Source organism: Chitinophaga sp. 22308, assembly GCF_052045305.1.
In the GTDB taxonomy this organism is placed as follows: Bacteria; Bacteroidota; Bacteroidia; order Chitinophagales; family Chitinophagaceae; genus Chitinophaga; species Chitinophaga varians_A.
In genome coordinates this window covers 346,029-403,699 of the sequence record NZ_JBQEOP010000002.1, presented here as the reverse complement: position 1 = coordinate 403,699, position 57,671 = coordinate 346,029, and the positions used below count along the sequence as shown (strand labels likewise).

42 protein-coding genes (2 of these 42 cut by a window edge) are annotated in these 57,671 nt (G+C 51.1%); 25 read left to right on the top strand and 17 right to left on the bottom strand.

The window, feature by feature from the left end; translation table 11 throughout:
• The 8 genes from ACTJJS_RS08320 to ACTJJS_RS08285 all read right to left on the bottom strand — a co-directional run.
• Positions 1–2,236: the 5' portion of a SusC/RagA family TonB-linked outer membrane protein gene (locus ACTJJS_RS08320; protein ID WP_440663286.1), read on the bottom strand. Its footprint begins 830 nt before the window's first position; 2,236 of the gene's 3,066 nt are visible here — the first part of the coding sequence; its start codon is at positions 2,234–2,236; its stop codon lies off the left edge, out of view.
• A gap of 461 nt (positions 2,237–2,697) precedes the next feature.
• Positions 2,698–4,977, bottom strand: a complete 2,280-nt coding sequence (locus ACTJJS_RS08315; RefSeq protein WP_440663285.1) for an FAD-dependent oxidoreductase — start codon at positions 4,975–4,977, stop codon at positions 2,698–2,700.
• 143 nt (positions 4,978–5,120) lie between these two features.
• Positions 5,121–6,545, bottom strand: coding sequence for an SGNH/GDSL hydrolase family protein (locus ACTJJS_RS08310; RefSeq protein WP_440663283.1), 1,425 nt, complete (start codon positions 6,543–6,545; stop codon positions 5,121–5,123).
• Positions 6,535–9,135, bottom strand: coding sequence for a glycerophosphoryl diester phosphodiesterase (locus ACTJJS_RS08305; RefSeq protein ID WP_440663282.1), 2,601 nt, complete (start codon positions 9,133–9,135; stop codon positions 6,535–6,537). Before ACTJJS_RS08305 ends, ACTJJS_RS08310 begins: the two co-directional genes overlap by 11 nt.
• A gap of 5 nt (positions 9,136–9,140) precedes the next feature.
• Positions 9,141–10,853 (bottom strand): sodium:solute symporter family protein, encoded by a 1,713-nt coding sequence (locus ACTJJS_RS08300; protein ID WP_440663281.1) that lies wholly within the window; start codon positions 10,851–10,853, stop codon positions 9,141–9,143.
• Positions 10,853–11,740 carry a DUF5017 domain-containing protein gene (locus ACTJJS_RS08295; RefSeq protein ID WP_440663279.1) on the bottom strand — a complete coding sequence of 296 codons (888 nt, stop codon included), beginning with the start codon at positions 11,738–11,740 and terminating at the stop codon, positions 10,853–10,855. The genes ACTJJS_RS08300 and ACTJJS_RS08295 overlap by 1 nt, the downstream gene beginning before the upstream one ends.
• A gap of 3 nt (positions 11,741–11,743) precedes the next feature.
• Entirely contained in the window at positions 11,744–13,330 is a 1,587-nt protein-coding gene (locus ACTJJS_RS08290; protein WP_440663277.1) for a RagB/SusD family nutrient uptake outer membrane protein, read from the bottom strand.
• 20 nt (positions 13,331–13,350) lie between these two features.
• On the bottom strand, positions 13,351–16,503 hold the full coding sequence (locus ACTJJS_RS08285) for a SusC/RagA family TonB-linked outer membrane protein (RefSeq protein WP_440663276.1): 3,153 nt from the start codon (positions 16,501–16,503) through the stop codon (positions 13,351–13,353).
• A gap of 265 nt (positions 16,504–16,768) precedes the next feature.
• Between ACTJJS_RS08285 and ACTJJS_RS08280 the strand changes: the two genes are divergently transcribed.
• Positions 16,769–17,782 (top strand): LacI family DNA-binding transcriptional regulator, encoded by a 1,014-nt coding sequence (locus ACTJJS_RS08280; protein WP_343743983.1) that lies wholly within the window; start codon positions 16,769–16,771, stop codon positions 17,780–17,782.
• 145 nt (positions 17,783–17,927) lie between these two features.
• Positions 17,928–20,030 carry a right-handed parallel beta-helix repeat-containing protein gene (locus ACTJJS_RS08275; RefSeq protein ID WP_440663275.1) on the top strand — a complete coding sequence of 701 codons (2,103 nt, stop codon included), beginning with the start codon at positions 17,928–17,930 and terminating at the stop codon, positions 20,028–20,030.
• Positions 20,031–20,119: 89 nt separating this feature from the next.
• Here ACTJJS_RS08275 and ACTJJS_RS08270 read toward each other — a convergent pair whose 3' ends face one another.
• Both ACTJJS_RS08270 and ACTJJS_RS08265 read right to left on the bottom strand, forming a co-directional pair.
• Positions 20,120–20,584 (bottom strand): SRPBCC family protein, encoded by a 465-nt coding sequence (locus tag ACTJJS_RS08270; RefSeq protein ID WP_440663274.1) that lies wholly within the window; start codon positions 20,582–20,584, stop codon positions 20,120–20,122.
• 10 nt (positions 20,585–20,594) lie between these two features.
• Positions 20,595–20,921, bottom strand: coding sequence for an ArsR/SmtB family transcription factor (locus tag ACTJJS_RS08265; RefSeq protein ID WP_168872461.1), 327 nt, complete (start codon positions 20,919–20,921; stop codon positions 20,595–20,597).
• 549 nt (positions 20,922–21,470) lie between these two features.
• Between ACTJJS_RS08265 and ACTJJS_RS08260 the strand changes: the two genes are divergently transcribed.
• From ACTJJS_RS08260 to ACTJJS_RS08245, 4 genes are read left to right on the top strand one after another with little or no spacing between them, the layout of a single operon-like run.
• Positions 21,471–21,857: a response regulator transcription factor gene (locus ACTJJS_RS08260; protein WP_168872460.1), complete on the top strand. Its 387-nt coding sequence runs from the start codon at positions 21,471–21,473 to the stop codon at positions 21,855–21,857.
• Between the two features lie 17 nt (positions 21,858–21,874).
• Positions 21,875–23,023, top strand: coding sequence for a HEAT repeat domain-containing protein (locus ACTJJS_RS08255; protein ID WP_440663273.1), 1,149 nt, complete (start codon positions 21,875–21,877; stop codon positions 23,021–23,023).
• 2 nt (positions 23,024–23,025) lie between these two features.
• Positions 23,026–24,474, top strand: coding sequence for a glycosyltransferase family 2 protein (locus tag ACTJJS_RS08250; RefSeq protein ID WP_343743977.1), 1,449 nt, complete (start codon positions 23,026–23,028; stop codon positions 24,472–24,474).
• 5 nt (positions 24,475–24,479) lie between these two features.
• Positions 24,480–27,356 (top strand): tetratricopeptide repeat protein, encoded by a 2,877-nt coding sequence (locus tag ACTJJS_RS08245; RefSeq protein ID WP_440663272.1) that lies wholly within the window; start codon positions 24,480–24,482, stop codon positions 27,354–27,356.
• A 144-nt stretch (positions 27,357–27,500) separates the two neighbouring features.
• Here the strand turns inward: ACTJJS_RS08245 and ACTJJS_RS08240 are convergent, their stop codons facing one another.
• On the bottom strand, positions 27,501–28,256 hold the full coding sequence (locus ACTJJS_RS08240; RefSeq protein WP_440663270.1) for an SDR family oxidoreductase: 756 nt from the start codon (positions 28,254–28,256) through the stop codon (positions 27,501–27,503).
• A gap of 170 nt (positions 28,257–28,426) precedes the next feature.
• Here ACTJJS_RS08240 and ACTJJS_RS08235 point away from each other — a divergent pair, with 170 nt between their 5' ends.
• The 5 genes from ACTJJS_RS08235 (at position 28,427) to ACTJJS_RS08215 (ending at position 34,430) form a co-directional block, all read left to right on the top strand.
• Positions 28,427–29,893 (top strand): hypothetical protein, encoded by a 1,467-nt coding sequence (locus ACTJJS_RS08235; RefSeq protein ID WP_440663268.1) that lies wholly within the window; start codon positions 28,427–28,429, stop codon positions 29,891–29,893.
• 64 nt (positions 29,894–29,957) lie between these two features.
• A complete protein-coding gene (locus ACTJJS_RS08230; RefSeq protein WP_440663266.1) occupies positions 29,958–31,007 on the top strand; it encodes a 1,4-beta-xylanase in 1,050 nt (349 codons plus the stop codon).
• 425 nt (positions 31,008–31,432) lie between these two features.
• Positions 31,433–31,630, top strand: coding sequence for a class I lanthipeptide (locus ACTJJS_RS08225; protein ID WP_168872453.1), 198 nt, complete (start codon positions 31,433–31,435; stop codon positions 31,628–31,630).
• A 60-nt stretch (positions 31,631–31,690) separates the two neighbouring features.
• Positions 31,691–32,893: a lanthionine synthetase LanC family protein gene (locus ACTJJS_RS08220; RefSeq protein ID WP_440663265.1), complete on the top strand. Its 1,203-nt coding sequence runs from the start codon at positions 31,691–31,693 to the stop codon at positions 32,891–32,893.
• A gap of 88 nt (positions 32,894–32,981) precedes the next feature.
• Positions 32,982–34,430: an amino acid permease gene (locus ACTJJS_RS08215; RefSeq protein ID WP_343743972.1), complete on the top strand. Its 1,449-nt coding sequence runs from the start codon at positions 32,982–32,984 to the stop codon at positions 34,428–34,430.
• Positions 34,431–34,507: 77 nt separating this feature from the next.
• On the opposite strand, the gene ACTJJS_RS08210 is transcribed toward ACTJJS_RS08215, so the two are convergent.
• The 3 genes from ACTJJS_RS08210 to ACTJJS_RS08200 all read right to left on the bottom strand — a co-directional run bounded on the left by ACTJJS_RS08210 (position 34,508) and on the right by ACTJJS_RS08200 (position 38,296).
• A complete protein-coding gene (locus tag ACTJJS_RS08210; RefSeq protein ID WP_440663264.1) occupies positions 34,508–34,984 on the bottom strand; it encodes a YbaK/EbsC family protein in 477 nt (158 codons plus the stop codon).
• A gap of 63 nt (positions 34,985–35,047) precedes the next feature.
• Entirely contained in the window at positions 35,048–37,441 is a 2,394-nt protein-coding gene (gene ppsA, locus ACTJJS_RS08205) for a phosphoenolpyruvate synthase (protein WP_440663263.1), read from the bottom strand.
• Between the two features lie 12 nt (positions 37,442–37,453).
• The gene (locus tag ACTJJS_RS08200) at positions 37,454–38,296 is read right to left on the bottom strand and encodes a universal stress protein (RefSeq protein ID WP_440663262.1); all 843 of its coding nucleotides are present in this window, start codon (positions 38,294–38,296) and stop codon (positions 37,454–37,456) included.
• A 197-nt stretch (positions 38,297–38,493) separates the two neighbouring features.
• On the opposite strand from ACTJJS_RS08200, the gene ACTJJS_RS08195 reads away from it, so the two are divergent.
• From ACTJJS_RS08195 to ACTJJS_RS08165, 7 genes are all read left to right on the top strand, one after another.
• On the top strand, positions 38,494–38,985 hold the full coding sequence (locus ACTJJS_RS08195) for a hypothetical protein (protein ID WP_343743969.1): 492 nt from the start codon (positions 38,494–38,496) through the stop codon (positions 38,983–38,985).
• Positions 38,986–39,083: 98 nt separating this feature from the next.
• Positions 39,084–40,166 (top strand): linear amide C-N hydrolase, encoded by a 1,083-nt coding sequence (locus ACTJJS_RS08190; protein WP_440663261.1) that lies wholly within the window; start codon positions 39,084–39,086, stop codon positions 40,164–40,166.
• A 206-nt stretch (positions 40,167–40,372) separates the two neighbouring features.
• Positions 40,373–41,251: an AraC family transcriptional regulator gene (locus ACTJJS_RS08185; protein ID WP_440663260.1), complete on the top strand. Its 879-nt coding sequence runs from the start codon at positions 40,373–40,375 to the stop codon at positions 41,249–41,251.
• A gap of 241 nt (positions 41,252–41,492) precedes the next feature.
• Positions 41,493–42,515, top strand: coding sequence for an efflux RND transporter periplasmic adaptor subunit (locus ACTJJS_RS08180; protein ID WP_440663259.1), 1,023 nt, complete (start codon positions 41,493–41,495; stop codon positions 42,513–42,515).
• Positions 42,516–42,549: 34 nt separating this feature from the next.
• Entirely contained in the window at positions 42,550–45,669 is a 3,120-nt protein-coding gene (locus ACTJJS_RS08175; protein ID WP_440663258.1) for an efflux RND transporter permease subunit, read from the top strand.
• Positions 45,670–45,717: 48 nt separating this feature from the next.
• A complete protein-coding gene (locus ACTJJS_RS08170) occupies positions 45,718–47,001 on the top strand; it encodes a TolC family protein (RefSeq protein ID WP_440663257.1) in 1,284 nt (427 codons plus the stop codon).
• 19 nt (positions 47,002–47,020) lie between these two features.
• Complete coding sequence (locus ACTJJS_RS08165) at positions 47,021–47,620, top strand: TetR/AcrR family transcriptional regulator (RefSeq protein WP_440663256.1); 600 nt, start codon at positions 47,021–47,023, stop codon at positions 47,618–47,620.
• 80 nt (positions 47,621–47,700) lie between these two features.
• Here the strand turns inward: ACTJJS_RS08165 and ACTJJS_RS08160 are convergent, their stop codons facing one another.
• From ACTJJS_RS08160 to ACTJJS_RS08150, 3 genes are all read right to left on the bottom strand, one after another.
• Entirely contained in the window at positions 47,701–48,321 is a 621-nt protein-coding gene (locus tag ACTJJS_RS08160; protein WP_440663255.1) for a hypothetical protein, read from the bottom strand.
• A gap of 31 nt (positions 48,322–48,352) precedes the next feature.
• Positions 48,353–48,604 carry a hypothetical protein gene (locus ACTJJS_RS08155; RefSeq protein ID WP_440663254.1) on the bottom strand — a complete coding sequence of 84 codons (252 nt, stop codon included), beginning with the start codon at positions 48,602–48,604 and terminating at the stop codon, positions 48,353–48,355.
• A 94-nt stretch (positions 48,605–48,698) separates the two neighbouring features.
• Positions 48,699–48,950, bottom strand: a complete 252-nt coding sequence (locus ACTJJS_RS08150; protein ID WP_440663253.1) for a hypothetical protein — start codon at positions 48,948–48,950, stop codon at positions 48,699–48,701.
• Positions 48,951–49,596: 646 nt separating this feature from the next.
• On the opposite strand from ACTJJS_RS08150, the gene ACTJJS_RS08145 reads away from it, so the two are divergent.
• From ACTJJS_RS08145 to ACTJJS_RS08115, 7 genes are all read left to right on the top strand, one after another.
• Positions 49,597–50,847: a TolC family protein gene (locus tag ACTJJS_RS08145; protein ID WP_168872440.1), complete on the top strand. Its 1,251-nt coding sequence runs from the start codon at positions 49,597–49,599 to the stop codon at positions 50,845–50,847.
• Between the two features lie 8 nt (positions 50,848–50,855).
• Positions 50,856–51,911 (top strand): efflux RND transporter periplasmic adaptor subunit, encoded by a 1,056-nt coding sequence (locus tag ACTJJS_RS08140; RefSeq protein ID WP_343743964.1) that lies wholly within the window; start codon positions 50,856–50,858, stop codon positions 51,909–51,911.
• Between the two features lie 10 nt (positions 51,912–51,921).
• Positions 51,922–52,227, top strand: coding sequence for a DUF190 domain-containing protein (locus tag ACTJJS_RS08135; RefSeq protein ID WP_168872438.1), 306 nt, complete (start codon positions 51,922–51,924; stop codon positions 52,225–52,227).
• On the top strand, positions 52,224–55,367 hold the full coding sequence (locus ACTJJS_RS08130; protein WP_440663252.1) for an efflux RND transporter permease subunit: 3,144 nt from the start codon (positions 52,224–52,226) through the stop codon (positions 55,365–55,367). Before ACTJJS_RS08135 ends, ACTJJS_RS08130 begins: the two co-directional genes overlap by 4 nt.
• A gap of 324 nt (positions 55,368–55,691) precedes the next feature.
• The gene (locus tag ACTJJS_RS08125; RefSeq protein ID WP_440663251.1) at positions 55,692–56,276 is read left to right on the top strand and encodes a TetR/AcrR family transcriptional regulator; all 585 of its coding nucleotides are present in this window, start codon (positions 55,692–55,694) and stop codon (positions 56,274–56,276) included.
• Positions 56,277–56,345: 69 nt separating this feature from the next.
• Complete coding sequence (locus ACTJJS_RS08120; protein WP_440663250.1) at positions 56,346–57,083, top strand: SDR family oxidoreductase; 738 nt, start codon at positions 56,346–56,348, stop codon at positions 57,081–57,083.
• Between the two features lie 29 nt (positions 57,084–57,112).
• A protein-coding gene (locus tag ACTJJS_RS08115; protein ID WP_440663249.1) for a DHA2 family efflux MFS transporter permease subunit crosses the window boundary here: on the top strand, positions 57,113–57,671 show its start. It continues 980 nt past the right edge of the window; only the first 559 of its 1,539 coding nucleotides appear in the window; the start codon lies at positions 57,113–57,115; the stop codon falls past the right edge of the window.

Here is a 57,671-nt window from a genome sequence, read left to right as displayed (position 1 = left end):
TCAGGGAGGCGCCGGTGAAGCCGGTGGCGGGCGAAACAGGAGAACCCGGCGTTAACAGGTCAGTGCTCTTTTTATCGAAGTAAGACACTTCCAGCGACGCCCTGTTACGGAAAAATTTGGTCTCCAGTCCCACTTCAAATTCTTTCAGCTTTTCGTTGCGCAGCGGGAAACCGTAGGTGCTGGTAAGCGTATAGCCGTTCTGTCCGAAGAACGGGAAGTTAGCACCCGGAGAAGCCCTGTAATAGGGATTGCTGAGGGCGTAAGGACCTACGTTATCGTTACCTACGGCGGAATAGGACACTCTTACTTTACCGAAATTAAAAACGGGATTATCTGCCATTTTCAGCGGTTCTGTAAATACGAAGCCTACGCTGGCCGATCCGTAAGGGTAAAACTGATTGTCTTTAGACAGCACGGAACTGCCGTCATAACGACCGGTGAGCGCGAGGGTCAGCATCCGTTTATATTCCAGGTTGGCCTGTGCATAAAAGCCTACCTTCCGTGTGCGGTAGTAGTTATAGGCGGAAGTCACCTCTGCAAAGTTGGTGATGTTATACAGCTTCTCCACGGAGATGCCCACGCCCTGCACATAATTATTATCGTTGTAGTTGACCAGGATGTTGTTACCCAGCAACAGGCTGGCGAACAGGCCATTGTTAAACTCCTTCTTAGCCTCCACCATCAGGTCATGGTTCAGCTGCTGGCTTTTGATATCGCGTTTGTACATCTGGCCGTTAACGGGCGTGCTGCCGTTGTTGCCCCATCCGATGGCGCCGGGCGCCTCGTGGTAATCGGTAGTGGTCACATACATATCGGCGCCTATCCGTTCTGTCACGGTAAGCCATGACAGCGGCGTGTAGCTGAGGGTAACCACGGGGATGATGCGATTGTTACGATCGCGCAGGCCGGTATTGTCCAGTATCCAGTAAGGGTTGTTGCGCGAGCCGCGGTATAAACGCTGCGAACCGTCTTCGTTCACAGTCGGGAACGGGTCCCAGGAAATGGGCGCGCCGTATACGGTCCACAACGGATTCACGAAGTTGTTGCCTTCCAGATAACGATGGTTGTCTGACTGGATATAGTTGAACTGGGTGGAAAGTTGCAGGTTGTCCAGCAGTTTCACGCCATATTTCACAAACAGCGAATGACGGCTGTAATCCGTATTGGGTATGGTGCCGTTGGTCTTCAGGTAAGAATAGGACACCATATAGTTGGAACGGTCCGTATAGCCGGACACGTTAATATTGTTATCAGAGGTATGACCGGTCCTGAAAAACTCTTTTGCAGGGTCATGTTTTTTCACCGGCGCGCCGTTTACTTTCAGGGTGTCAATAGCCGGTCCCCAGGAGGAGGAGTTCAGCACGCCGGCGTTACCATCGCTGTATTTGCCGTTATTGCCTTGTGCGTATTTGTCCTGGAACTTCGGCAGGATAGGATTCTGGAAGGAATAGCTGCTGCTGAAAGTCAGGTTGGGTTTTCCCTGCTGGCCTTTTCCGCTGCCATTTTTGGTAGTGATCAATACCGCGCCCCTGGCGGCGGCAGAACCGTACAACGCGGTAGCAGCGGCTCCTTTCAGCACGGTCATGCTTTCGATGATATTAGGATCGATATCACCGCCACGGTTTACTGTACCGCCAGAATACATGGACCCGTTAGGGTTGCCCGCTTCGCTGTTGTCCATCGGTACCCCGTCAATCACAAACAACGCCTGGTTGTTGCCCACCAGCGAAGTAGCCCCGCGTATCACGATCCTGGCAGAGCTGCCCGGCACACCGCTGGAGCTCGTGACCTGCACGCCGGAAACCTTACCGGCGAGGGCGCTCACTACGTTGTCCTGTTTGGCGTCTACCAGCGCGGCGCCTTTTACTTCTTCAACGCTGTAGGTGAGCATCCGCTTATCACGTTTAATGCCCAACGCTGTCACCAGTACTTCGTTGATCTGACGGGAGTTTTCATCCAGTGTGATATTGATCACCGCGTTTTTTTCCACTTTGATCTCGGCAGTGCTGTAACCAATGGCTGTCACCAGCAGCACATCGCCTTCTTTGGCGGTGATGTGGAAGGAACCATCTGCTGTAGCTGCTGCACCGGTATTGACGCCTTTAACGCGGACAGAAGCGCCCGGCACCGGCGCCCCGTCCTTACTGGTAATTTTGCCCGATATGACCGGGGCTTGCGCATAGGCAACGGATAGCGCCAATAGCAGCAGGACTGCTATCAAAAATTGTCTTTTCATAAGTGTTATATTGATAGAATGATCAGCCGGCCATATATCCGCCGGTGCTTGTAAGCGATTTCATTGAGACAGCTACTATAGATCTGTTTTTTGTATACGTGAATTACCGCGTGCCGTCATTAACAGCACACCTTGTTGTGTTCTTTTAAAGCGATCAAAAAATTACCGGCACAGTTTTATACTGCCACCTGTTTTGTGGTTGATATCCTCTCGGCGCAATAACTATATTTTTCAGTTTCCTGATGATGGGTTGAAATTAGGTCACATCGGGGTAGGTGATTACATTATATTTAACCAGTTCTTTACTAAAATTAACTTGGCTGAAAAAATCCCGCAAACAGCAGATATCTCTCAAAAGCAATACAGGAAAGGGTTACAGGAATAAAAAGACAGGACTAACTATTCTAGCTACAGCAAAATAAGACAACATCTTAGCCCCGGGGCTAAGATGTTGTTAACGTTCAGGCATAGCAGCGTACTGCAAATACAGCAGCCGGGACGTCGGCGGAAGGATGGTCTATTTCCAGTATCAGCTGATCAGTAGTGAGCGGCTGTTGTAACTGTAGCTGGTTATGCGTTTGATAATTGCCGGTCACCTCGGCCAGCAAAAGACCTGCGGCATTTTTTATCCGGTAGCTGCGCACGCAGAAAGGCATCACCGTTTCAGGATGTGTCATCAGCACCGATTCCATCGGATGGTCATAGTCTGCGTCAAAGAAAAGGTCGATACGGCTGATGGTCACCGGAGCGTCCCAGCGTAACGTGAGCTGCGGCGCAGGGTCTGTCCAATCGGCCACCCAGGCATTGGGGCTGCTGACAGGCCTGTCTGTTCCGTTGCGGATATTCTCTGCCTGAAAAAGCGGAATTCCGGCTTCATATTTCAGATCAATATTATGCCCTTCCGGACGGCGCTGCGGGCACCAGAATTCAAATGCCTCCATGCCAATATCTTCGGGCGGCGTTTGTTTACCGTAGTTGGAAACCGCTTTGTTGACAGTATTAAAAACAGACAACACGCCGGTAAGCCTTTTGGTGGTACGATGTAGCTGTACCAACGGATTTTTATGGAAGATGATAAACGCGTAACCATCGTTTTCCAGCACAGTGCTGAACAACAACCGCACACAGTTCCTTCCCGGATGCAGTGCAATAACCTGTTTCTCCAAAGTCACGTCCGGTGTATGATTACCACTCCTGCTGGTGATACGCAGCTCCACTTCCAGTGTGGTATCTTCGGTAGCATCAGCATGAAACACTATCGGGCCGATGTCGCCTTTCGGTAAAGGCAGCAGCTGCGCCACAGATAACTGTAATGGCTGTACGAAGGATGTCCCGGGAAAACCGGTAAACACCAGTTCACTGGAAGCACTAATAGTGGCGGCTTGCACCAGGTCGTCGGTATCCCGTAGCTGCAGCCCGGGTATATGCTGGCCTGTTTGCTGCAATCGTTTTTGCAAAAGCGGTACCAGTCCTTTATGAAAAATATCACCCGGCAATACCTGCTGCTCTTTGCAGATAACTGCCGCCATGGCTGCGGCCTGTGTGGCATAGGCTGCCGTGGCCATCACACGGGTGGAGGCAAAGGCCACATGGGAAGCGCTGATGATGCGGCCACCGAGGAACAGGTTACGGATGTTGCGGCTATAGAGACTGCGGTAAGGTATCTGGTAAATGCCTTTGCTGTGCCACTGGTTACAGCCGGGCTTCTCACTGAAAACACCATCCGCGGGGTGCAGGTCCACGGACCAGCCACCGAAGGCCACTGCGTCTGTATGCCTGCGTTGTGCTATGATGTCCTGTTGCACCATCATATAGTCACCTTCAAAACGGCGGCTCTCTCTTTTGCCTGGTATCATACCCACCCATTCCAGGGTAAGTGTCTCGGCTTCCGGGAAGTTGCCGGAATTTTTGATATAGTCCCACACGCCGTATATCACCTTCCATAATTCCCATTTGATTTTTTCCGTGTCATGTACAGTGTCCAGCCGTCCGCCATATTCTATCCACCACAGCTTACAGCCGAAATCGCCGGCGTTGAAGGATTTAAAACGAGGTATGGTGGTAATGTCTTTCAGCGCAAAAGCAGGCGGGGTGTACTTCACCGGCCGACCAGTGTCTTTACTGTAGAAATAAAGGGAGTGTCCCAGCAGTTCACCGTATTCGGCGGAAGGCGCAAACATCTCCCCGAATTCGTCCCGGCTTTCGGCGCCCATGCGGAAAGCAGCGCCAGCCAGGAAGCCAACCACACCGTCGCCGGAGGCATCGCAAAACAAGGGGGCCGTTAAGTTATAGGTAGTTTGATTTTGGCTGCAAAAGGCCTTCAGCGCACCGATGGTGACTTCGTCCTTTTTCTCCGTTGCATAAACGGCAGTATTCAGCAACAGGGTAATATTGGGTTCCTGTGTGACTTTGTCCAGCAGGACCATATCAAAAATAACCGGATTGCCTTCCGGGTTACGGAAAGTGTTCTCCACGAGTATTTCATTTACCAGTCCGCCTTCACGGGCCCAGCGATTGTTGTTGCCCATATGGGAAGTGGCACCCAGTATCCATAAACGGACTTCACTGCTTGCGTTGCCGCCCAGCACGGGGCGGTCTTGCACCAGCACCACTTTCAGTCCCTGCCGGGCAGCGGTAATGGCGCCGCATACGCCGGACAGTCCGCCACCTGTGATCACCAGGTCTGCGTTAATGTCCACTGTCGGGAAAGCACGGTCTCCTGTTGTTCCGGATGTAATCATGATTCTTCAGTTATAGTTTTAGTAGTGTGCAAGTCAAATTAACAACCCGTGCCCAGCAACGGCAAACGTTACGGTCACAAAAAATAACGGGAACATTCCCATTTACCGGGAATGTTCCCAACAAGCTGCACCGGGGTTATGCATTACCTGCCGGGTTTTCCCCGCAATAAAATCTTACCGATATAAACGACGGTACGGTCATACTTCTCCGGATGAAGCGTAATATCCTCCTGCTGTGCAGGGCCCAGTATGGTGCGTTTGTCCGCCTTATCTGCCGACAGGCGCAGGGTGACGGTATGTTTGCCCGGCGGCAGGATGATCATCTCATACTGGCCTCTGTAACGGTTATTACAAAAACTATTGAACCGGTTGATGGTAAAGCTGCCGCTGCTGTCGGTCTCCTCCGCTCCGCTCAGAAAACGCGTCCCTTTGGAGGATCGGCTGGCCAGTTTCATCCGTCGGCCGTCTACTTCAGCTTCCAGCTGGCCCATTTCCGGACCGCCGATATCGAAGATGCCGAACATGGTGCCGGTGAAATGAAACGTGAAAGCAGCACCGGGCCGTTCAGCCGCCATCACATAAGGAAACCAGCCGTGGAACTGTTTCAGCGGCAGCTGGTCCGTAGGCGTCTTTGTAAAGCCATCGCTGAAGATCGCTATCTGCAAGGGATCGTACATGCCCGCATCTTCCCAGTTGTCTGCCAGCAGCGGCGCGGGTAACGCCACCGGCTGTACGCTTTCAGCAGCCTGTATTTTGCGCATGCCCCTCGCTATAGCGGCGGCATATAAATTGCCACCTGCCATCACGGGATGCAGGCCATCACGGGAGTAAACGATCTTCCCGGGCACGTCTGTTGCGCTCTTCCACACCAGCTTTCCTGCCTGCAGCAGCGCGACAGGTTCCATACCGAGGTGAATGGAGGGCAACGCATAATGCTCTGCCAGTTGCTCCAGCAGCTGTATATGTTCCGGTACCCGGCCTTCAGCATAGGCTTTCGTATGCCCGATATTGACCGTATAAATCAGACAGATGTCTGTCTGTGGCGATGTTTTTCTGATCTGGCGGATAATGCCCTCCATGCCGTCAGGCCAGGCGCCGTTCACCGCAAACTCTACAAACACCAGGTCAGGCCGGTATTGCATCAGTTGGTCATACAGGCGGCAGGCCCCGAGGTCTGTTCCCGTTCCGGAAACACCGGCATTGATGCCTCTCATGACCGCAGCCGGAAACATGGACTGTATGTACCGCGCTGCCTGCGGACGGTAACACTGGTTGCCCTGCGTGATACTACCACCAATGAAGCCGATGGTGAGCGGCTGGCCAGCCGCCGCCTTACGAAAGAAATGCGGCAGGCCGCCACGCACGGTACATTCATTATTGTTATAAAAGCCACCGGTGCTGACGAGCGGTACGGTGGCATCTCCCGGATTAAAATACAAGGGTGAAGCGCCTGCCTGAGAAGCGGCAATGAGCCGTGCCTCCTCGGCCTCTTCCCTGCCCTGGCAATACGCGGATGTCAGCAGCAGCAGGCCGCCGGAAAGTATTGTAAAAAAACGTTTATAGTTCATAGTTAATAGCAATTACACTTAGTCCATAAGGCGCTATCGCTAACGGAAACGCCTGTATTACATTGGCAGCCTGCTGTGTTCCTTTATGGAGATAAACAGCATTCTTCGGCCGCAACAGCTTACCCGGCAGCACTTTGTCATAGTTCACCTGAAGGGTATCTTTCAAAGGAAGATGACTATTGTTCAACAGCAACAGGAAAAGCTTCTTCTCTTTGCGGCTGATCGCGCAGTAATAATCGAGGTAAGGGCCGGCGCCCTGTAACATATCCTCGCGCAGCAATAGGTCCGCTGTAGTGCCATACACCTTTCCCGGTGCGAAACCATATGTCTGGTGCGGCCCAACCTTCGGCGTAATGAACCCATGCGGGAAAGTAACGTTACCGGCAGAACGCAGTTGTATTTCGGACAACAAGTAGTCTGTGATCCAGCCCACCTGCCACCAGGCATGATGCGGATAAGGGCCGGCGCCTTTATTCATGGCGTCCCAATAATAAGACGCCACACTGGTGGCGCTGTCTACAAAAGCATCTCTGCCAAGGGCCGCGGCACGGGCCATGTTGAGAAACAAAGAATCGCGGGTGAGGCCAAACATCCGGACAAACAAGCCTGCGTGACTGGCCAGCGCAATAGGCCCGCGGTGGTTGGCAGAACCCATAATACCGCCGTGTTCAAAGCTCAGCCCGGCCTGACTGATTTCCCAATCTTCGCGCTGACGGCCATTCACCAGCTTTTTCTCCACAGAAGGTACCGGTTGCGTATATACGGAGGTGGTATACAATTTCGCCGTCTGGATAGCGGCGGCGCGGTACCGGGCGTCTTTGGTAGCCTCATACAACTCCAGCAGCGCGCCTGCACTCTGGCCTGTGGCAAAGTCGGGCACAAACCGCGCATCTCCGCATACGCCAAGGAAACAGCCTTTTTCTGTGGCGTTGGCAATGTACCAGTCCGCCCCCTTCTTTGCTGCATACAGGTATTTTTTATCACCCAAAATCTTATACGCTATCAGCAAACCATAAAAAGTAGGCCGCAGGTCTTCCACTTCTGTAAACATCGGTTTACCGCTGGCATGATCGTACGCCACCGCCCAGTTACCACCAGGCCCCATCCACGCCAGCAGCCTGTCGGCCGCGGTACGCAGCGCCCTTTGCAACGTAGTATCGTGCGGGTTAAACAGCAGCACATTGCCTATGTCCATCATCATGTAATAGGTAGTCCCGATCGGCTCTACATAAGGCCCCCACTCTTCAGTGAAGCGGCGGCTTTTAGACAGGTAGTACTGACCTGCAGCGGCGCCCTGGAAAAAACCGGGTTGCTGCTCCTGCTGCATCAGTTTAAAATTACGCGCATAAGGCAGGCGGGTACGCTGCAATACGCTGTCCTGAGTGATATTGGCCAGCATCCACATGGCGCCGTAATCGGAATTTTTAAAGGCGTCTTTTTCAGCACCATATACGCCGCCCAGGTAAGCTTGTGCGCCGATGTTCACCCCTTTATAGTTTTCCACCTTCCACATGGAGGTGCTATCATCCGCGAGGTAATGATGCATCCGGAGAATGCGGCTGGTGAGGGACTGTTTGGTTTTCTTCAGCGACAGGAAACCGGGAAAGCGATAAATGTCATTCACTGCATGTTTATACACCGTGTACCAGTCCGCCGGTTGCAGGCTGTAACGGAATACAAAACTTATGGTATCCCCTTTTTGCAGGTAAGATCCTTTTTCACCCAGTACGGGATGGTAAGCCGTTGGTGTCAGCGCCGCTTTGCGGTTCATCAGCGAGAGGCCCAGTTGCCAGTTACTGTTGCTGCGCTGGTCTTTCTCCCACGGATCGCGGGCGGTGCCCGGCGCCGGTATCACGGCCAGCGTCAGCTGCCCGCGGGTAGAGATAAAAGGCGCAAGTGTGGTAGCGGTGCGTTCCCGCACAATAACAGGCTTGTCCGGAATGCCCTGCATGTACGCATAGGCTTTGATAAAATCTTTCTCTATATGATTACTCTGAAAATAACCCGGGATGCCCGCCCACTGCAAGTCCTGTTCTTCCATGGTGGCCAGCGTGGGCGTTGCCAGCGAATAGTAACCGGTAGCCTTTGCACGCAAAAGCAAGGTTACACAGATGTCGCCGGGAAACGCAGCATCGAAACCCCAGCGGGCAGTGAGTACGGCAGTATTGTTCTCACCGGTAAACGACAGCGAACCGTCCGCTGCTTTGGTAACGGCAGCAGGATAAAAATGAAGCGCCGTACCGGCCGTATTCATCGGCACCGGGGACAAAGCCGATTCCCACACGGGGATGATGTACCGGTATTGCGGCTCCGGGAAAACGAGTGGTTTACCGGATTTGTCGTATAGGGGCAGGGGTTTGCTGTCCGGCTTCGTTGCACTGTACAACAGCGTATATTCCCCGCTGGCATGTGGCAACGGCTGCCACCGCTGTTGGCGGTTCACAGCAATATGTGCCAGCTGCCAGCCCGCGGCGCCGTTCTTCCACGACAACCGGAGCGCGCTGTTGTTCATCGTTACAACAGCCGGCTGGCCTGTAACCGCCAGTACAACTAATAGGCAGCCAATAAGGGTGAATATGGTTTTTCTCATGTCGTTTAAATACTTTCTACCGGTTCCGGTTTAGCGGTGGTCTTCGTTTTTCGTGCAGCCCTCAGCGGTATGATCGACACAATGAGGACCGTAGTGGCAATGGCAGCCACTATAGTAGTGCTCTTTTGTGAGAAGAAACACAGTCCGTATAACAACAGGGCAATGAAAGCAAGCGAGAAAGCGATCACCTTTAACCCGAACCGGTTTTGTTTTTGTATTTCGATGGATTCTTCCGCGCTGGCTTCCGGTATTTCTGCTTTGCGCTGCGCGCGATGGCGTTGCAGCCGAACGTACTCGTCGCTGACAGCGCCCCTGCTGCGCTGGTACCATTCGTACAGCGCCAGCAACACAAAAGGCAGTCCAACGCCGAGCAGCATTTCACCGGCACGGTCAAGCTTTACGCCCGCTGTGAGCGGCAGGACCATTTTAAACACCAGGTTCACCAGTAAACTGACCATCGTAATATATAGGGTAGCCTTTCCCGTTAGCCTTCTGGAAAACAACGCCCAGATAGGCGGCGCCAGCAGCGGCCCTCCTGTGATGGCCCCAATGCTTAGCGTAAATTCCACAATGCCTCCGATATAAGGCACTATCAGCGCAATGGCAATCATACCCAGCCCGAAGAACCAGGAAGATACCCTTGCCACGCGCATCAGTGTTTTGTCGGAAGCACCGGGGTTAATAGAACCTTTGTAGATATCGTTCGTAAAAACGGCGGACACCACATTCAATGCTGTATTGGCGGAAGCAGAGGTGGAAAAATACATACCGGTCAGTATCAGCCCCATCAAACCTGCCGGCAGCACGTGCTTGCAGATCATGAGATAGGCATTCTCCGTTTCGAGGCCATGAAGCCCCGGGTTGATACCTCTGTACAACATCGGCGGCAACATCCACAGCACAGGGCTGATGATGTACAGCGCGGCGAAAAGATACGCCACCTTAGAGGCGGACTTCGGCGTATCTACGCTGGTGTAGCGTTGTACGAAGGTCCAGTTGCCACCGATATAAAATACATGGTACAAGGCAAACGCCAGGATGAAGCCCCAGGTATACTCGCCATTCACCACACTGAAAAAACCTTCCGGGGAAAAATGCAGAAAATGCTGTACGCCGCCTGCGGCATCAAAAGCCAGCGGGATAATGATCAGCACTGCCGCAGTCAGCACCACAAATTGCAGGATGTCTGTTACCATCACGGCCCACAGGCCGCCCACGGCGGTATACGCGATCATAAAAAGCCCAAGCACCACGGTGGAAGGCATCAGCGGTAATCCCAATGAAGCGCTCACCAGCCGTGCCACGGAATACAACACAGAGCCCTTGATCAGCAAAGACACCAGCATAAAGATATAGATGTAGGCTTTCTGCACGCGTTCTCCCAACCGCTCCCGGATGAATTCCGCCGCGGTAAGATTGCCGGTAGCTTTCCAGCGCGGCGCCAGGTACAGCCCTGTCACCAGCGCGCCAATACACATGGTCCACTGGATAGTGATGGCCACCCATCCGTATTGATAGGCAATGGAACCCCATGCTACAAAAGTGCCGGCGGAAAAGAAACTCATAAAAAGGGACAACCCTCCAATAAACCAGGGCACGGCCTCTCCGGCTGCAAAAAAGGATTTGAGGTTCCTCCCCGTCCTGGAAAAGGAAAAGCCCACCAGCATGATAAACAGGGAAAAAACTACAATAACGGCGGTATCTATGGTTGCGTTCATCAGGGTGTAATCGTTAAGGTTAGTTCTCTGGTAATATGTTTCTCTCCGTTATAACGCACGGCAGACGCCTCAAATACCACCCGGTAGGTGCCCGGACGGGCAAACACATATTTATATCCCGCCAGGGTGTTGCTGATATTCTTCAAGGCCACGCCCTGGTCAGGTTTTACGGCAGTAGGGTCAAATCCTTTGGAGATCACCCAGTCTTCGTTGTCATCTGTATTTTTACTGTTGGGCATCAATAGCTGTGCCGATGTGACGGTCCACCCAAACGCCGGATTTCTGAAGTCTACCGCCTTCCAGCCCGCGGTGGCCATGGTGGCCAGCGGCGTGACTACCTTGTCTGCCGATACGCTGTTGGCGGTGAAGGTACGCACTACCCAACGGTTCTGCCCCTCTGGCTTATTGGTGTCGGTATACCGGAAAGCGATATAGATCAGCGGATGCCGGGACGAATCGGCAAATTCCTTCAGGCTGACCACCCCGGAAGGTGTATTGTCCTGCCCGGTGGAAAACACCGCTTTGGCCGACAAGTCCTTCCACGTGGCGGCCTTCACATGCTCCACATCTGCTATGCCTGTAAAATCGTTGGACACCAGCAATTGCAGATTAGGATATATTCTGCCAAACTGCACCAATGTACTGAAGTCTACCTGCAAATCATTATCTGCCGTGGTGCGGCTCCGGTATTCGTACTGCCGTCCGGGTTCGCCGGAATAAAAAGTGATATTGTCCGGATTGCCCCGGAAAACAAACGCCACGGTATCACCAGCTTTAAAGGTGGTGCCACTGGTAGTCACCTCCAGCGCCGGCGTAGTCACCTTTTCCTTGGCGCAACCGCAAAAAGCGGCGATGATCATCAGGTATATAAGAGGTCGTATCGTCATATTTTACCAGCCGGGATTTTGAGTCATAAGACGGTTGATGGTGATTTCAGTATTAGGAACGGGGAACAGCACATTCCGCGCCGTGGTGTTCTTACCGGCGCTGCCGGCGTATTTCCAGGCAGCAGGCGCTGTGTTGTTCACTTCTGTGGCGAGGGACTGCATCTTGCTAACGTACAGGCCCCAACGAACCAGATCATGTTTACGCATACCCTCAAAACACAGCTCCCGTGCTCTTTCGTCCTGCAACCGTTGCAGGAAATCCGTGCTGCCCAGTCCTGCCGGCAGGTCCACCGCAGGATCGGCAGCATTCAAAGCTTTGCCATACCCCCTTCTTCTCACCTGGTTGATGGCGTTATACGCTGCGGCCACCGGGCCGTTGACGGCATTCTCTGCTTCTGCTTTCATGAGCAGCACATCGGCATAGCGTATCACGGGGAAATTAGTGGAGTTATACAACCGGTTTTTAGGCACCTGTGTTTCATATTCCCTGCGCCATTTGCCCGCAGTGCGGTCATATACCTGCGCAGCGGTGTAAAACGATTTGGACACAACGCCTGCGGTGACCACATATTTGTAAGGCGCAATGGCCCAGTCACGACGCTGGTCAGCGGCTTCAAACAAGTTAAACAGCCGCGCCGTGGGATGCACCGCACCGCCGGAATAACCGATATTGTCGTCCGGGCATTCAAGTCCGTTTTCGATGCCCACCCCACCGGCTATTTGCGCGGTGCCCTGTTGGTTACCATACATCCCTATCTCCCAGAGGCACTCCTGTGGCTCATTGACATCTTTGGAATGATTGATAAAAATATTGCTGTAAGAAGGATTCAGTGAATGTTTACCTGAATTGATCACCTTATCGGCATAGGTCAGCGCATCAGCATATTTCGACACATCTTTCAACGGCTCCCCGGCCATGGTAAGATACACCCGCGCCAGCATGGCCTGTACTACGGTGGTGGTTACACGCTCATTATTTGTATAGTTGCTGATATCATTCACCAATGGCTCCGCTGCTTTCATGTCCGCCACGATGGCCGCATACACTTCGGCCACGGAAGCGCGCGGCAGGTTAGACGCTGTAGGAGATGTGGTGGAGGAAAGTTTCAACGGCACGCCACCATAATTGTCTGTCAACACGAAATAAAAATACGCCCGCAGGAAAAGTGCCTGCCCCTTGATCGCGTTTCTTTTGGCTTCATCCATTTTCGGTTTGTTCACATTTTCGAGCAACAGGTTGGCACGGTCAATGCCCTGATAGGCCACCTCCCATAATTTGCCCACGTCCAGCTGCCCGGCGTCAAAGTCCAGCACACGGAGGTTATTGACCGACACATTTTTGTAAAAGAACTCATCGCTGATGGACAGGAAACTGTAAAGCCCGCGGGAATACATTCTCCCGTAAGTATCGATCAACCGGTTATACACGCCGTTCAGCGCACGGTCCAGGTCTGCTTCAGTATTGAAATAGTTTTCCGGTGTCACAAAATCTTCCGGCCTGGTGTCCAGGAATTTGTTGCAGGCGCTGAACAGGGAACCTGCCAGCACGCAGCACATCACGATATATGTTTTGATATTGTCAATTTTCATCTTCACAACTTTTAAGGTCATTAAAAGGTTACGTCTAATCCGAAAGTAACCGTGCGTGCCTTGGGATAGGCCGACCAGTCAAACCCAGGTGTGAGCGCAGAATTCCGCACAGATACTTCCGGATCAAGGCCGGAGTAGTTTGTCCAGGTGAGCAGGTTCTGCGCGGAAGCATATACCCGCAGCGTCTTTATCTTCGCGGCTTTGAGTGTTTTCGCCGGCAGCGTATAGCCGAGGGCGACAGTCTTCAGCCGCAGGTAAGAACCGTCTTCTATCGTCCGGGATGAATATACCAGCGGGCCCTGTCCACCTACTTTATAGAGACTGTTGCTCTGGTTCTCCGGTGTCCAGCGGTCCGCATAAGTAGCGAACATATTCAGGAAATTGCGGGTCACGTCACCATTTTCAAATTCAATGCGGTTGGCATTGAGCAGGTCATTGCCATAGCTCCATTGCAGGAAAATGTTCAGGTCAAAATTGCGGTAGGTGAAATTGTTGGACAGTCCGCCGATATGCTTCGGATTAGGGTTCCCGATGATGGTCAGGTCATTGTTGTCCACTTTGCCGTCACCGTTGATGTCCCTGAATTTGATATAGCCAGGCTGAATACTGCCGGCAGGGTTGCCGTTGTTCGGCACTTCGTTTTTCAACACATAAGAGCCGTCACCCAGCTTATTAAAATCACTGTACTGGTAGATGCCATCAAACAGAAAGCCATAGAATAAGGCGATAGGGTGGCCGGGAACAGCGATATACGGATAGGCATTGTTGAAATTGCCCCAGGTAATACGGCTGGCGTAGCTGGGCTCTCCTTCATTGAGCTGTAGTACCTTGTTGCGGTTAAAGGAAATATTAAAACCGGTGGACCAGCTAAAGTTCTTTCGTTGGATATTCGTACTGTTGATCGTAATTTCAAGTCCTTCGTTAGATACCTTGCCGATATTGCGGATGCCACTGAGGTAACCCATAGAAGGCGCCAGGGTGGCGTTCAGCAGCAGGTCACGCGTATTCTTTTTATAGTAGTCGGCCGACAGGGTGATCCTGTTTTGCAGGAAGCCAACGTCAACGCCTATATCTGTTTGTGCGGTGGTTTCCCATCTCAGTTCAGGATAACCGAGGTTATTGGGCACAATGCCCTGCACCGGTGAATTGCCGAAAGCATAGCCCGAATACGGGAACAGCTGCAACGCCGTGAGGTAAGCGAAATCCGGCACCCGGTTGTTGCCGGTGGTGCCATACCCCACACGGATTTTGGCATCTGACAGCACGTGGACATTCTTCATAAACGGCTCTTCGATAATACGCCATGCCAGCGCGCCAGAGGGAAAGTAGGCCCAGCGGTTGCTGACAGGAAATTTGGAGGAACCGTCCGCCCTGAACGAAAGCGTGAGCAGGTAACGGGATTTATAACCGTAATTTACTCTTCCCAGGAAAGACATCAGTGTATTGGCAGAGCGGGCCGTAGGCGCTGCAGTAATAATCCCTTCATCGAGACCGCTCATGCCCAGCGATTCGTTAGGCACCTGGGAAGCGCTGAAGCCATAACTGTAGGTTTGTGTTTTCTGCATGCTCATGCCACCCATCACGTTCAGGTTATGGTCTTTGTTAAAAACACGTGCATACGTGAGCGTGTTTTCATTGAGCCAGCTGTTACGTTCCGCATTGCTCACCGAACCGTTGACGCCCAGGGCGCTGCTTTTCGCATTGCCCAGCCGGGTATTGGAATTGTTGAACACGTCTTTTCGTACAGCCTCCCGCGTGATACCGCCGCTTATGCGCAGGGTAAAGTACCTGGCTGGTTTATATTCCACATAGGCATTGCCGATCAGGGTATTGTTAAACGCCGGATTGTATTCGTTGCGGTTAGAGATAATCGGGTTCATGCGGTATTCGCTCAGCGGGTCCACATCGGGGTCAAACGGTTCATCGATCAGTGAACCGCCATTGGTGGAATCGCCGGTTACCGGGCGATAGCCCCATACGCTGTACATGAGGCTGGACGTGGGCCCTGTATTGGTGGTGGAAGCAAAGGCGCCGTATGTTTTGGTAGCGGTATAGTTAAGGTTGATGCCTGCCTTTATTTTATTGCTCACCTGCTGGTCCAGCACCATGCGGCCCTGGTAACGTTTAAATCCGCTGTTGATGATGATCCCGTCCTGATCAAGCAGGGAGCCGGACAGCGCATATTTTGTTTTATCGTTGCCGCCTCTCATAGATAGGCTGTGGTTTTGCATGAAAGCGTTGCGCAACACCTGGTCCTGCCAGTCGACGCCTTTCACATCGCGGTAGTCTTCCAGTGTTTTACCATTTTTCAGGTAGATGGGCGTATAGAGGGTACTGTTTTGTTCCAGCTGGAATTTTACGAACTCGTACGGGTCCATCATTTTTTGTTTCTTCAGATTTTGTTGGAACCCCATCCATGTTTGATAAGTGAGTACAGGAGTACCTGTTTTCCCTTTTTTAGTGGTGATGAGAATGACGCCGTTAGCGCCACGGGCGCCATAGATGGCGGTGGCCGATGCGTCTTTCAACACTTCAATGGAGGCGATTTCTTCGGGGTTAAAAATATTGTTGGAGGGGTTTTCCATCGGGAAACCGTCTACCACATAGAGGGGTGAATTTTCCTGGGTGACAGAGTTGTTGCCGCGGATGACGATATTGAGCGGGGCGCCCGGTTGCCCGTCGCTGGCGGAGACCTGCACCCCTGCCACACGGCCGCCGAGCGCTTCTTCAAAGGAAGGCACCGGGGCTTTGGCCATGTCCGCCATTTTCACTTCTCCGACGGAACCGGTGAGGTCTTTTCGTTTCACCGTGCCGTAACCGATCACCACTACATCGTTAAGGCCTTTCACAGCTGGCTCCAGGGTAATGTTGTAGGCTGTTCTGCCGGCAGTCAGTTTCACTTCGCGGCTGACATACCCGATGTAGGAATACAGGAGAATAGTGCCGGGAACGCTGTTTACTTTGATGTTGTAAATACCTTCTTCATTGGTAACGGCCGATATCTTACCGCCTTTAACGCGGACGGTTACGCCAGGCAGCGGCGTGCCGGAAGCTTCGGTGATTTTGCCCGTCACCGCCGGGGTTGGTTGCTGCGCAGTACTGTTCATCCATATACAGATGATAAAAAACGGGAGTATCCAATACCCCGTTAACGTGAAACTCATTTTTTGCATTCCCCTTGCTGTTTTTTTAATGACTAGTTTTTCTGCTTCTACCGGGAAGTGGCGCTGTGGAAATAATCAGGTATAGCTTGCCCACTCATAAAGTTGTCGACAACAGTTCTTCCATACGTGTGAATTTGTTATCCAAAGATGTAAACAAACAGGCACAGATGCTACAAAAAAGGTCCGCTTTTAAATTGGGAACATTCCCAATCTATGGGAATGTTCCCAATTTAAAGGTTATTTCGTTTCTTTGGCTTCATACAATTTGCGAGTTATGAAACGACACCAGGTGACCATCGTCGACATTGCCAAAGCGCTACAGCTTTCCAAGTCCACTGTCTCCCGCGCGCTGACGGGCCATCCCAGCGTGAAAGCCGATACCCGGCAGGCGGTATTGGAGCTGGCGGAGAAAATGGACTACCAACGGAACATGCTGGCCATCAGCCTCATCACCCGGAAAACCAATACCATCGGGATAATTGTCCCTGAATTCACCAGTTCCTATTTTCCCAATGTGACCATCGGGGCACAGGAAGTGGCCAGCAAAGCAGGATACAATACCGTCATCTGCCAGTCCAACGAAAGCTATGAAACGGAAGTGGCCAACACAAAGGTGATGCTGGCCAATCAGGTAGACGGTATTCTGGTATCGCTCAGTAAGGAGACCCGGAATTTCGATCACCTGAAGATCTTCCAGCGCAAGGGTATTCCCATTGTTTTTTTTAACCGGGTATGCGATGATATGGATGTGCCTAAAGTTATCGTGGACGATTTTGAGGGCGCCTACAAGGCTGTCAGCCACCTGTTGGAAAGAGGCCGTAAAAGGATCGCGCACCTGTCAGGCCCCACCTCGCTGCGCATCAGCGAAAAGAGACTGAATGGCTACAAGGCGGCGCTGAAGAAACACAACGTGCCTTATGATGAAAGCCTCGTCATTCCTTACGACCTCAACACAGATATGGTGCATATCTACGTGACGCACCTGCTCAGCCTCCCACAGCCGCCAGACGCTATCTTCGCCATCAGCGACCCCACGGCCATCGAAATTATCCAGGTCATCAAAAAGAAAGGGCTCAGGGTACCGGAAGACATGGCGGTGGTAGGCTTCAGCAACGACTTTGCCTCCGGCCTGATACATCCGTCGCTCACTACCGTGGCGCAACCGGTAAAAGAGATCGGCAGAACGGCCGCGCAGCTGCTGATCGACCAGATCAACCGTGACCTGTCTGACTGGAAAAGCATTATCCGTGTGCTTAAAACCGAACTGATCGTCCGCGAGTCCAGCTGATCTCTACTTTTTCGTATGGGAACATTCCCGCAGAAAGGGAATGTTCCCATACGAAAAACGTCGTGTATTTTTTGCGGGTATGCGGTGAGGAAAGAATCTTTGGAGTGATATGATCATGTCAACTGCTCACCAAAATTATTCACGTATGAAAAAGATCAGTATGTTTTTTGCCCTGTTGTTTGTTGGCTCCCAGTCCCTGTACGCGCAAACCGTTCCTGTACCCGCCACGCCGCTGAATGGCAGCTCCGGCTATATGCCCCACCCTGGTTTTACCTGGAGCGCTGTTCCCCAAGCCCGCAGTTACGATATCATGATCGCAGCCGATACCGGTTTTACCAACATACTTGCACAACGTGCAGGCTTGCCCGTTACCCGTTATGTGCCACTTCAGCCACTCCCCGCCGGGAAACTCTATTGGCGGGTCAAAGCGGTCGATGCCAGTGGTAACGGCAGCCCATGGTCTGTCCGTTACAGCTATACGGTCGCCACTACCGCCAACTTATACACAGTGCCGGACAACAGTACCTATGCCCAGGTGAAAGCTATTCTTGACACCGCCGTCAAACATACACCGGCCACGGTGCAGTTTGCAGCCAACGGCCATTATGCCCTGGACCCCGGCGCCACCGGCAGTTTTATGTTCTCTTACACCGGCGTCAACGATCTGATCATCGATGGCAACCAGGCGTCAATTACGGTCATGAACCACCCGGAAACAGGTTTTCTGAACTTCCGCAATTCCAACCGTATCACGGTCAAAGGGTTTACGGTTGACTGGGACCCGCTGCCCCATTCACTCCTGGACATCATCCAGGTAGATACCAGTAATCCCAATACGCTCAATGTGCGGGCGAGGCTTCGCAGCGTAGCCGGACAAACATCGCCCTACTACCCTGCCATCACCAATAACCCGTCGTTCACCACACACTGGTCATGGGCCTACCTGCTGGACCCTGCACACCCCGGTGCAGTAAAACCCGGTATAGGCAATGCTTTCGGGCTGGTGCCCGGTGACGCTGCGTATATTGCCGGCACCAGTCCTGCAGAGTACAACATTGTGCATCCAGGTTCCACTTCCGGCAAATACTTCGCCACAGGTGATATCCTTACTATCCTGTGCCGCACCAATATGGGCTCGTTTATCAGCACCACCAACTGCACCGATCTCACCTTCAGCAACATCACCAACTACGCCAGCCCGATGGGATGTTACTACGCTTTTGATGGCGGGGACATGAAAGTGCTCAATTGCCATTCCGCTCTAAAAGACAATACCCGCTTCGTCTCTGCCAATGCCGACGGGGTACATTGCCGTGGCAATACCATCGGTCCTTGGGTGGAAAATTCCTCCTTTACCGGCAACGGCGACGATGGCGTGGCACTCTATAACAAAGGCATGGTGATCACTGCTAAAAACGCGACCAACAGCCTCACTGTAAAAAGCGATTACATGAACCTCAAAACAGGTGACCGCTTCGATATCTATATTCCGAAAACAGGCAATATCATCTCCCAAAACTTCACCGTCACCAGCGTACAAGCCAATACAGGACAGGGCACTTTCACCGTGCAGTTCACGCCTGCTATTGCAGACAGCAGCTATGCCGCCATGGCAGATATCAATCTATCAGACCAGCAACAGAACGCACAACTATACAACAGCACTCGTCGCAATGAACAGTTTTATGTGTACAACAACCAGTTCACGGTCCGTGGCCGCGGTGTGATACTGCGTGCTGCCAATGGTGCGGTTGACAGCAATCGTCTGTATAATTGTTCCTCTCCCGCTGTAGCCTTGTACAACGAGGCCGCACAGTGGATCAATGGCCTGTACAGCAGCAAGGTCAGTATTTTACGCAATAACATCCGTGACTGTGCCTATGATAACCTGGGGGCAGATGAAGGCGCCATTACCGTAAAATTTAAGAAGATCGTTTTACAGGGTAGCCGTTATATAGATGCCATCGCGCCTTCCCGGCCCCACCATGGCATCCTGATCAATGATAATACAATAGAAAACTTTGCGCAGCATGGTATCACTTTGTTCAATGCCACAGGCAGCAAGGTGGGAAATAATACTTTCAACAGTAATGTCAGCGGGTTTATCCAGCCCGGGCTACATTATGGCATTTATCTGAACACAACAGACAGTTGTACCATCAGCCGGAATAACTTCTCCGGGGAAACGCGGCCGTTAACGGCTGTGATACAACAGACTAATTCTACCAATGTGGTGGTAGTTCCCTAATCGGCATGCCACCAAACAGCCGGGAGTGTTTAATTTCCTCCGGGGTGTTTGATCTGTATTTGAGCCCCCGGCTTACGCCCGGGGGTTATTTATTTAGCCTTTTTCCTTTGCAGATAATCATGCAGCAACCCAGTCATATAAGTCCATCCTTCTTCAGTACGGTCTGCATAAGCTGACCATTTAAGGTCCATATCATGATCCAGTTGCAGGAGGCAACCGGTAGCGGTAGGCGTAATGCGGATGGTCACCACGCTTTCTTCTGCCGGTTCAATATCTACGCCCCAGGTGAATACCAGCAGGGAGGGACGTTTTACTTCCAGGTAAGCGCCGATGTGGTTGAGTATCTCGTTGCCACGTTTCACCTGGTAGCTGAAGCGGCCTCCCGGGCGTGGGTCATTGGTGAGGTTCAGAATTTCCTCGTTGCGCACAGCGGGACCAAACATCCAGTGGCTGAGCATTTCTATATCCAGCCAGGCATCGAAAATAGTTTCGGCGGGCTCGTCAAAAGTCCTTTCCACCTGAACAAAAACGCGTTTATCGGTTACTTTTTTCATATGGTTAAGCTTATTTTTTTCTGGTACGTTGTTTTTTCAGGAATTCATCCAAAGCGTCGAGGCTGTCAGCCCAGAAGTCTTTATAGGTCTTCATCCACGCCTCCACTTCCTTTAATGGCTGAGGGTTGGCGATACAATAACGTTCACGTCCCTCCTGTTTGATGATCACCATCCCACATTCCGTCAATACCTTAATATGCCGGGAAATGGCCGGGCGGCTGATGTCGAACCGGTCCGCCACGGCGTTCAGGTTCATCTTCTTTCCTGCCAGCATATGCAGGATAGCGCGCCTGGTAGGGTCAGCGATAGCATGAAAAACATCTCGTCTCGTCTCCATAACTTGTAACAATCTTGTTACAAATTTACAGGTAACAATATTGTTACACAAAACTATTTCCCGGGTGTCTTGTTTAAATAATACATGCCGTTTAAAACTACCGCAGCTATTGTGCCATCGGCTTACCGGGAGGGCAACCAAAGGATAATTGCCGGGCGGCAGGTGTGAGGCAAGAGCCTGAAAACCACGGAATGAAATGATTTAAATATTTAATCTATTCTATTTTCAGTTCATATTAATTTCTTCCCCATAGTAAACGTATTGTTAATGTTTACGTATTTGGCACAGAATATGCATATCTTTGCTAGACAAGAAGTTCGAGTTTTGAGTCACTAAAAAATGCCATCTTTTTATTGAAGTTAACCTGCTTGTTATTACCATGAAACCTCTGTGAACCCCTTAAGAGCAAGGGATGGGCTAACTCCTGTTTTTATTTATAGTATCTAATCACTGTGCAATTGCATGCGGCTATCCATGCGATCCGGGCCGGTTATTGTCATGCAACTATCTAAAAAAAGGATTTTTTTAATCAATCAAAAACAATCACTTATGTATAGTGTTCTCTTAGTGGAAGATGATGAATTTGTTTGTAAGGCAATTGAAATCATTTTAAGGAAACAGGATTATATCATCAGTATCGCCAGAAACGGGCAGGATGCGATGCAGTATCTCCAAAAATCCAAATTTGACCTGGTTATCACAGACCTGATGTTACCATACGCCAATGGCATGGAACTGGTCAGTAAAATGCGTAACGAGCTTCATCTCGATATTCCGATACTGGTTTTATCTGCAGTTACACACGAAAAAACCATCACAGAAGGCTTTGACATCGGCGTGGATGATTATCTGAAAAAGCCGTTTAATCCGGCAGAACTTTCTTCACGAGTAAAACGTCTGATTCAACAAAAAGAAAAAAACCATTTGATTCATTAGTTATTAACTACCCCTTAATGGATACCACAACATCGCTCCGGGAGTGGTTGGACGATCTTTTCTATTATTTCGCCTACTTCCCGCTGGTGATTCAGATAGCTATCATTGTTAGCGTGCTGGCCGTTACCGGTACTATCGCGGCATATGTGTACATGATTCTTTTCCGGTGGCGAAAACAGCGCCGCGCAAAGAAAGAAAGACCGATGCGCGAGCAGGTGAACGACCTATTGCTGGAACACATTATCTACAAGGCAGTAGGTGATCCGGAAGCACCGGTAGTATTGCCACTGGACGCATTCAGGGCGCTCCCGCTGCATAAAAAGTGGGTGGCCGGCGTACTGATAGACCAGTTGCTGGAATATCGCAATAACTTCACCGGCGATATTCCGCGACTGCTCCGGCAGCTCTACCTCGACCTGGGACTGCACCACAAATCCGCGGCAGCCCTGAGGTCCGGCCAGCGTAAAGCGGTCACCAACGCCCTGGTGGAATTATCCGGCATGGGCGTACTGCTCGAAAAAGAACACGTACTGGCCCTCACCCAGAGCCCCGACCGGTACATCCGCGAATTAGCGTGTTCCTATTGGGTACAATGCTCTCCTGATGCACCGTTTGAATTTTTCAGTCATGTAAAAGAACCACTGCTGGCATGGGAACAGTTTGAACTGTTCCGGATTATTTCCCTCCGGAAAGACATCCCCATGCCCTCCTTCGCTCAATGGATCGACACACGGTACCATCCCAGTGTTATCTCTTTGTGCCTTAAGCTGGCGGCTTATTTCCAGCAGCCGGACGCCATTCCGGCGATGATTAAAATGCTGGACACGCCCGATGAACAACTGCGGGCGCTGACCATCAACAACCTCGGCAAACTGATGGCACTGGAAGCGGAACCAATACTGGTGAAGATGTACCCCCAACAACCGGACAGTTGTAAACTGGAAATACTGAAAGCCCTGGGCCGTATCGGCTCCGGAGACTTCATTGACTTCCTTCGGCAGGAACTGGAACAAACAGAAGATTTTCTATTGATGAAACACGCCGCGCATTCCATTGTAGCACACAAAGCACTCGCCAGTGGCCTGATAGCCCGGTTACAGGAATCGCTCACCGGCACCAGGCAACAGGTACTGCAACACAGTCTGAACCCCCTGATTAAATATTAATCATGCAAACTGCGATACTCAAACACATAACCGATTTCTACGAAAGCGCGATATTCATCTATTGTGCAGGGTTATTCCTCTTTTACATCCTGCTGGCCGTGTTGTCACTCATCGCCATCCGCCGCAGCCTGTGGAAAAATAAAATAAGAGGCCAGCAAATGCTGGTGGCCTCTCCCCTAACACCCGGCATATCGGTGATCGCACCGGCCTACAATGAAGGCGTCACCATCATCGCCAACGTACGGTCGCTGCTGGCGCTCAACTACCCCCGGTTTGAGGTGGTCATCGTAAACGATGGCAGCAAAGACGATACCCTGCAAAAACTAATCGACGAATTTGAACTGACAGAAGTCAACTTCGCCTACCGTCAACAGATCCCCAGTCAGGCCGTAAAACGTTTTTTTAAATCCACCAACCCGGCTTATTCCAAATTGCTGGTGTTGGATAAAGTCAATGGTAAAAGCAAGGCCGATGCGGTGAACGCCGGTATCAACGCCTCTTCTTTCGACTATTTCCTGAATACCGATGTAGATTGTATCCTGGCCCGCGACACCCTGCTGAAGCTGATCAAGCCCTTCATGGACGATCCGCAAAGAGTGATTGCCACCGGCGCCCCTTTGCGTGCGGCCAACTCCTGCGATGTGGAAGCCGGCGTGATCACCCGTGTACGGGTGCCCAGGTCGTTGCTGCCCCGCTTCCAGGAAATGGAATATATCCGCTCCTACCTGCTGGGCAAAATGGGCTGGACCTTCATCAACGCCGTTCCCAACGTGTCCGGCGGCCTTGGCTTATTTGACAAGGACATCGTGATCAAATCCGGCGGTTATGATCCCGGCTCTTTCGGCGAAGATATGGACATGGTGGTACGCATGTGCCGGTACATGTGCGAACAGGACCTGCCCTACCGCATCCACTATATCCCTGAAACACTTTGCTGGACGGAAGTTCCGGCCACCTATAAAATATTCTTCCGGCAACGGGTGCGCTGGGCCAGAGGCCTCGCACAAATTTTCGGCAAACACAGAAAAGTATTGTTCAACCCGAAATACAAAAAATTAGGGCTGATCATCTTCCCCTATAACTTCTTCTTTGAGCTCCTGGCCCCCCTGATCGAGTTTGCAGGTATCATCTATTACATCTACATTATAGTAAACCACCTGATCAACTGGGACTACGCGATCATTCTCCTCGTGTTTATCTATACTTTCTCGATATTGATCACTTCCCTCTCCATGTTGTGGGACCAGCTGATTTTCCGCTATTACCAAAGCTGGAAAGAAGTATGGCAGCTCTGTATTCTCGCACTGGCAGAGCCTTTCATATATCACCCGACGGTACTCTTTTGTGCCATCAGAGGATATTTTAATCAGCTCACCGGTAAAAAACATACCTGGGGAAATATGCAGCGGCAAGGATTCAATCAATCTCCAAACCTTCAAAAAACCATCTAAAGATCATGTTACAGCGGAGTGTGGAAAAGAGTTGTATTGCATTCTTCTTCTCCTTGTTATTAATATACTCAGGACTGAGCGCACAACGCAGCGGCCTCGTTTCTTCCGACGTGTTGTATAAACTGGCTTTAAAAGCACGCAACGAAGAAAAAGATTATCCCAAAGCGATCAAATTCTGTAAAAAGGCTTTGTCCCAAAGCCCGGACTATACAGACATCCGCCTCCTGCTGGGTAAATTATACCAGGAAACCGGTCAGCCCGTGGCTGCCGCCTTTGAATGGAACGCAGTACTCAGAAAAGATCCGGACAACAGTGACGCCCTGCATTCACTGGTCAACCTTTACTACAGCCAGGGCAATGCTTCCGAAGCAGCCTGTTATGTGGACATGTTGCTGGCGAAGACACCGCTCGACAAAGACCTGCTGCTCAAAAAATACGGACTGGCACAGGAAAGCGGCGATGTGGTCACACAGGCGACCACCATGGGACTGTTACGCAGCCACTACATCTCAGACCCTAAAGTAGCTTCCCTGCTGGCAGACTATCAGATGCAGGCCGCCCGCCGCGGCCGTAAATCCGGCGACCTGGACGGATCTGAAAAAATGTACGCACAGGTATTGCTGAAAGACAAAAACAATATCGAAGCACTACAGGGAATGGCCTCTGTCATGGAAAGAGAAGGCCGCACGCGGGAAGCGATCTCCTATTACAGTCAATTATCGGCCCTGCAGCCGGACAGCGCCCTGTGGCGACTGAAACGCTCTGCTATACAACTGGCCGGCGGCAACTATACCGCTGCGCTGGAAGATGCCAAATGGCTGCACAAACGCTATCCCGGACAGCCACTGTACAAACAACACCTGGCAGACGTATACACAGCCCTGGCACGACAGTCAGACACCACAACCGTATACACCGAACAGTTACTGAAACTTCAGCCAGACAATAAAGCTTTATATATTCAATTGATCAATCAGGCCGATCAGCGCGGCAACTATACTGCCGCCAACGATTGGTGCAATAAAGCATTACAGGCATTTCCCGGTGATGTCGATATCCTGAGAAAACAGATCGGCATACAGGAAAAAATGCAGGACCACAGCACGGCCACCGCCACAGCCGGCAAGCTGTTGCAGCTTCATCCCGGAGCGACGCATGAGCAAATCTATACCGACCTGCAACTCTCACGCGCCAGCAGGCTGGTTCAAATGCAGAAACCGGAAGAAGCTGCTGCCGTCCTGCAAGCGGCCCTCAAACAAGTGCCTGGCAGGAGCGAACTGCTGCTGCTACTGGCCAATGTAAAAACCGCCCTGGGTGAACCTCAGACAGCCTTGTCCCTCGTTGACCAGGTGCTGGCCAAACAGCCAGCTGACACCGCTTTACTGTTTAAAAAATCAGGCCTCCTGGAAGCCACCCAACATTACGACGAAGCGGCCGCCATCAGCGAAAGACTCATGGCCCGCTACCCCGCCGTAACACGTTACCGTCAGGCGTATATAGATCAAACCATGCTGGCGGCCAGAAGTGCTATGGCACAAAAGCAATATAATACCGCAGAGCCATTACTGTTGAAAGTGTTGCAATATGCGCCGGTCAACAAGGACGCCTGGATGTACCTGATCAATATGAAAAACGGGCAGCAACAAACGGCACAGGCACTGGATTATACCACCCGCGCATTACATCAGTTTAACAACGACTCCCTGCTGCTGCAAAAGAAATCCGCCCTGTTACAACAGGCCGGTCAGTATACCGCGGCCAGCACGATCGCTGCTGACCTGCACCGCCAGTACCCCGCAGATACTGCACTGCGGCAAATGTACCTCGACCAGCTGCTGGCATATGGTAAACAATTACGCGAAAAACAACAATGGGACAGCGCCTGGACATTGTACCAAACCGCCTATGCCCTGGCGCCAGCCGATACCAACGTGCTGTACGACCTCACCGCCACCGCTACGGCCCGTAAACAGTACGACTCCGTGCTGGTATATGCCAACAAAGGCCTGGCTTTAAATGCCAGCCAGCCGGCGCTGCTGTCGCAGAAAGCCAATGCACTGGAGCAACTGCACCGCTATGCGGATGCGGCACTCGTAGCCGGACAGCTGCGTAAACTACAACCCGGTGAAAAAAAATGGCAACAATACGCAGACCACCTCAACGGCTATACGTATAAAAACCAGATCGGCGTGATCCATCTGCAATCTGTTTACAGCAGAGACCTGGAGCCGGCCAGTATCACTTCCCTGCAATACCTGCACCGTTTTCAGCGGGGCACTATCACCGGAAGGGTTAACTATGGCACCAGGGAAGCCGGCAACGGTATCCAGCTGGAAGCAGAAACCTACTATACCCACAATCCCCGGTACTATTCCTACGGATTGTTCGGATGGTCCAACTCCGACGTGTTTCCTACCGTCCGCGCCGGTTATTCCCTCTTCCGGAATTTCAATAAAGGCTGGGAAGGTGAGCTGGGTGGACGTTACGTAAAAAGCGACAGTATCAATACTTATTCTGCCGTGGCTTCCGTAGCAAAATATTTCGGTAACTACTGGGTGAACCTGCGTGGTTTCTTCACCAACGACGAACATCAATGGTACCAGGCGTATACGCTGACCAACCGTTTTTACCTCAATGACCAGAAGGACTTCATCGCCCTGATCGGTAATATCGGCGCCTCTCCGGACGACCGCAGCCGTAACTTTCAATTCGGTAAAGTGGCAGGGTTCACGTCCACATCGCTTACCGCAGGGTTTCAGAAAACCATCCGGTCAAGGGCCACTATCGGCGCCTACGGCACCTGGACAAGGCAGCAAATACCACAGCAATCATATCTGCATCAATTTGATACCTATTTGTTATTCCTCTGGAATTTCAAATAAAGAGAAACAAAGAAAAGGAGGGCCTTCGTGCCCTCCTTACACGTATCCGTGTTAACTCATTCACTTGTATTTTACCGCTTCTTATTCCTATTAATCATCTCACAGACCGTATTCACTGTACATGATAGACAGACTGCTACCGGACTATTTCGCATTCGACAGCCCGCCGTCCACCAGTATTTCAGCGCCATGAATATATCCCGCATCAGGCGAAGCCAGGAACAAGACGGTCTTCGCTATTTCCCACGGCTCTCCGAAACGTTTATACGGTAACGTTGGTATCACACTGTCAACTGCTCCCCTGATCTCTTCAGCTGACAAACCGGTATTGTTAAAAATGTTGGTCCTGATATATCCCGGACTGATGCCATTGACCCGTATACCTCTGGCCGTACACTCCATAGAAAAGGTTTTAATGAAAGACTGAACAGCCGCTTTGGCCGCAGTGTACACAGAGAAGTGCTGTATACCAAAGGACGTTACAAAGGACGTGTTCAGGATAATGGCACCACCGGATGTCATCATCGGCAACAGCTGCTGTACGGTAAAGAAAGTTCCCTTCACCAGTATACCGAACAACTCATCAAAATGTGCTTCGTTCACCTGTTCAATGGGGGCGAACTTTCCATATCCGGCATTAACGAACAGTACATCGACGGTAGCCGTATGTTGCCGTAGCTGCGCCGGCAACGCGAGGATGTCTGTCATCTTTCCCGCGTCGGAGACGATGCCGGCAGCCATTGGCCCCAGTGCCGCCACGGCTTTATCTACCGTTTCCCGGCTTCTGCCTGTAATGATCACACGGGCGCCGGCCCCTATAAATTCCTGTGCGGTGGCAAAACCCATTCCATTGGTGCCTCCTGTTATGAAGACCACCTTTCCGTTAAATTGCTGCATCATATTATCAGTAAATTATACTGCGAAGGTGCTGATGGACTCTCTGCCTGAAAACCCGATTATTGCTGTATTTCCGCAGCAGAAAGATAATAATTTCTTAACCTGCCAACCCCTCAACTGTCAGTAGGAAAGCAGCCACTGTAATTAATATTAGTAACAAATAAAGTTGTGCTATGCCTTATTTCCCTCAAACGTTAATGCAATATGTACTGAAGAACCCTTTCAACCGCCAGTACCTGAAGATTGCAGCTATTGCCATCCTGGTACAGCTGGTGATTTTTAAAGTCCTTTATCCGTATGGTGATTTTTTTTCAGACTCCTATAGTTACATCTATGCCGCCATCCTCAAACAGGAGGTGAACCTCTGGCCTATCGGCTATACCGTTTTTCTGCGGCTCTTCCACGTGATCAGTCATTCAGATACCGCGCTGGTGGCTTTTCAGTATATACTGGCACAATGTGCTGCGCTCTACCTGTTTTTTACGGTGAGTTACTGGCTACAACCCGGAGAGCAAACAAGAAAGGTGATTTTTTATGTGTTGTTGTTCAATCCGCTGATCCTCTATATCTGCAACTATATTTCCAGCGACGGGTTGTTCCTTGCGCTGAGCCTCATCTGGTTTGCACAGTTGTTATGGCTGATATACCGTCCTTCCTGGTTTTTGTTGCTGGCACACACCATCATCATCGCCATAGCGTTTACCGTTCGGTACAATGCCATGTATTATCCACTGATCACTGCGCTGGTGTTGTTGCGGTGCCGGCAGAAAATTTCCTTTAAGCTGGTGGGCATCTTAGCGCCGCTGGTATTGATAGCGGGATTTATCAAGTTTACAGAGCAGGCTACCCGTAAGGTGACCGGCACTGCCCAGTTCTCTGTTTTCGGTGGCTGGCAGATGGCCAACAACGCCCTGTACATGTTTCCCTACCTGAAAGATTATCCGGAGCCACCGGCAGGCTGCGAAGCATTCCACAAGGAGGTGGTACATTTCTTCCGTGATATTGTTCCTAAAGGAGGTGCAATTCCTTCTCCTATCGACGGAGCCGTTTACCTCAAACACCCCCAGGCGCCGTTAAAAAAATATATGGAGCTGACTTATGGCCCTAAAGACGATTCCACCGGCGGTATTCAGTCATGGGGCAGTGTATCACCGGTATACGGAAAATACGGCAGTTACATGATCCGGCAGCATCCCTTTTATTTTGCACGTTATTTCCTGTTGCCCAATACCCTGAATTATTTTGTGCCGCCGCTGGAGAAATTATCGGAGTATAACCTTGGTAGTTATCATGTGTCCGGCACGGCGGTATACTGGTTTCATTATCCCTCTAAAGAGTTGAGCTCAGTGGCTTCTATCAATGCCCAAAAGGCATTGTTGTTTTTCTTTCCTTTTATCTTCGGGCTGTTGAACCTGGCGTTTTTGGGGCTGATCGTTAAATGGGCCGTGTCCGCCACACGAAAGACTGCTGACAGGCCATACCGTGACAGCCTGCTGCTGGTGTTTGTAACGTTGTTGGTCAATGCAGGGTTTGGCATCCTCGCCTCTCCGATTGTTTTCCGTTACCAGGTGTTCCCGATGGTCCTCTGTTTCCTGTTTATCAGTATACTGATCGATAAACTTAAACCAGAGTTGCAGTAAAGATGAATTAACATTGTTGAATGGAAAGGATAGTAGATATTTGACAGCATTATTAAATGCTATCATGAAATATCCTGCCTGTTTTTTGTTCCTGATTGTATTGTTTTGTCGTTTCTCAGCCAGTGCCCAGTCCCCATGGCCTGCAGAAAAAGCTGCCGCCTGGTATCAGCAGCAGGGCTGGCTGCTGGGGGCCAATTTCATTCCTTCTACGGCTGTCAATCAACTGGAGATGTGGCAGGCAGCTACTTTTGACACGGCCACCATCAACAGGGAGCTGGGTTACGCTGCAGGAACAGGGTTTAACATCATGCGGGTATATCTGCACCACCTGGCATGGCAACAGGACCGTGAAGGTTTCAAACAACGGGTCAGTCAATACCTTGATATTGCCTCCCGCCATCATATAGGCACCATGTTCGTTTTCTTTGACGACTGCTGGCGTGATACCTACCAGCCAGGCCCGCAGCCTGCGCCTGTTCCCGGCGTGCATAACAGCGGCTGGCTCAAGGACCCCGGCGGACTGATAGACCGCGATTCCACGCTCATGGACACCCTGCGTGTATATGTGCAGGATATCATCCGTACTTTTAAACAGGACCAGCGGGTCACCATCTGGGACCTGTACAATGAACCAGGGCATTTTAAACACGGCGCCAAAAGCTGGCCGCTGCTGAAAAATGTAGTCACCTGGGCACGCGCAGAGGCGCCTCTCCAACCCCTCACGATCGGCATATGGAACGCGGAATTCACCGACTTCAACCAATACCAGCTCGAACAATCAGATATCATCACGTTTCATAATTATCGTGACAGCACTTCCATGCAGGGCGCCATCGACACACTGCTGCGGTACAACAGGCCCATTATCTGCTCCGAGTATATGAAGCGGCCCAACAACAGCACTTTCGCCACACATCTTCCTATGATGAAAAAAGCCGGCATCGGGGCCATCAACTGGGGATTGGTGGCCGGTAAAACGCAAACCAACTATCCACAGGGAAACAAAGGCGGAGAACCGGAACCAGCCATCTGGTATCATGATATTTTCCGGGCAGACGGCACGCCTTTCGATGCAAAGGAAACAGCCTTCATTCGGGAAATAAGCGGGAAATAACCACCCTTATTGCGGTTATATTGCATTCGGACATATCGACGTATGTCCATAAAACTTTCCATGTCTAATTTTTCGTTACACCCCCTGCCAACGAACAAAATAAAAGGGTTACATTTAATATACCTGTAAATGATTCCCACTGCTTTTTTAACCCGTAAACGATAAATCTATGCATCCGGAAAAATTATCCCTCGACAGAAAACTCTTCCTGCAAAAAGAAACAGTTGCCGTTATGAACCCCGTGGAGGTAGTCCAGAGTCCACAGGCCATCAGCGCCCCTTACAGGACAGCGCTTTCCATGGACTCACCGGCACGTTGTTTCCCATGTTGCGATGCGCCCCCGATTACTTTTGTTACCTGTCGTAATTAAGCAAGTGCTGCTGTAAATATTTCCTCAGCTTTTCTTAACCTGTAAACCATAATTTATGCAACCGGAAAAACTGTCCCTCGACAAAAAACTTTTCCTTCAGAAAGAGACCATCGCTGTGATGAACGAAACAGACGTGATCGATTCACCACAGGCGGTGAGTGCTCCTTTCCGTACTGCTCTTTCCATGGACTCCCCATTGCGGTGCTGGCCCTGCTGTGCCCAGCCTAACACCCAGGCAGGCTGTCCTAATTGATTTTCATTTTGACAAAGCATGGCAGCCGTTGTGCTGTCATGCTTTTTTAATTCCGTATGTATGACAACCAGCTCTGTGCTGACCCGTATTTACCAGGACCATCTGCGGTTACTGGCCTCCAAAACCTATGACCCGTATTTTGCAGAGAGCCTTTTAAAAGGCCCCTGGGGGGTATTACCGTATCTTTTTTACTATGAGAGATATGTAGACAACAGTGCGCCCTGTGCGGGCAGCTGGTTACAACAGCTGTACAGTACCCTGCAGCCGCAGCCGGTGGCCGGCTACTCCTACTGTAACGGTACCACAGGCCCATTCTGGTTACTGCATCATCTGCATAAACATCATTTTATTGATATTGATATCAACGGGTTGGCCGATGGCTATATTCCGGCGGCCATCGCAGAAAGTGAAAAGTGCCTGTCAGTACAGAACTTTGATTTTCTGCATGGCAGCGCCGGCATCTGCCATCATCTGCTGGACTATACCCACCATGAAGCGGTACGACTGCACCTGGAGAAATTTGTGACAGCCTTGGCTGCCGTCAGCAGGATGACAGCCAACGGCCGCAGCCTGCCGGTATTTGTGCTCTTTGAAAAACCAGTAGATGCGGGAGTGGACACCTTCAGCCTGGCGCACGGCACCTGTAGCCTGCTGATATTGCTGTCGCGGGCCTGTATCGCCGGCATAGCCCCTGATACCTGCCGGCAGCTGATCAGAGAGTGTATTGACTTTATGTGGCATCATCAGAATCCACGGCAGCCGGATACGGCTCATGCATTGTTTCCCGGCATCCTCGACGGACGGGCGCCCTACAGCCGCCTGTCATGGTGCTATGGCGATTTTAACGTGGCCCTCGCATTATGGCGATGTGGCAAAACATTACAGGAAAACACCTGGCAGGAGCATGCGCTGGACGTGATGCATTATACGCTGCGGCGGAATACCGACCAGGCCGCAGGTATCGTCGATGCCTGCCTGTGCCACGGCTCCGCAGGTATCGCTGCTTTTTACCGCCGCTTCTGGTATGAAACCGGTGAACCGGCTTTCCGGACCGCAGCAGACCACTGGCACCAAAATACACTGCAGAAGGTTATCTTCTCTGACCAACCCGGCATCTACGGCATCCGTGGCTGGGAAGGGACAGACAAACAATGGGGATACTGCTGGGACCTACTGGACGGCAGCAGTGGCATCGGCCTGTCCCTCTTGTCCCATATAACCGGCAACCCCCTGCCCTGGGACGAGGCTTTCCTGCTGTCCTGATATAATTTACTTTTCTAATAAGTGAAATATTATTAGTTTACATTTTTCAGAAATTACGCATCTTGCAACCTTACCCACCGTTTTTACCTTGGAAGAACTGATACAAACCAAAGAACAACCAACTCCGCAGAAGCTTAAAAGAGGCCTGCAAAACAGACACATTCAACTGATTGCACTGGGCGGCGCTATCGGCACCGGCCTGTTTCTGGGCATAGGCCCCGCCGCTGTACTGGCCGGTCCTTCTGTTATCCTCGGATATGCGATGGCAGGTGTTATCGCCTTCTTTATCATGCGCCAGCTGGGCGAAATGGTGGTGGAAGAACCCGTGTCCGGCAGCTTCAGCCACTTTGCCTATAAATACTGGGGCACCTTTGCGGGCTTCGCTTCCGGCTGGAACTACTGGATACTCTATATCCTGGTGAGCATGTCCGAACTGACGGCCATCGGCGTATACGTGCATTTCTGGTGGCCGGAAATACCGCTATGGACTTCCAGCCTGTTCTTTTTTGTGGCCATCAACGCCCTGAACCTCAGTTCCGTAAAAGTATACGGCGAAGCAGAATTCTGGTTCTCCATTGTAAAAGTGATCGCCATTATCTCGATGATCGTTTTTGGCGTTTACCTGCTCTTCAGCGGCAGTGGCGGTACACAGGCCAGCGTGGAAAATCTCTGGAATGACGGAGGCTTCTTCCCGAAAGGATTACTGGAAAAAGGTGCCGACGGTAAATACCAGGGCCTCTTTGCTGCTATCGCCATGATCATGTTCTCCTTCGGCGGACTGGAACTGATCGGCATCACGGCGGCGGAAGCCGACAAACCGGAGAAAACCATCCCCAAGGCCACCAACCAGGTGATCTACCGTATCCTCATCTTTTATGTAGGCGCGCTGATTATCCTCTTCTCCCTATCTCCCTGGAAAAGCATCACCACAGACAGCAGCCCGTTTGTAATGGTATTTGAAAGCCTTAAGGGATTTGAATTCACCCTTTTCGGTAAAACCATCTACTTCACCAGCCTGATCGCCAATGTGCTGAACCTCATTGTGCTCACAGCGGCCCTGTCGGTATACAACAGTTGCGTATACAGCAACAGCCGCATGCTGTACGGCCTTGCGCAGCAAGGCAATGCCCCGGCTTTTTTATCGCAGCTCAATAAAAACCATGTGCCGGTAAAAGCCACGCTGGTATCCGCGTTGTTTGCCGCTATCTGCATTGTGGTCAACAAACTCATACCTGAACAGGCACTGGAAGTACTGATGTCACTCGTGGTATCCGCCCTGATCATCAACTGGATCATGATCAGCGTGGTACACATCAAATTCAGGCAACAGAAGAAACTGGAACAGCTGCCTACCAAATTCCCGTCGTTCATCTATCCGTTGTCTAACTATATCTGCCTGATATTCCTGGTGGGTATTTTAGTACTGATGTGGATCACCGGAATGAAGCTGCCGGTGGAAATGATCCCGATATGGCTGGTTTTCCTGTATGTCTGCTATGCTATTTTAAACAGAAACAAAACTGCGCAGGCGGGTTAGTACCTTGCGCATTGTTATAAAAACATGACGGCCGTCTGCGGAACTTTCCACAGACGGCCGCTTTATTTCGGGATTCGTTAACGGTCCTGTGGTTTGGTCACATCCACCCATTTCACGAGGCCGGTCATCTCCTCCATATCAGCAATGGTCATTTTAATCGCTGAATTACTGCTACCGCATGCAGGGTATACGTTATCAAAAGCCTTCAGGGATTCATCGAGGTATACCTTAACGCCATCATTCACCCCGAACGGACATACGCCGCCCACCGCATGTCCGATCATCGGTTCCACTTCTTCAAAAGATAACATGCGGGCTTTAAAACCAAATTCATCCTTAAACTTTTTACTATCAATTTTATGGTAACCGGAAGCAATGATCAACAATGCACCTCCGTTTGCATCATGCAGGGAGATGGATTTCGCGATTTGCGCACCATCCACGCCCAACGCCTGACCCGCCAGTTCCACTGTGGCACTGGAAGTGGCCAGCTCAATAATATCCTTGTCCCGGTTCCATTTCCGCAGATGTTCTCTTACCTTTTCTATAGCCATCGCATAATCTTTTGGTAAGAGATAAAAATAAAAAATGCCTGGCAATAAAAAAGACCCTAATCTTTAAAAAGCGGAAGACACTGCACCATTCTTTTCTGCCTCCCTGATATTGGTGATCCCGCTGATCAGGGCATCCGGATTAAATGAAATACTGTTAATGCCTTCTTTCACCAGGAATGCGGCAAAGTCAGGAAAATCACTGGGGGCCTGCCCGCAGAGCCCAATCCGTACCCCTGCTTTTCGTGCGGCCTGTATCATCATGGCTATCATTTTTTTGGGAGCAGGGTCTTCTTCACTGAAAAGATCAGCTACCAGGGCCGAATCACGGTCCAGCCCCAATGTCAGTTGTGTCAGGTCGTTGGAGCCAATGGAAAAACCGTCGAACACTTCTGCAAAAGCTTCCGCTTCCAGTACATTGGATGGAATTTCAGCCATCACATATACTTCAAGGCCAGCTGCCCGGGAGAGGCCATAGGCGGCCATTACAGACAACACTTTTTTGCCTTCTGCCACGGTGCGGCAAAATGGTATCATTACTTTTACGTTCGTCAGCCCCATTTCTTCCCGTACTTTTTTTATCGCTGCACATTCCAGTCCAAATCCTTCCCGGTATAACGGGTTATAGTAACGGGAGGCTCCCCGGAAGCCTAACATGGGGTTTTCTTCCAACGGTTCAAAATCCTTACCACCCAATAATTGCGCATACTCATTGGTTTTGAAATCGCTCATGCGCACGATCACATCTTTTGGATAGAAGGCTGCCGCAATAGTGGCAATTCCTTGTGACAACTTATCTATAAAAAACTGTTGTTTGTCTGCATACTGACCGGTTAAAGCTGCTATCATTGATTTTTCCCTTTCATCCTTCAGCTGGTCAAAATGTACGAGCGCCATGGGGTGTATCCGGACAGCGTGTGTGATAATAAATTCCATCCTCAATAGCCCTACCCCGTCGTTAGGATAAAAGGACAGCCGGAAGGCCTGGTCAGGATCACTGATAATGAGTGACGCCTCTGTACTTTCCGGCATGGTAACATCTGATAATGCTATTTCTTTCTTTTCATAGTCCAGCTTACCGGCGTACACGTAACCGGTTTTCCCTTCACAACAGGAAACGGTAATCACTTCTCCATCACGGACGGCAGCAGTAGCGCCAACAGCGCCGACAATAGCCGGTACGCCCAATTCCCTTGCCACGATGGCTGCATGGCTTGTCCGGCCACCGCTGTCAGTGACAATAGCCGCTACCTTCTTTAACACAGGGTCCCAGTCCGGACTTGTATTGCCGGTGATCACAATATCGCCGTCCTGTAGTTTTTCTGCTTCCAGGGGAGAATCGAGCAGCCGCGCGGTACCGGTGGCCACTTTTTCACCGACAGCATCTCCTTTCACCAGTACAGGACCTTTTTCTTTCAGCAGATACTGCTGCTGGCTGGCCATTGTTTTACGGGAATGCACTGTTTCCGGACGTGCCTGCAACAGGAACAATTCTCCACTGGTACCGTCTTTCGCCCATTCAATATCCATTGGGCAATGATAGTGCGTTTCTATCTCCAATGCCCAGGACGCCAGTTTCAGCACTTCTTCATCGTTCAGTACAAAACGCCGGCGATCTTCTTCCTTAGTGGGTTTGTTGATGACCGGTGAGGTGGCGCCCGGCGTATCGTTCATACAGAGCGTCCACGCTTTATCGCCCAGTTTCTTTTGCAGGATGGCATTTTTTCCCGCACGCAGCGTAGGTTTAAAGACATAAAAGTCATCCGGCATGACCTTTCCCTGTACTATATTTTCACCCAGGCCCCAAATACCGGACAACAATACCACATCGCGGAAACCTGATTCCGGTTCGAGTGTAAAACCCACCCCTGAGCAGCCGTTATCTGTTTGCACCATCTCCTGGACACCGGCAGACAGGGCTATTTTTCCATGTTCAAACCCGTTGTCTTCACGGTATTTAATTGCCCTGTCAGTGTACAGGGAGGTAAAACAACGATGCACGGCCAGTAACACTGCCTGTTCGCCGGAGATATTCAGATAAGATTCATGTTGCCCGGCAAAGCTGGCTTCCGGCATATCTTCTGCCGTGGCGCTGCTTCTTACGGCGACGGCCAGGTCTCCTTCTTTTTTCAGCCGGTGATAAGCTGTCACTATCTCCGTTTTCAGTTTATCCGGCAAAACGGCGTTCTGGAGGAGCTTTCGGGCGGCAGCTCCTATTTCGGCCAGATTGGAAAAACTGCTCCGGTCCAGTTGCTGCATCAGCGCAGCCAACGGGTCACGGAGAGCATTGGCGTCCATAAAAGCCCAGAAGGCTGCTGCTGTAGTGGCAAATCCGGCCGGCACCCGGATGCCTTTGTCCGCCAGCGCGGTGGTCATTTCCCCCAGGGAAGCGTTTTTTCCACCCACAATAGCCACATCTGATAAACGGACAGTCGAAAAATCCCTGATGAAGTGGTCCATAGTAAAAAGATTTTATTTGTTATGCGCAATAAACAAAGGCAGGTCCACCGCCGACATCAATACATCTGCCATACTTTCCCGGAACCAACGCGACACAGTTCCCCGTCGGTAGGCGCCCAATACTACCAGGGTGCCCTTAGGCCGGTTCTTCAGATACCGGATAATTTCTGTTTCGGGATCACCGTCCACCACATGATAGGCGGCAGCCGGAAAACGACTGTGAATAAAATCCCGGATCAGTTGTTTGTTCTGCAAATGATTACCTTCTGCATTGACAGACAGCACAGTGACCGTAACAGGAAATTGTAATGTGAGCAGGTAGCTGTACATTTTAATGGCATATACCGAGGACGGTTCACCGTCATACAGCAGCACCACATCAGACCAGTCGGCCATCAGCGGCGATTTGCCGGAGGGTGTTAACAACACGGGACACTGCACATCTGTTAACAGGTCCCGGATAAAACGGGTGGGCGTCTTTGCCGGCTCATGGGTGAATGTCTCTTTCCGGTCAACCACCAACAGGTCTGCATAGATACTGGTTTCCAATGCTTCCGGCAACGATACATTGCGATGGCGGTGTATGCTGTAAGCCACACCTGCTTTCTGACAGGCAGCCTCAAAAGTAACTGCTGCGGCTTTCCTGCTGGCTTCGTCCGCAGCCTCCAGCCGGCTGATGGTGGCCGGGTCCGCACCGGACTTCAGTACCTGGTACATGCCGAAACTGTTATAGGTAAAATCTTCCGGTAACACCCCCGTAACGTGGGCCTGCTGATGTTGCGCTATCATCAGCGCATATTGTTGTACGTTCTCAGAGTACTTCAGGCCATCCAGTATGGCAGCAATTCTGATCATAGTGTAGCATTTATCTAAAGTTCGCCAGAAGTATGTCCCTGACATATGACCATTGTTACCCCTCCGGTTGATTCCTGTCACATTCCGGGAAAGCTGACCACTATCAAACCGGCATATGACTGGTATCATTTCAGGGCCTGGCGGTTCCTGTTAACTTCAGTATGTGAATAATTTTTACTCATCAAATACCTACTGTTATGCATGCCAATATATTTTCTGCTACTTATTTCATCGCCAATGGCACAAGCCTGGTAATCCTGGCATTTGCCATTTTCCGGCCGGTAGTGGCACAACTACTGTTATCGCTGTTGTTTATAGGGGCAGGCGTTTTTAATGGAGCAATGGCCATTATACATCCGGAACTTTTTATGGCTTATGGCGCAATGACACCCTTTGCCACATACGAACAATTTATTTACGGGGCTTTCAGTCATAACGTTACCGCCATAGTGGTGGCAATTTCCCTGTGTCAACTGGCAATGGGGGCTTTCATCAGTTACAAAAAACCACTGTTACAGATAGGTCTGGGGGCCGCTATTATCTTTTTATTGGCCATAACACCCCTGGGGGCTGGTTCCGCGTTCCCGTCCACCCTTATCCTGGTGGCCGCAGCGACTACGGTACTGTATAAACAGCGTTCTCCGGAGGCGCATGACCTTTATGATACCTTACATCATTTCAGGGGATAACATTTTATTTCAAACAATCAGGAATCCGCACTTGTTGTAACCCTTGCCGGTGTTTACCGGACCAATACCTTTGATTTATTCACCCCAATAACATTGCAATGAAAACCGGATTATTTAAAACCCTGTGTTACTCCCTCGGTATTTCGCTGTTGGCCTCCCCTATCACCGTTCCGGCCTGTACAGGTATCCAGCTGAGGGCAAGAGATGGCGCCGTGATCTGCGCCCGCACCCTGGAATTTTACAATGACCTGCAGGCGCAGGTTGTCGTGTATCCAAGGAACTATCCCTTTAACGCCGTTAGTCCCGGTGGCGCCAATAAAGGGCTGTACTGGAAAGCCCGGTACGCCATTGTCGGTATCAATTCCATGGGCAAAGACGCTATCGCGGACGGCATGAACGAAAAAGGCCTGGCCGTGGGTCTGTACTATTTACCCGGATACGCTGGTTATATGAATGTTCCGCCCAAGAAAATCGCCAAATCGCTCAGCTCTACCGACGTATCAGCGTGGCTGCTGTCCAATTTCGCCACGGTAGACCAGGTAAAACACGCTATAGACAGCGGCATTCTGATCAACAAGGGCATCCCCCTGTACGTCAACGGCGGCATTCCCTTCCCGCTGCATTACAGTGTACACGACGCAGAGGGCAAGTCGCTCGTGATAGAATGTGTGAACGGAAAGTTGTATAGTTACAACAACCCACTGGGCGTGCTGACCAATTCACCTACCTTCGACTGGCATATGGCCAACCTGCAGCAGTACCTGAATTCCCGCCCTTCCGATGCGTGCCTGAAAATGGGAGAAGACACCATCCGTTCATTCGGACAAGGTAATGGACTGGTAGGCATCCCCGGCGATTTTACGCCTTCTTCCCGCTTTGTGCGCGCCGTGGCCTATACCCAGAGCATGGACCCGTCGCCTTCCGCAGACGAGGCCGTAACGCAGGCTTTCCAGATCCTCAACGCCTTTGATATCCCCAAGGGGGTCATCAAAGACCACGCACACCCCGGCAACAACGTATATACGCTGTGGACCTGCGCCAATGACCTGAAAAACAAACGGCTCTATTTCCATACCGTCAACAACAGAACCCTTCATATGATTGACCTCATGAGATATATCAACACCGATAAGGTGCTCTTCTTCCCGATGGACGATCCCATGGAAGTAGTCCAAAACTGACCCCGGTTTTTATCGTTTATATACTCCCGTGATCTTATTTTCAGTAGATTGCGGGGGTATTTTTTTCATAGGTGCAACCGACTTTCTGACCAGATTTACCGACTAATCAACCTTTGATAACCGCACAGATAGATTGACCTTTGCCCTGTCCGAAAAACAGCACTGCGAACAGCTATATGACACAACGGAAAGAACACGGAGGAATAATGAAACAGGCGGAATTTATTCGCAGCGCCGGACTGGAGGACCCGTTGGGTATAGGGCTCTTTGTTTCTGTCGATATAAACATGATTGAATATGATCATATTAAATCCAATTTCCGGTCAGACTTCACCAGCATCCTCCTCATACAACAAGGCAGGATGCAGGGCAACCTGGACAGAAAAGTATACCATCTTGAAGCCAACGATCTGCTGCTGATCCCACCACATACCATGAAAAAATCAGTGGCGGTAGACAAATCCTGTATCATCTCCGGCCTGAATTTCACCCTGGACTTTATGGTGGAAATAGGGTTGCCCGCCAATAAAATGGAGCTGTACGATTATTTTACGTCGAAATATTCCCCGCATTGGAAACTCTCTCCGGCAGACGCGCAGCTGATGCTCTCCCATTTCTGGCAACTGGCGGCCCGCATGGAGGATATGAAGGAAAAACAACCTTTTGCCAGAGAGAAACTGCAACATACCTTTCTGTTGTTCCTCTATGAAATGGCAGCCCTCAGCACAAGGTATACGGAGTTAATAAACCCGGCGGTCTCCCGGAAAGAAAGCCTGGTGATCCGCTTCACCAACCTGGTGCAGGCACATTTCAAGAATCAGCGCAATGTGCAGCAATACGCAGAGCAGCTGTTCGTCACCGCCAAGTACCTGACCGAAACCGTAAAAGAATTTACCGGTAAAAGCGCCGGCGAAATCATTGATGACTATGTAGTACTGGAAGCAAAACTGCTGCTCGACAATCCCAAACTTAGCATTGCCGAGATCACCGAAATCCTGCACTTCAGCGACCAGTCTTTTTTCGGCAAATATTTCAAACGCCATACCGGCTACTCTCCCAAGGCTTTCCGGACATTAGGGCGATAAAATGTTCCCCCTGAAAATTCTTGTTACTAACAGTGTAACAGTTGTAGGTTTTAATTACAGGCCGAAGCACTCCTGCTCCGGCCCTATTTTCGTATAGTCATTATAGTTATAACTAAAAACAAACCGACATTCTGACCAGATTTCCCGATGTATCAACCTTTTCCCGCCGCTGTACCGCAGCTAATTTTGTTGCGCGAAAGATAATTTGTATTCAATCATACTATAAAACAAGATTATGCCGATGACGTACAGACCCGTTTCCTTTTTGATCATCACCACCCTGCTGGCCGCCTGCGGCAGCAAGGAAGTGCAGCAGGAGCAACAGGCGCCGGTAAAAGTGACCGCAACAAAAGTCAGCCTCAATGATATGCCGCAAACCTTCACCTACTCCGGCACCATAGAACCTGACAACACCGCCGATATTGGCTTTGCCGTACCGGGCGTGGTGAACGGCATTCTTGTGGAAGAAGGACAGCAGGTCCGGCAGGGACAATTACTGGCCACCCTTGACGCTACAGAATACAGCAATGCGCTCGCCATCGCCAACGCAGGACTGGACCAGGCGGAAGATATGTACCGCCGCCTGAATGACCTGTATCAGAAAGGCAGTCTGCCCGCGAAAGACTATATCGACATAAAGACCAAACTGGCACAGGCCAAAGCCAATAAAGAAATCAGCGTCAAACATATCGCGGACAGCAGATTGTACGCACCTATCTCCGGCATCGTCAGCGCCCGTAAAATAGAAAGGGGCAGCGCCGCAGCTCCCGGCGTACCGGCGTTCACCATTGTAAAAACGGACATGGTGTATGCCCGGGCCTCCGTTCCGGAAAGTGAAGTAGGCGCCATCCCCCGCGGTGGCAGTGCATTAGTGTACATCCCCACGCTACAGGACAGCGCAGCAGGAAAAATCACCATCATCAACCCACAGGCCGATGCCACTTCACGCACCTATAACATCAAAATAAAATTATCCAATAACAACGGACGCCTGCTTCCCGGCATGCTTACAGAAATCCGCCTCAACACCGGCAGAAGCGCCAACAACCTGACAGTGCCTGCTACGGCCGTGGTACGCGATGCGGACGACCTTACCTACGTCTTCATCACCAACGCACAACATCAGGCTGTACGCAAAAGAGTGACCGTAGGCGCCCTCACCGGCAAAAATGAAGTGGTGATCTCCTCCGGCCTGCAAGGCGGTGAACAGGTGATCACCTCCGGGCTCACCAACATCAAAGACGGCACCGCCGTGAGCCTCTAACAGCCATTATTCAGCATGACCAACAAACGGAAGCATGAAAAAAAATAAAATCAGTTTCATAGAAGCGGCCATGCAGTTCAAACAGGTCACCATTGTAGTAGTGGTGCTGTTACTGCTGCTGGGGCTTTATTCCCTCCTGAACATGCCCAGGGCGGAAAACCCGAAGATAGATATGCCAACAGCCATGGTGTATGCTTTCTACCCCGGCGCCGATGAAGTACAAATGGAAAAACAGGTGACCAATAAAATTGAACAATACCTGTTTTCCTTTGAAGAAGTGAACAAAGAGAAGACCAAGTCACAAACCAAAGACGGACAGGTTTTCATTACCGTAGAACTGCATACCAGCGTAAAAGACCGCAAGAAGTTCTGGAGCACCCTGCAGCACGGCCTCAACAGCGCTGCGCCGCAGATACTGCCACAGGGCGTTATAGGCCCCATTGTGAACAGCAACTTCGGCGACGTGACCGCACAGATCATCACCGTATCATCACCCCAACGCAGCTACGCAGAAATAGAAAAATACCTGGATAAAATAGAAGACGGGCTCAAGACCATTCCGGAAGTGTCCAAAATAAACCGGTCCGGTGGCCAAAAGCAACAGCTCTATGTTACAATCGACGATCAAAAAATGCAGCAGTATGGTTTTGACCTGTCTACTATTATCCGGACATTGCAGATGCAGAATATTACCGGTTACTCCGGCGAGATGACCATTTCTTCCAATACCTTTCCGGTATTCACCAACAGCCGCTATAAAACAGCCGACGACCTGGGCAACCAGATCATCTACACCACGCCACAAGGCACCGTGGTGCGCCTGCGCGATGTGGCCCGCATAGAACGGCGTTATGAAGAGCTGTCTTCGTTTATCCGTATCGGTGATGACAAGGTAATGATGCTCGCCATCGAGATGCAACCAGGCAACAACATTGTACAATTCGGCCACCTGGTGGAAGACAGGTTGAAGTCGCTGGGACAGGAGCTGCCCCCTGATGTAAAAATCAAAACCATCGTCAACCAGCCGGAGGTGGTAGATGAAAGTATCCGGCACTTCATGAAAGAGTTCGGGATGGCAATCGCCTCTGTGATCATCGTGGTGATGTTGCTGCTGCCTTTCCGTGTGGCGGCCGTGTCTTCCCTGGCAGCGCCCATCTCCATCTTGATCACCTTTGGCCTGATCAACATCATGGGAATAGAGCTGCACCAGGTAACGCTGGCCGCGCTGATCATTGTGCTGGGCATGGTAGTGGACAATGCCATTGTGGTGGTGGACAATTACATCGAAAAACTTGATGAAGGCATTACGCCGTGGACGGCCGCCTGGCAGGCAGCCAAACAGTTGTCACTGCCTATTTTCACCGCCACGCTGGCCATTATCTTCGCCTTTGCGCCGCTGGCCCTCTTTATGAACGGTATATCCAAAGACTTCATTGCCGCCCTGCCGGTGACCGTGGCCGTAGCGCTGATCACCTCCATGGCGGTGGCTTTGCTGCTCACACCTTATACCTGCTACGTGTTCATCAAAAAAGGACTGAAACATAAAGTCAGCACCACTAAAAAAGGTAAAAGCCTGCTTGACAGGTTACAGCATGCCTTCAACATCGCCGCGGAAGCAGCCTTCAGTTATCCGAAAACAACCGTCGGCGTGGCCGTGGCAGCTGTTGTGCTGGCGATCGTGCTGGCAGGCAAAGTAAAGCAGGAGTTTTTCCCGCTGAGCGAAAGCAAACAATTCAATGCCGAAATATGGATGGCCAATGGCACATCCCTGGAAGAAACAGAGCGGGTAGTGAAACTGGTGGAAAAAGAACTGCAGAAAGACAAGCGGGTGACCGGCATCGCCAGCTTCGTGGGCTCCAGTTCACCCCGCTTTAATGTGACCTATGCCCCCGAAATGCCGCGGCGCAACTTTGCACAGGTATTTATCACCACCACCGGCAGTGACGCCACCAACGAACTGGTGAAGGAATACCTTCCCCGGTTTGAGAATTTTGTTCCCAATGGATACGTGCGCCTGCGCCAGCTGAGCATGCAGGAAGGTTCACCGCTGGCTGTCCGCGTTATCGGCGAAAACATGAGCGACCAGAAAAAGGTGGCAGAGCAGATCAAAGAGATACTGCAACATACCGCCGGCACCAACTGGGTACGGACAGATTATGAAGACGACTACCTGGGCGTAAGCCTTAACATTAAGGAAGATGCAGCAGCGCGATTGGGCGTGCCCAATCAGCTGATCACCCAAACGATGGGCGCCGGCCTGAAAGGTTTTGCTGTATCCCAGCTATGGGAAGGCGACAAACCGGTAGATATCTTCCTTCGTATGGAAGCCGGCAACCGTAAGGACTTCAACGATCTGGGCAACCTGCACCTGAACAGTCTCTATGGCGCCAAAGTGCCGTTGAAAGAAGTGGCCGACCTCACACCTTCCTGGCATACCGGCGTGATCGCGCACCGTAACGGCCTGCGTACCCTCACCGTACTGTCTGAAGCACAGAAAGGCATCATGGCCTCCGAGATCCTGAAAAAGGCCCGGCCGCAAATTGAAAAACTGCAGCTGCCGGCAGGCATCCGTATTCAATATGGCGGCGACGCTGAATCATCCGCCGAAAATGCGCCGGGCATGGGCAAAGCACTGGGCACCAGCCTGATACTGATCCTGATCACATTATTGTTCCAGTTCAAAACCTTTGGTAAAACACTGATCATCCTGGCCACCTTCCCGCTTAGCCTGCTGGGCGCCTTCCTGGGCCTGTACCTCACCGGCAACCCGATGGGCATGACCGCCTTCATGGGCATCATCAGCCTGATAGGCATTGTGGTGCGCAATGGTATCATCCTCGTTGACTATGCCGATGAGCTGATCCGCGACCACGGCTATACGATAAAAGCCGCCGCGCTCAGCGCCGCCAAGCGCCGTATGCGCCCCATCTTCCTGACATCGGCAGCCGCCGCCATCGGCGTGGTGCCCATGATCATCGGCAAATCACCGCTGTGGGCGCCATTGGGCAGCGTACTGGCCTCCGGCCTGATCGTGTCCATGATACTGACGCTGTTTGTTGTGCCCGTGCTGTATTACCTGTTTGTGCGCCCGGCACCAGAACCGGCTACAGCACCGGACCATGATACGGAGATCATGTACAAACCCGCTCATTAATTTATCCGCAGGCGGCCATAGCGCCGCCTGCCTGTAAAAAAGACAATCATGAATTTCAGAGTTATATGCACGCTGGCAGCAGCCATGGCTGTTCAACAGGCTTTCTCGCAGGCGCCTGTGCTCACCGTCGCCGACTGCCAGCAGATGGCGATCACACAAAATAAAAAGATCAAAGCCGCACAATACCAGATAGATGCCGCCAATGCCGCCGTGCAGTCGGCCAACGCCTCTGCTTATCCGTCGATCGACGGTTCAGTGATGGGCGTATATCTCGGCAAACCGATCGGCGGAGCGCTCAACGGCATGATACCGGAATACTTCGGCAGTGCCTCCGTATCTGTCACCCAGCCCGTTTACGCCGGTGGCAAAATACAGCTGGGCAAAGCTGCCGCTGCCAAAGGCGTGAGCATACAACAGGAACAAAAAGCACTCTCAGAGGCGGATGTGGTGTTCAATGTCAACAAAGCCTACTGGCAGGTAGTGCAGGTGAAAGAAAAAATCATCCTCGCCCAAAAGTACCAGGAGATGTTACAAGGCCTGCAGCGTGAGTTGAAAAACGCTTATGACGCAGGGCTTATTTATAAGAATGATCTGTTACGGGTGGAAGTGAACCTGAACGAAGCTTCGCTGCAGCTCAACCAGGCGCATGACGGACTGGTGATGGCAAAGCTGGCATTGGCCCAGGTGACAGGCATGGCCGGGCAGACAGATTTTAATGTAGCCGATTCCGTTAGTGGCGACTTTCCCGAACAGGCGGCGCCGGACCTCACCGCCGCTGCGGAGAACAGGCCCGAGATACGGCTGTTGAACCGCGTGCTGGAAGCAGAGCAGCTACAACGCAAAATGCTGAAAGCTGATTTCCTGCCCACCTTCGGCGTAACAGCCGCGGGAATGGGCGCGGCCGGTAAAGGAGTGAATATCAGCAACGGCAAAGACCTGATGGCTTCATGGTATGGACTGGCCAGCATCAGCGTACCTATTTTCGACTGGGGCAAAAAAGCCGGGAAAGTAAAAGAGCAAACGTTGAAGATCGCTGCCCGCCAGCAGGAACTGGACAATACCAAAGAGCTGCTGGGCCTGGAAGTACAGCAGGCCTATCTGACCCTGAACCAGTCCGTGAAAAAGATCCATACATCACGCCTTTCCCTGGAGCAGGCCGCAGAAAACCTCAAACTGGCCAATGACCGACTGAAAGCAGGCACTATTACCGGTAAAGACGTGCTGGAAGCACAAACGATATGGCAACAGGCGTACAGCAGCACCATTGACAGTAAAGTAGAATACAGGATACAGGAAGCAGCATACAGGAAAGCAACCGGCACTTTGCATTAACCTACATAAAACATGTTGTATGAAAGAAGAATGGCATCAGCTGCTGGACAGCGGCACCACCCTTTTTGCCCGGAAAGGCATCCGGGCCACCAGCACCGATGAAATTGCCCGGCAATGCGGGCTGCACAAACGATGCTTCTATGAACATTTCAACAGCAAAGAAAGCCTGGTAGCCCGTATCATCGGCAGGTGGCTGGAAAAAACCGACCGGTACCTGTCATTCAACCGGCACATCTCTTCCAATGCGATTATCGAGATGAGTAACTTTTTCCGTATAGCCGAAAGAGTGATACTGACGGTACAGCCGGTCTTTTTCCGGGACCTGCGGGATATGTACCCTGGCATCTGGGCCGGCGTGAGGCAGTTCCGTGAAAACCAACTGGCCACTTTCCTCAGGCTGAATATCCGCAGAGGACTGGAGGAAGATATCTATCGGCACAATCTGGACCAGACGCTACTGGAAAAATTGTATTTCACGCCGCTGGAACTGGTCATTAACGACAGGATTCCGCCGGAATGCCCTGTCTACCGCGCCTGTAGGGAGCTGAATATCATTTATCTCCATGGACTGGTGAACCTGAAGGGAATGAAACTCATCTATGAAAAACAGGTAAATTAAACCCCGGGGCATTGGTAGCCACCGGTGCAACGAATAAACAAAAAAACCGCTGTAGCATCCTGCCACAGCGGTTTTCAGTATCACCACTGCTCCTCCTCCCGCGGAATAAAATATCCTTTAATACAGTTGGGGTTTCGGATACAAATCTGGATGTGTGTTTTGTCGTAGAAGCCGGCGTCTTCGTAGATGGGAGTGCCTTCGATGAAAACGCCTCTGACGGAGTCGTAAGGTTTTACTTCTTTTTGTCGCATCCTTTCATGTAAGGACTCAATAACCTGGCAGTCCAGTTCGCGGATTACTTTATCCATGAGATTATCAGCGCCATATTTATTTCTATTACGGGGTAACACGCCGCCATATTTAATGGAGTGTTCCAACATCGTAAAGGAATAGCCAACAGCTTTAATCCCCTTTGTATCCGTTAAGTCTAGACAATAGTCCAAACTGATAACTGCTCCCAATACCGAAGGGCGTGTAATCTTCCTTCCATCCGGCGGATGGGTGACAAAATCAAGCGCACGCTCATAATTATTTTGCCAGAAGTAAATTCCGTGTCCCAGCCATTCGTACCTTCCTGTACTGGGACGAAGCTTTTTTCTTTCAGTAATAACATCATCCCTTAAGGAACGTTCGCAACCGTGAAAGCCGATGATTAGTCCGGGCACGGCGGCATACATCGAATCGGAGATTATTCGGGTCATTTTTCAAACAATGGTTTTAGGGTTCAAACAATTATCTACGTTGCCTTAGCCGCTTTAGTTGTGCAGCATCTTTCTGTTTACGCCTCTCGCTCTTTTTACGCCATGGACTTCGTCTTTTAGGCCCCACTAACAAATGGTAGACTCCTGCATCCTTTAAATACTGCAATGCCTCATCCTTAGTAAAAGTGGCAATACGTTTCCTTTCCTCTTCAAACATTTCCAGCACCTGCTCGAAATGCTCTCCCGGACTTCCTACGTACCGGTATTTAGGTCTTTCTATCATAACAAGTATTTTAAAAATGGTTAAATAAAAAGTTTGCAATAAACGAGAACAACATTGTACACATCTGTTGAAGTTCTATGGGAAAACCGCCAAGTTACCCATGGAGCCTTCGTCTTTTCAATTTAGCGGCATCATTCGCCTTTCGACGCATACTCTTTGTGCGCCAGGGCGTTCTTCTTTTGGGGCGCACCAATAGATGATACACTCCTGCATCTATCAGATATTGTTTTTTTTCTTCCTTGGTAAGCGTGGCAATGCGTTTCCTTTCCTCCTCCAGCATTTCATCAATCTGCTCGAGGTGTTCAGCAACGCTTCCAACATACCGGTATACTGGTCTTTCTATCATAACAGTGTTTTTAAATAGTTAATAAAAAAGTTTACAAGAAATACATATCCATTCCCCATTATACATGGCGTGAGAGATGGGGCTAAAAAAAATACTTAAACGGAATAAGGATGTTGCCTTTGGCTGCTTTTTCACTTTTCGTCACATGGGCCTGCCTGCAGATGGCACAATATGGCACTTCTTCCCGGTAAAAATGGCGGTCTGCCACCGGTTTGCAGAAAGTGTACAGCCTGGCTTCCCGGATAACAATATGTCTCTCTTTCCATCGTAACGCTTTAAATTATGAATAATAAATATTTACAAAAAGTAAAAACAAATACTAATCAAAGCTTTAAACATGCAGCGAAACGATAAAATATCAATATAATTACTTACAAATATGGTTACCATACAAATATACAGGATTAACTATTACACCCAAAAAATTTGCACATTTTCCTATATCCGTTCCCGTTTTCACTAAATTGTTTAAGCTAATTTTAATGTTCACCTGTCTGTTACATCCTTCGATATTCCCTATCTTGCCCCCCGATTTAGCGACAGGCCATGTGAACAAACCCCTTACCGGCAAGGTAATATTACCGGTGATTTGAACAAAAACCGCAACACAACAGTAATTATCTATAGCAAACAGCACAAATCAGGAATGCGTTACGCCATTTTACTTATCTTCTCGTGTACGGTAGGCCTGCCTCTGATATCGGAGGCCCAGACTACCCTTACCTTACCAGGTGCCTTACATGCCGCCAGAAACAACAACCCTTTCCTTAAACCGGCCAGCCTGAACACGGCCATCGCCCAAAGCGATGTGGTCACGGCACGCCTCAGGCCCAACCCGGTACTGAACAACCAGACGCTGCATATGACCAACTCCAGTCAGTGGGCGCCGGACACTAAGTTCCTGGACGGAAAGAACAACCAGTACTGGTGGCAGCTCACCAAACAGTTCCAGCTGGCAGGCCAGCGGAAATACAAACAACAATACGCCGCCGGCAACGTGTCCGTCACTGAAAAAGCCTATGCAGACACGGAAAGGGGCGTACTCACGGAAACGGGCAACAAATGGCTGGATGTCTGGTACAATAAGGTCAACCTGGAACTGATCCTCGAAGCGAAAGAAAACGTCGACAGCCTCGTCAAAACCCAGGAAATCCGGCTCAAAAACCAGGTCATCAGCTCCAGCGAACTGGCACGTACCCAACTGCTGCTGGAACAATACCAGATCCAGTACAAAAATGCAGCGCAGAGCTATCGCAATGAACTGCAAAACCTGAAACTGCTCACCGGTCAAACCGACAGCGTCACCATCGATGACCAGGACCCGGTCATGTCCCTGGAAATGACACAGCAGCTGGACAGCCTGCTCGCCCTTTCCCTGGCCAAACGCCCGGACGTGCAACAGGCACAGGCCATGATCACCGCCGCGAAAAGTAATATCTCGCTTCAAAAGTCGCTGGCAATACCCTCTCCTGAACTGGGCTTTATCTGGAACCCCCAGAACAGGGTCCCTTACTTCGGTTTGTACGCTACGATTGAACTGCCTTTCTTCAGCCGCAACCAGGGCGAGATCAGAAAATCTAAAATAGTATTGCAACAATCACAACAGTCACTGTCTGCCCTGCAGCAACAGGTAAACACTGAAGTGCAGTCCACCTGGCATACCTACCAGGTAAACAGGGAAACAGTGGACAAATACAAAAATATCCTGCCTAAAGCGGAAAACATCCTGCAATCAGTAAGGTATGCCTATACAAAAGGCGGTACCACCATCATAGATTTTCTGGACGCGCAACGGACCTGGTTTGATACCCAGAAGATGTATTACGACGCACTGTACAACTACCGTAAAAGCTACCTGCAATTGTTACAGGTAACCGGATTGATTAATCAACTATAATTTAACAGATGACAAAGACCGCCTTTGGCTTATCAATAGCAAGCATCGCATGGCTGGCTATGTCTTGCGGACAGCACCATGAAAACAAGCCCGCCCCTGCCACCAAAACCGTAGTGGAAGACAGTGGACGCACCATTAAACTGCCTCCCGACAGCCTTACCCTGCACTTCTTCAAAACACAGGAAGCCACCCAGAGCGACCTGAACGCAGAACTGATGGCCCCGGCACATGTGGCCGCCACGGTAGTACGTTCCAACGGCAACGCTTCACAAAACATCGTACTGTTCGACAATCCGGACATCACCGCCAGCTACACCGAAATGTTGCAACACATCATCAACATCCGGGAAAAAGGCAATATCATCCGGCAGAAAAAAGCCATCGCTGCCCAGAAACAAATAGAACTGGACCGCTTTAAAGACCTCGCCGAACATGGCGCAGGCACCGGCAAAGACGTGTCTGATGCCAAAACGGAGCTCATTTCTGCACAAACAGACATGGCCATCGCGGAAACAGACCTCGCCAATGAAAAAACTTCTATTATCGAGCATGAATCCAAACTGAAACTCGCCGGCTTCGATCCGCAAACACTCGTCACCGCCAAAACCGATAAGACCTGGCTCATCTGCGAAATGCCGGAAAACCAGATCACCAAAGTGAAGGAAGGCAGCAGCTGCAAACTGCAGTTCAATTCCTACCCCGGTGAAACCTTTACCGGCGTGATCGAAAACGTGGGCGAAGTGGTAGACAATATCACCCGCATGGTGAAACTGAGGATCACCGTGGCCGATATCCAACATAAACTCCGTGCCGGTATGTATGCCACCGTTAAATTCGGTGTCAGCGAAGGCAATACCCTCTCCGTGCCGCGCGCCGCCGTGGTGACAGTACAGGGCAAAAACTACGTCTTCGTGAGAACAGACGAACGCACCTTCGTTCGCCGCGAAGTACTCACCGCCGCCCAGGTAGGCGACCGCATGGTGGTGCTCACCGGCGTGCAGCCAGGCGATAAAGTGGTGACAGACGGCTCCATGCAGTTAAAAGGTATTTCATTCGGCTACTAAAAATACAGCTATGCTACAGGCACAAATCTTTATTGACAAAGATGATATGTACGGTACCCGCCCCCTGTACGAATACATTATGCAACTCCTGATGAACAACAATGTGAAAGGAGCCACCGTATACCGCGGTGTCATGGGCTTTGGCATCAACCAGCGCATGAAACGCCCGGATGAAATCTTTTCTTTTGACGAACCTCCCATGATGATCACCCTCATAGATGAAGACGACAAAGTGCGGGAAGTGCTGACACTGCTGAGGAGCACCTATAAGGGAGGCTTTATTATTACCCATCACGTAGATCAATTTGAAGCATGATCCGTAACATTCTGATATTCTCTTTACGTAACCGTTGGGCGGTCATCATTGGCGCTGTGGTCTTATCGGTGATCGGCTACTGGTGTTTTACCCAGCTGAAAATTGAGGCCTACCCCGATATCGCTGACACCAACGTTATCATCGTAGCGCCTTTCGACGGCCGTGCCGCGGAAGAAGTGGAGCAACAGGTAACAATTCCTATCGAACGGGCGCTGAACAACGTGCCCCGCGTACTCGACCGCAGAAGCCGCACTATCTTCGGCCTCTCTGTAGTACAGCTGACTTTCCAGGACGGCACTGACGACTATTTCGCCCGTCAGCAGGTCATAGAAAGACTCTCTTCCATTTCCCTGCCGGAAGGCGTTACACCGGAACTGGCACCACTCACCACCGCCGTAGGCGAAATTTACCGCTACGTGGTGGAAGCACCGCCCAGCTTCACGCCCATGCAGCTGAGAGACCTGCAGGACTGGGTAATACGCCCGGCCATCCTGCAAGTGCCCGGTATTGCCGATGTGACCAACTTCGGCGGACCGCTCAAACAGTTTCATATCCTCACCTCCCCGGAAAAACTGCGTAAGTACAACCTTACGCTGCAGTCCGTGATCGACGCGGTACAGAAAAACAACCTTAATACCGGCGGTAACGTCATCGAACGCGGCGGACAAGGTTTCGCTGTGAGAGGCCTCGGTGCGGTGAAGTCTGAAAAAGACCTGCGTAACATTGTACTGACCGCCGTCAACGGCGTACCGGTATACGTAAAAGATGTGGCCACCGTGGAAACCGCTCCCCCGCCACCTTCCGGCGTATTAGGCTACGCAGTGCCCGATGAAAACATTGACAAGGTTGGTTCCCCTGAAGGCATCATCCTGCTGCGCCGTGGCGAAAACCCCAGCATAGCACTGAAAGCACTGAAGGAAAAACTGGCCCTGCTGTCGGAAACAGAACTGCCGGAAGGCGTAAAGCTCCGCGTACTGTACGACCGCAGCTTCCTGATCGACCACTCCCTGGAAACCGTGGCGCATACGCTGTTTATGGGCGTCAGCATCGTGGTGATCATACTGGTGTTTTTCCTGGGCAGCGTCCGTTCAGCGCTGGTGGTGACCGCCACTATCCCGTTCTCCCTGCTGTTTGCGTTTATCCTCATGCGGCTGACCGGCATTCCGGCCAACCTGCTGTCGCTCGGCGCTATCGACTTCGGTATCATAGTGGACGGCGCCTGCGTAATGGCGGAACACCTGATACGCCGCTACCGCAACGCTACACCACAGGAGAAACAGGGCGGCATTATCGGTATCACGCTTTCTGCCGCGCAGGAAGTAGGCCGTGAAATATTCTTCTCCGTGACCATTATCATCCTCGCCTATACGCCGATTCTGATGATGACCCGCGTGGAAGGCAAACTGTTCTCTCCCATGGCCCTCACACTGGCATTTGCCGTGATAGGTGCCATGATCTGCGCGCTCACGCTCATCCCGGTGCTTATTTCCTATGCCTACAAAAAAGCACTGTCTTCTGATAAGCCCATGAAGGCGCACCGCAACAGGATACTGGATTTCCTGGAACACCTGTACCAGCGTTCGCTCAATTTCTTCCTGCGCTTCCACCGGCAAACGGTGATCATCGCTACGGTGGTCATTGTGCTGATGATAGGCCTTGCAGGCAAACTGGGCACGGAATTCCTCCCAGAGCTGGACGAAGGCTCCATCTTCATGCGTTCGTTTATGCCTGCCGGCGTTACCATCCAGGAAAACGCCAAGATCGCGCCCATCATCCGGAAAGTGATCGCTTCCTATCCGCCGGTGAAGTACGTGATCACACAAACCGGGCGTAACGACGATGGTACCGACCCCTTCCCTGCCAACCGTACCGAGATACTGGTAGGCCTGAAAGACTATAAACTGTGGAGCGATACCATCACCAAAAAAGAACTCGTAAAACGTATACAGGCCGACCTGGAAAAAAATATTCCGGGCACGTCTTTCAACTCCGGTCAGCCTATCATTGACCAGGTAATGGAAATCGTGACCGGTAGCGCCGCTGACCTGGCCATTTCCGTGGTGGGCGACGACCTGGCCCTGATGCGGCCCAAAGCCGACAGCATCGCGGCAATCGTGAAAGCCACACAAGGCTCCGCCTCCGTGAACATCGAACAGGAAGGCACCCAGGCGCAGCTGGCCATTAACATCAACCGTGAAAATGCAGCCCGCTTCGGCATCAATGTCAGCGACATCCAGTCGATGATTGAAGCCGCTATCGGCGGTAAACCGATCGGTACATTATATGACGGCACCAAACGGTACGATATCGTGATCCGTTACCTGCCACAGGACAGGAATACGGTAGAAGCCATCCGCAACCTGCAGATACCTGCCGCCACCGGCGCGCTGATACCGATGGACCAGCTGGCCGACGTTCAGTTTATCGACGGGCAGACCAACATCTACCGCATCGATGGCAAACGCATGGTGACCGTACGTACCAACGTGAGGGGCCGCGACCAGGGCTCTTTTGTAGCTGAACTGCAGGAAAAGATCGGAAAGAGCGTACATGTGTCCAAAGGCTATGACATTATCTATGGCGGCCAGTACGAGAACCTGGAACGTGCCGGCAAACAGCTGTCGCTCACCATTCCGCTGACGATCGTGATCGTGTTCGTGTTCCTCTTTATGCTGTTTAAAAGCATGAAACATACGTTCGTGACCATGAGTTGCATACTGGTGGCTTTGGCCGGCGGCATTGTGGCGCTGTTCATCCGTGGCTACCACTTCAACGTGTCTGCCGGCGTAGGTTTCGTGTCTATCTTCGGTATCTCTGTGATGGCCGGCGTATTGCTCGTGTCAGCACTTAACCGGGAGATGTACAAGTCGCCCCTGACGCTGCGCGCTTCTGTGCAGCGGGTAGCAGTAGACCAGTTCAAGGCCATTATGATGATGCTGATGGTAGCCATCATCGGCCTGGTGCCTGCCGCTATCAGCACGGGTATCGGCTCCGATGTGCAAAGACCGCTGGCGACGGTGATCATCGGCGGACTGACCTTCACCCTGCTGTTTACACCAGTGGTGATCCCGCCGCTGTACTATTGGGCCGAGAAGAAAAAACACCCGCAGCCACCTCCCCCGGAGGAACCTGCTGAATAAGCTGACTTAGCTGATTATATTGAAAAAAAACCGGGCTGGCCTTTAGGGTCGGCCCGGTTCTTTTATGGCGGCGTATCCCAGGGCTGAAGCCCTGGGTCACAATAAGTTGATGCCCTGGATATTCAAAGTTGAGGCCTTGGATATTCAAAGTAAAGCCTTGGATTACGTTAAGGTTGAAGCTACGGCCAATTCAAAGTTGGAGCTTGGGGTCAATTCAATGTTGGAGCTTTGGCTTACACCGTTTCAGCTCGGATCAGAAAAAAGATTTTTCATTTTATACCAAATGGTATAATTTTGTTTCGTCTAACAGGAAGAATAAGTAATATGAACAAAGCAGCCAGAACGAAACAGTTTATCGTGGAGAAGACCGCTCCTGTGTTCAATGAGAAAGGGTATGCCGGCACCTCGCTGACGGACATGACGAATGCAACCGGGCTGACGAAAGGCAGCATATACGGTAACTTCGCTAACAAAGACGAAGTGGCGCTGGCGGCATTTGAATACAATATCCGCCAGGTGACCAACATTGTGCGGGAGGAAAAAGCGAAGCAGGACACCTATCGCGGTAGGCTGCTGGCCTATGTGCATGTATATACCAACTTCCTGAAGCATCCGTTCCCAGTGGGTGGTTGCCCTATCCTGAACACCGCTACGGAAGCAGACGATACACACCCTGCCCTGAAACAGTGCGCCGCCGAGGCCGTGAGCAAATGGAAGGACAGTATCGCGCACGATATCACGCTGGGCATCCGCCAGGGAGAATTCAGTCCGCAGACCAATCCGGAACAGGCGGCCCTGACCATCATCGCCATGATAGAAGGATGTATCATGATCGCCAAACTGACCGGCAAAATGCATTACCGCAATGCCATTATGCAATCGCTCGAAACATTCGTCCATCAACTCTGACTATTTGATTATTTTTTGTTTGGATATTTTTTTATCTTAAAATATACCGATTGGTATAATAATTATAACATGAAAACAGCAGGTAACACGGTATTAATTACCGGCGGCAGTGCCGGCATCGGACTGGCGATCGCACAGGCATTATCAGCAGCGGGCAACACGGTCATCATCACCGGAAGGGATGAGGCACGGTTGCAGCAGGCCGCAGCAGGCACGCCAGGTCTCATTCCCATGGTATGCGACGTCACCAAGGACACGCAGGTAAAAGCGCTGGTAAAAACATTGCAGCAGGAATACCCGCGGCTGAATATGCTCATCAACAATGCGGGTAAAGCATATGCTTATGCGTTGACCGACAGCGCCCGGGCCATCGATAAAGCCGCAGATGAAATGCTCACCAACTATCTCGCTATTTTGCAACTGACGGAATATTTGCTGCCATGGCTGCAACAACAGCCGGAAGCAGCGATCGTGAATGTGAGTTCCGTCACGGCGCTGGTGCCTTTCACCGCGGTGCCCACCTACGCGGCCAGCAAAGCGGCGCTCCACTCCTACACACAATCACTGCGGGTATCGGTGGCGCCTATACGTGTATTTGAACTGATGCCGCCCATGGTGAACACCGACTTCTCCCGCGAAATCGGCGGCGAGAAGGGTATTGCGCCCGGGGAAGTGGCCGCCGGCTTCATGGAGGCCCTCAAAAATGACGAGTATGAAATCCATATCGGTCAAACCCGGCAGGTATGGCAACTGCTGCAGTCCACTTCACCGGCACAGGCCCTGCAAACGGTAAACGCCCGTTCCTGATTTTTTTGCCATAAAATATACCAATCGGTATGAAAAGTAAACTACTGGTGGTCGCGGTCATTGCCGCGGCCATCATGGAACTGATAGACACTTCCATCGTCAACGTGGCCTTGTCGCACATGAGCGGCAACCTCGGCGCCACCCTGGAAGACACTTCCTGGGTGATCACCGCCTACGCCATCGCCAACGTGATCATTATCCCTATTACCAGTTTCCTCGCGGCCCGGCTGGGCCAGCGCAACTACTACATCGGTTCCATCCTGGCTTTTACGTTTTTCTCCTTTATGTGCGGACAAGCCACCAGCATCTGGACGCTGGTGATTTTCCGCTTCCTGCAAGGCATCGGTGGCGGCGCCCTGCTGTCGGTATCACAGGTGATCGTATTCCGCCAGTTTCCGAAAGAAAAACAGAACGTGGCCAGCGCCATCTTTGGGATAGGCGTATTCGTTGGCCCCACCATCGGTCCTACCCTCGGTGGCTACATCACAGAGTTTTATAGCTGGCCTTGGATATTCTATATCAATGTACCGATTGGTATACTCGTTGCCTTCGTCTGTTACCTGCTCCTGGACGAACCACCGCAGCAAA

What these genes read in the sequence shown, in the direction of transcription:
- ACTJJS_RS08315 (WP_440663285.1), bottom strand. Translation starts at nt 4,977, where the DNA reads ATGATTACATCCGGAACAACAGGAGACCGTGCTTTCCCGACAGTGGAC.
- ACTJJS_RS08310 (WP_440663283.1), bottom strand. Translation starts at nt 6,545, where the DNA reads ATGAACTATAAACGTTTTTTTACAATACTTTCCGGCGGCCTGCTGCTG.
- ACTJJS_RS08305 (WP_440663282.1), bottom strand. Translation starts at nt 9,135, where the DNA reads ATGAGAAAAACCATATTCACCCTTATTGGCTGCCTATTAGTTGTACTG.
- ACTJJS_RS08300 (WP_440663281.1), bottom strand. Translation starts at nt 10,853, where the DNA reads ATGAACGCAACCATAGATACCGCCGTTATTGTAGTTTTTTCCCTGTTT.
- ACTJJS_RS08295 (WP_440663279.1), bottom strand. Translation starts at nt 11,740, where the DNA reads ATGACGATACGACCTCTTATATACCTGATGATCATCGCCGCTTTTTGC.
- ACTJJS_RS08290 (WP_440663277.1), bottom strand. Translation starts at nt 13,330, where the DNA reads ATGAAAATTGACAATATCAAAACATATATCGTGATGTGCTGCGTGCTG.
- ACTJJS_RS08285 (WP_440663276.1), bottom strand. Translation starts at nt 16,503, where the DNA reads ATGCAAAAAATGAGTTTCACGTTAACGGGGTATTGGATACTCCCGTTT.
- ACTJJS_RS08280 (WP_343743983.1), top strand. Translation starts at nt 16,769, where the DNA reads ATGAAACGACACCAGGTGACCATCGTCGACATTGCCAAAGCGCTACAG.
- ACTJJS_RS08275 (WP_440663275.1), top strand. Translation starts at nt 17,928, where the DNA reads ATGAAAAAGATCAGTATGTTTTTTGCCCTGTTGTTTGTTGGCTCCCAG.
- ACTJJS_RS08270 (WP_440663274.1), bottom strand. Translation starts at nt 20,584, where the DNA reads ATGAAAAAAGTAACCGATAAACGCGTTTTTGTTCAGGTGGAAAGGACT.
- ACTJJS_RS08265 (WP_168872461.1), bottom strand. Translation starts at nt 20,921, where the DNA reads ATGGAGACGAGACGAGATGTTTTTCATGCTATCGCTGACCCTACCAGG.
- ACTJJS_RS08260 (WP_168872460.1), top strand. Translation starts at nt 21,471, where the DNA reads ATGTATAGTGTTCTCTTAGTGGAAGATGATGAATTTGTTTGTAAGGCA.
- ACTJJS_RS08255 (WP_440663273.1), top strand. Translation starts at nt 21,875, where the DNA reads ATGGATACCACAACATCGCTCCGGGAGTGGTTGGACGATCTTTTCTAT.
- ACTJJS_RS08250 (WP_343743977.1), top strand. Translation starts at nt 23,026, where the DNA reads ATGCAAACTGCGATACTCAAACACATAACCGATTTCTACGAAAGCGCG.
- ACTJJS_RS08245 (WP_440663272.1), top strand. Translation starts at nt 24,480, where the DNA reads ATGTTACAGCGGAGTGTGGAAAAGAGTTGTATTGCATTCTTCTTCTCC.
- ACTJJS_RS08240 (WP_440663270.1), bottom strand. Translation starts at nt 28,256, where the DNA reads ATGATGCAGCAATTTAACGGAAAGGTGGTCTTCATAACAGGAGGCACC.
- ACTJJS_RS08235 (WP_440663268.1), top strand. Translation starts at nt 28,427, where the DNA reads ATGCCTTATTTCCCTCAAACGTTAATGCAATATGTACTGAAGAACCCT.
- ACTJJS_RS08230 (WP_440663266.1), top strand. Translation starts at nt 29,958, where the DNA reads ATGAAATATCCTGCCTGTTTTTTGTTCCTGATTGTATTGTTTTGTCGT.
- ACTJJS_RS08225 (WP_168872453.1), top strand. Translation starts at nt 31,433, where the DNA reads ATGCAACCGGAAAAACTGTCCCTCGACAAAAAACTTTTCCTTCAGAAA.
- ACTJJS_RS08220 (WP_440663265.1), top strand. Translation starts at nt 31,691, where the DNA reads ATGACAACCAGCTCTGTGCTGACCCGTATTTACCAGGACCATCTGCGG.
- ACTJJS_RS08210 (WP_440663264.1), bottom strand. Translation starts at nt 34,984, where the DNA reads ATGGCTATAGAAAAGGTAAGAGAACATCTGCGGAAATGGAACCGGGAC.
- ppsA (WP_440663263.1), bottom strand. Translation starts at nt 37,441, where the DNA reads ATGGACCACTTCATCAGGGATTTTTCGACTGTCCGTTTATCAGATGTG.
- ACTJJS_RS08200 (WP_440663262.1), bottom strand. Translation starts at nt 38,296, where the DNA reads ATGATCAGAATTGCTGCCATACTGGATGGCCTGAAGTACTCTGAGAAC.
- ACTJJS_RS08195 (WP_343743969.1), top strand. Translation starts at nt 38,494, where the DNA reads ATGCATGCCAATATATTTTCTGCTACTTATTTCATCGCCAATGGCACA.
- ACTJJS_RS08190 (WP_440663261.1), top strand. Translation starts at nt 39,084, where the DNA reads ATGAAAACCGGATTATTTAAAACCCTGTGTTACTCCCTCGGTATTTCG.
- ACTJJS_RS08185 (WP_440663260.1), top strand. Translation starts at nt 40,373, where the DNA reads ATGAAACAGGCGGAATTTATTCGCAGCGCCGGACTGGAGGACCCGTTG.
- ACTJJS_RS08180 (WP_440663259.1), top strand. Translation starts at nt 41,493, where the DNA reads ATGACGTACAGACCCGTTTCCTTTTTGATCATCACCACCCTGCTGGCC.
- ACTJJS_RS08175 (WP_440663258.1), top strand. Translation starts at nt 42,550, where the DNA reads ATGAAAAAAAATAAAATCAGTTTCATAGAAGCGGCCATGCAGTTCAAA.
- ACTJJS_RS08170 (WP_440663257.1), top strand. Translation starts at nt 45,718, where the DNA reads ATGAATTTCAGAGTTATATGCACGCTGGCAGCAGCCATGGCTGTTCAA.
- ACTJJS_RS08165 (WP_440663256.1), top strand. Translation starts at nt 47,021, where the DNA reads ATGAAAGAAGAATGGCATCAGCTGCTGGACAGCGGCACCACCCTTTTT.
- ACTJJS_RS08160 (WP_440663255.1), bottom strand. Translation starts at nt 48,321, where the DNA reads ATGACCCGAATAATCTCCGATTCGATGTATGCCGCCGTGCCCGGACTA.
- ACTJJS_RS08155 (WP_440663254.1), bottom strand. Translation starts at nt 48,604, where the DNA reads ATGATAGAAAGACCTAAATACCGGTACGTAGGAAGTCCGGGAGAGCAT.
- ACTJJS_RS08150 (WP_440663253.1), bottom strand. Translation starts at nt 48,950, where the DNA reads ATGATAGAAAGACCAGTATACCGGTATGTTGGAAGCGTTGCTGAACAC.
- ACTJJS_RS08145 (WP_168872440.1), top strand. Translation starts at nt 49,597, where the DNA reads ATGCGTTACGCCATTTTACTTATCTTCTCGTGTACGGTAGGCCTGCCT.
- ACTJJS_RS08140 (WP_343743964.1), top strand. Translation starts at nt 50,856, where the DNA reads ATGACAAAGACCGCCTTTGGCTTATCAATAGCAAGCATCGCATGGCTG.
- ACTJJS_RS08135 (WP_168872438.1), top strand. Translation starts at nt 51,922, where the DNA reads ATGCTACAGGCACAAATCTTTATTGACAAAGATGATATGTACGGTACC.
- ACTJJS_RS08130 (WP_440663252.1), top strand. Translation starts at nt 52,224, where the DNA reads ATGATCCGTAACATTCTGATATTCTCTTTACGTAACCGTTGGGCGGTC.
- ACTJJS_RS08125 (WP_440663251.1), top strand. Translation starts at nt 55,692, where the DNA reads ATGAACAAAGCAGCCAGAACGAAACAGTTTATCGTGGAGAAGACCGCT.
- ACTJJS_RS08120 (WP_440663250.1), top strand. Translation starts at nt 56,346, where the DNA reads ATGAAAACAGCAGGTAACACGGTATTAATTACCGGCGGCAGTGCCGGC.